This is a genomic window from Psychrobacter sp. APC 3279, assembly GCF_030407795.1.
Taxonomy (GTDB): domain Bacteria; phylum Pseudomonadota; class Gammaproteobacteria; order Pseudomonadales; family Moraxellaceae; genus Psychrobacter.
Genome location: NZ_JASDCR010000005.1, coordinates 57,672 through 115,342, shown reverse-complemented (window position 1 = coordinate 115,342; position 57,671 = coordinate 57,672). Strand labels below are relative to the sequence as shown.

The following is a 57,671-nucleotide window of genomic DNA, read 5'->3' as shown; positions in this document are numbered from 1 at the left end:
TTTGTCGACGAAGTGCCTGAAACGTCGCACCATCAGTACCAGGCGCACGGCCTAGACCTAAGTCTACACGGTCGCCATATAATGCCTGCAAAGTACCAAACTGCTCAGCAATCACGAGAGGGGCATGGTTCGGTAGCATAACGCCGCCAGCACCAATACGGATACGGTCAGTTTGACTACCGATATGCGATAGTAGTACCGAAGTGGCTGCACTGGCGATACCCGGCATATTATGATGCTCTGCCATCCAGTAGCGGTTTAAGCCTGATTTTTCTGCTTGCTGCGCGGTTTCCACCGTTTGGGCGATGCCTTCAGCGATGGTTTTGCCTTGAGGTACAGGTGCGAGGTCTAAGAAGGATAAAGGGATTTTGTTACTCATAAATGTTCCAGTAGTGTGTAAATTATTTTCTACTGATATGCTTATAGACAGTGGTAGTTTCAAGTGCCACTAGTCACTGTTAATGAATCATAACAAAGCCAGCTAACTCTGTTTTTAAGCTTGCTTAACAATTATTAAGGGGTATTTATAAAGGTTGTCGTTGGTCAAAATAAGCGATAAATAAAACATAAGTGAGGTCATAAAAGGGTTTAGCAGCATTACACTGTAGCATTAGAAAAAGATGGCATTAAAAAAAGCAGGCAATCTAAGTTACCTGCTTCTCTAATTATTCGATTATAAGATAATGATAAATTAAATAATCACTATCTGAAGAACCAAATGCAACACTATTTAGCTTGGTCACCAAGCTTATAAGCTAAGACATAATCACCAATGGTTGTTCCAACTGAACCATGGCCACCTGCGACCAATACGACCATTTGCTCACCTTTAGAGTTCAAGTAAGTCATTGGCGTGGCTTGACCACCTGCTGGAATACGGACATTCCATAGCACGTCGCCATTTTTCAAATCATAAGCTCGGAAGTTGTTTTCTGTCGCCGCTGACAAGAACGCGACACCGCCTTTGGTGATGATAGGTCCACCGATACCAGGTACGCCTAGCTCCAGTTTGATAGGGATAGGAGACAGATCCTGTACCGTACCATTTTTGCGTTGATAAGCGATATCACCTGTGGCTAGGTCAGCACCAGCGATCGTGCCCCATGGTGGCTGCTGACAAGGTACGCCTAGCGGTGACAAGAAGGGACCTAATTCTACTGCATAATCTGCACCTTCATTGGCATTGACACCTTGCTCTCCTTTATTGGTCTCTGCATCGCCCAACGTGTCTCTAGGAATGAGTTTTGAGGTAAATGCCAAATATGTCGGCATACCAAACATCACGCCATTCTCAGGATCGACGGCGATACCGCCCCAGTTAAAGGTACCAAAGTTACCAGGATAGACCAAGCTACCATTGGTTGATGGCGGGGTGTAGCGACCATCATAATTGAGCTGATTGAACTCAATACGGCACATCATTTGATCAACGAGACTGGCACCCCACATGTCTTTTTCAGTCAGTGGTTCAGGCTCAAAGCTCAAGCCAGAATAAGGCTGAGTTGGCGCTGCGTGCTCACCTGCGATGAGATAGCCTTGCGGTGCAGGACGCTCTTTAATCGGTACAATAGGCTCACCCGTTGCGCGGTTCAAGACGTATACATCGCCTTGTTTGGTTGGTACAACCAGCGCAGGCTGTACACCATCGGCCGTATCTAGATCAAGTAAGGTTGGCTGAGCAGGCGTGTCCATGTCCCAAAGGTCATGATGCACAAACTGCTGAACCCAGCGTGCTTCACCAGTCTCGATATCTAGAGCGACAACAGACGTTGCATACTTTTCTTCAGCAGCATTTCGGTAGCTACCTAGCTGATCTGGCGTACGGTTACCCATAGGGAAGTATGCCAATCCAAGCTCTTCATCGGCAGTAGCGACTGACCATGAGTTTGGTGAGCTGGTCTTGTAAGTTTGGGTTGGATCATTGACATCGAAAGGCGCTGTATTATCAGGATCGCCTGAGTCCCAGTTCCAAAGAAGCTCACCAGTATTGACATCATACGCACGGATCACACCAGAAGGCGAGTTGACGTCATAGTTATCATTGACAGCACCAGCGACGATGATGGTATCGCCTGCGATAACTGGTGGTGACGTAGAATAATAGTAACCTGCTTGATTGAACGGCATGTTATGCATCAAGTCTAATGCACCATCATCCCCAAAGTCTTGGCAGCGTTGCCCAGTATTTGGATCGAGTGCATATAGTTTCGCATCAGAAGTTGGGATAAATATCTTGGCATCACATTGCTTAGATGCGTTTTCAAAGGTATTACCAGCAATTTTTTGTACTTGTACAGGACTGGTCGCTTGACCCGCATAATAAGATACGCCGCGGCAAGTTTGATGCTGACGTTGTAAGTTTTCCTCTACTTGAGGATCAAACTTCCAAAGCGTCTCACCAGAGTCGGCATCTAGCGCTAGTACCCAGTTATGAGGGGTACATAGGTATAAGCCATTGCCGACTTTTAATGGTGTTGCTTGATAAGTGGTCTCGCCGACATCGTTAGGACCTTTGACATCACCTGTTTGGATTTGCCATGCTAGCTCTAGATCTTTGACGTTATCGGTATTGATTTTATCTAGAGGCGAGTAGCGCTGACCATAATCAGTACGACCATACGCGCTCCACTCACCATCTGGCGTTTGTTGACCGTTTGATAACGGATCACCAAGGTTGGCTGACGTCTCATCTGAGCTGACGTTTTGCTCGTCATCATTTGCAGCAGTCAAATCAAGCTCACCGAGTTTGTCAGTGGCATTGTTGGCTAGACTACCAAAAGAGAGTAGTGCACCTACGACTACGCTTACGAGCAGGCCCCAATAATACAGAGGGCTTTTCTTAGCAGTATTTGTGGTTGATGTATTAGCTGCAGCATTTGCGTTTACTTGAGTTTTAGGCCCAAGCATTTTGTTGGATACCCATGGTAGTAGCATGAGCAAACCAAATATAAGCGGAAAGCCAACTCGAGGTGCTAGCGCCCACCAATAAAAGCCAGATTCCCAAAGTGCCCAAGCCATGGTTGCTACGATAAATAGCGCATATAACCCGTAAGCACTCCAGTGTTTTTTGAACAATAAAAAAGCTGTCGTTAGTATGATAACGCCAGCAATAAGGTAGTAAGGACTACCGCCTAAGGACAATAAATAAGCGCCGCCAATGAGTAGAGGGGCGGCAAAAATTGCCATAATGATCGCTACGAATTTTTCCATGAGCGGTATCACCTGTTTACAAAAGAGCAAGTTAATATGTATTGATATTTAGTCGCTAATTAATTTCATTCGACCAAATATCAATACAAGTGTGAATAATATATAAAAGAAACATTGAATAACGTTCTAGAATCTATTTTATCATCCACAGCTCAGTCTAGTAAGGGTGAGCAAGTCTGAGATACTTTATTTAACAAATGCTCATTAATTTGCAAATTGCTTTTGGCATAGCTCCATGAACGCACGTCCATATTGACGGATTTCTGCATCATCGCGTACCGCCATCCAACTGGTAAAGCGACCAAAATGATCGACGGGGATGGCAGTCAGGTTTTGATAATGGCTTGGCTCAAACGCCATTTCTGCGATGATACCTATACCTAGGCCTAGACCGACATAGGTGCTAATCACATCGGCATCGAGCGCCGCTAGTACGATATCTGGCTCTAATCCTGCTTCGTCGAACGTCTTGTCAATCGCGCCGCGTCCTGTAAAACCACCGTGATAAGTAACAATCGGATAGCTGGCAAGTGTGGGCAGGTCAATAGACTCTTGGCTAGCCAGTTCGTGATCACTCGGTACGATAACGCGATGCGTCCAGTCATAGTAACGGTAGCATCTAAGATAGTTATTATGTAGCAAGGACTCAGTGGCGATACCAATATCGGCTTGACCACGGATGACCATTTGAGCGATGGTCTCAGGATCTGCCTGTTGTAAAATCAAATTTACTTTAGGGAAACGATCTTTGAACTCTTTAACCACTTGCGGCAGTACATAACGCGCTTGTGTGTGAGTAGTGGCAATCGTCAACGTACCGATATTAGGATTATTAAAATCTAAACTGAGGTTTTCAATGGTACGGATTTCAGCAAAGATAGACTCGATATGCGGCATAAGCGCTGTGCCCATAGTGGTCAGTCCTGTCAGACGTTTGCCTTGGCGCACAAACACTTCCGTCTTTAACTGGTTTTCTAGTGCAGCAATATGCTTTGATAAGCTTGATTGACTGGTATGTAGCACGGTCGCCGCTTGGCTTAAGTTATAACCGTTAATCACCGTATGCCATACTGTTTCTAGCTGTTTGAGCTGAATCTGCAAATGCCGTTGGTTGACCACTACGTCGATTGCCATAACTTAATCCTATTGTATAAATATACAAACCTCGTCTGTATATGAAAGTAAAAATGTCTGAACATACAGTAACAAAGTAGTGTAAAACAAAGCTATTATTCTTGTATATAATAAATAGCTATCAATTTATGATAATTATGAATATAGAATTTGTATTTTGCAATGCTAAAAAATTATCCGTTCCGTAAACGCTGTCTAGTCAATGAAGCCATTTGACCTAACAATTCATAAAGAACGGTCATTATTGAGCATAAAAAAACAGCTACCTTCTAAAAGATAGCTGTTTGTCAGTTATAAAGTTATTTATTAATATTTACTGCTGTTAATCAGTTGATACTGACCAACTTCAAACTCAGCTTATTTAGCAATATCAAAGCGGTCTGCATTCATAACCTTGTTCCAAGCGCGGACGAAGTCACGAACGAATTTCTCTAAGTTATCATCTTGCGCGTATAGCTCAGCATAAGCACGTAATATAGAGTTAGAGCCAAATACCAAGTCTACACGGCTTGCTTGCCATTTGACGTTTCCTGTACCACGCTCACGTACTTCGTAACTATTAGCAGTATTGTCGGCTGCTTTTACAGGGTGCCATGTGTAATTTATGTCTGTTAAATTGACAAAGAAGTCGTTGGTAAGCACGCCAGCACGTTCAGTAAAGACGCCATGTTGGCTCTGACCGTGGTTGGTATCAAGGACTCGCATACCACCAAGCAATACGACCATCTCAGGCGCTGTCAATCCCATTAATTGTGTGCGATCAAGTAGCATCTCTTCTGGTGATACCGCGTAGTCGCCCTGAATCCAGTTACGATAGCCATCATGTAGCGGCTCTAAATCAGCGAAAGATTCGGCGTCAGTCATTTCAGCGTCAGCATCGCCGCGACCTGGATTGAACGGTACAGTAATATCTACACCTGCATCGTTTGCTGCTTGTTCAATCGCAGCGTTACCAGCCAATACAATAAGGTCTGCTAAGCTAACGTCTTTATCAAAGCCAGACTGAATGCTGGTCAATGTCTCAAGTACACGTTGTAATTGTTCTGGCTCGTTGCCTGCCCAGTCTTTTTGTGGGGCTAAACGGATGCGTGCACCGTTGGCACCGCCGCGATAGTCCGAAGCGCGGAACGTACGAGCGCTATCCCATGCTGTAATGATCAACTCACGACGACTAAGGTCACTGTCTAAAATCTGTGCTTTTAGCGTTGCAATATCATCAGCAGTCAAGTCCGCGTTGCCTGTAGGAATAGGGTCTTGCCATACAAAGTCTTCGCTTGGTACATCGGCACCTAGGTAACGAGATTTCGGTCCCAAATCGCGGTGAGTCAGTTTGAACCATGCTCTAGCGAATACTTCATCAAAGTACTCTGGGTTGTTGTGGAATTTCTCAGAGATCTCACGATAGATAGGATCTTTAATCAACGCCATATCGGCATCAGTCATGATTGGGTTACGGCGTACACTTGGATCATGCGCATCTAAAGGACGGTCTTCTTCCTTAATGTCGACAGGTTCCCACTGCCACGCACCAGCTGGACTCTTAGTCAACGCCCATTCATGGTTGAACAACAAATCAAAGTACTCATAGTTCCACTCAGTTGGATTCGTAGTCCAGGCGCCCTCGATACCACTTGAAACTGTATCGCCTGCATTACCTGTGCCTTTAGGGTTGCGCCAGCCTAGGCCTTGCTCTTTGATATCAGCGCCTTCTGGTTCATCTTCTAGTATCGTCGCGTCACCATTACCGTGACACTTACCAACCGTGTGACCACCAGCTGTCAAAGCAACGGTCTCTTCGTCATTCATCGACATACGACCAAACGTAGTACGGATGTCTTGTGCGGTTTTGATTGGGTCAGGATTGCCATCAACACCTTCTGGGTTGACATAGATCAAACCCATTTGCACAGCAGCTAAAGGATTTTCTAATGATTCGCGCTCTTCATCACTGTCGTAACGGTTTTTGGTAGCAGCTAGCCATTCGCGCTCAGAACCCCAATAGATGTCTTTTTCTGGATGCCAGATATCAGCTCGGCCACCGGCAAATCCTAGAGTTTTGAAGCCCATAGATTCATAAGCCATGTTACCTGCCAAAATCATCAAATCGGCCCAAGACAATTTATTGCCGTATTTTTTCTTGATTGGCCATAATAGACGGCGGGCTTTATCAAGGTTGACGTTGTCAGGCCAGCTGTTCAATGGTGCAAAGCGTTGATTACCAGTATTAGAACCGCCGCGACCATCAGAACGACGATACGTACCAGCTGAATGCCATGCCATACGAATCATCAAACCACCATAGTGTCCCCAGTCAGCTGGCCACCATTCTTGCGACTCAGTCATTAGATTTTTTAAGTCAGTTTTGACTGCTTCTAAGTCCAGCTGCTTAAAAGCTTCAGCATAATCAAAGTCTTCACCCATTGGGTCAGTCTTTTTGTCTTGCTGATGCAATATGTCTAAGTTTAGAGCATTTGGCCACCAATCTGTCGCAGCAGAAGCAGTAGTAGTATGTGCCTGATGCATAACAGGACAGCCACCCATGCTAGGACGCTGAGGCTCGTGCGAGTTATCAACGTTTTCGCTATGGATCGTTGGGCCTTGATCATCACCCTGATCATAGGTTGTGTTAGTAAGCGCATTATTGTTGCTTTCGTGATCTACAGGACAACGAGCAGAATCTGGTGCAGTGTTTTTGTCAGTGGTGTTATTGGTTGAGTCGGACATGGTATAACTCCTGGGTTGTGATAATCGAAAGAACAAACCGTGAATCTCGGTAGTCGTTGTTTATGTACAAAGCATAACTAAGCTGAGTGGATTTATAAAACTAATATATAAGAATTATAAGTTTTAAATTACCAATCGTAAAAGACTTGATGTTTTGTTTATCTCAATCGTTATTAACGCCTATGCTTATCACTGCCAGTTAAGAGTAAACCAATAGAGTGCACCTAACCAATCAAGCCTGCGTCATTTTTACTACTACCTTTATATTACCTATAAATAATGTCATTGTCAGACATCTTTCAAAACAGAAATTAGCAATAAAAAAGAGAGCTAAGATAACCCTGGTAAAACACTGCGATTTTTTGCGTTACTATTAAGAAATATAAGCAATTGCACCTGGTCTGCAATCGCTAAGTTAATGCAAAAACATCTAGTCAAGATAAAGGTTCTCAAGTACCATAACTGGATTTTGTTGTAATGATAATATTGGTGCAACGTAGAGCAATTTTTATCGATCCTTTTGTCAATAACTGATTCTAAAGATTGATAAAAATTGTGCGCGGTTGTGTTCTTTGTCTGAATTGTTGGTGAGTTATTATGTCTGCTGTCAAATCTGTACCGCCCAATCAACCAATTGCCAAAAAGTCATGGGGCGAGGCTATAAAAGCTTATCTCGATCCTCGTGTCATTATTATGCTGTTTTTGGGGTTCTCAGCGGGTATACCTATTCTGCTGATTTTCTCAAGTCTATCGCTATGGCTGAGAGAAGCAGGCATTGATCGTAGTGTCGTCACTATGTTCAGTTGGGCAGCATTGGGTTATTCGTTCAAATTTATTTGGGCGCCATTGATTGATGCGCTCCCTGTGCCGTTTTTGACCAAGTGGCTAGGGCGTCGTCGTAGTTGGATGGTGGTATCACAGTTGCTTATCGTGCTGGCGATCTTTTTGATGGCAAGGGTAAATCCTGTTAGCGAAGATGTCTTGGTTTATATGGCAGGCGCGGCCGTGCTGCTTGGGTTCTCTTCTGCGACACAAGATATCGTGATTGATGCGTACCGTATTGAGCTTGCGCCGCCGTCTATGCAGTCTATCTTGTCCTCTATCTATGTGTCAGGCTACCGTATCGGTATGATTGTCGCAGGGGCAGGCGCGTTATATTTGGCTGATTATTTCGGCTCAAATGAGACGTTTTATAGTTATGAAGCATGGCGCAATACCTATTACATCATGGCAGGAGTCATGACGTTAGGGGTATTAACGACGTTTGCTAGTTATGAGCCAACCGCTGAGACCCTGCAAAGTAAAAAGCAGAAGGGTAACTTAAAAGTATTCCTAATTTATTCGGCGTTACTGCTTATCCCAGGTCTGCTGTTTGGTGTTATTTACCTGATTAATATTTTGATCAATACAGTATTTGATAGCACAGTGGCCTTGATACCACTAATGGTAATGCCAGCGATTAAATTTTACTTTTTAGCATTGGTCGCGTGCGCGCCATTGTTATTACTGTACTTTATTATTAATCAACCAAAAATCATTAACAAAGCCCCGTTGGTCGCTGAAACTCGTGAAGACTACGTCAGACTGGTAGCGTTGTTTGTATTTTCAGTGATTGCCTTTATCGCTGCTTATATATTGATGGGACAAGTCTTACCAGAGTTCGAAGGCGCGTTTTCTAGCTTCTTTGTAGAAACCTTGCACTTGTTAGTAAGCCTAGGCGCGGCAATGGCAGCAGGTTATGCACTAGTACAAGTAGGACTGGTGAAAAAAGAAGTGGCCATGGCAACATGGATCGAGCCTGTCTTAGATTTTTTCCGACGTTATGGCAAAAAAGCCCTGCTGCTATTAGCCTTGATTGGTCTATACCGTATCTCAGATATCGTCGCAGGCGTGATCTCCAACGTCTTTTATCAAGATATGGGCTTTAGCAAAACAGATATCGCCAATGCCGTAAAACTGGTCGGTGTGATTATGGCAATTGCAGGTGGCTTCTTGGGCGGGATTTTGGCTCAGCGTTTCCGTATCATGCATGCCATGATGATAGGCGCGATTTTAGCGTGTGCGACCAACCTGTTGTTTGTGGTATTGACATATAACCCAGGTAGCCTGCCAATCATGTATATGGCAGTGATATTTGATAACTTGGCTGCGGGCCTTGCAAGCGCTGTATTTATCGCTTTCTTATCAGCACTGACATCGATTCGCTTTACCGCGGTACAGTATGCGATTTTTTCCTCATTGATGACCCTGATACCAAAAGTAATGGGTGGTTATTCTGGTGCTATCGTCGATAATATGGGTTATCCGTTTTTCTTTATCTTTACCTTTGCTATTGGTATTCCAATTTTGGCACTGATTTACTTTGTTGATAGACATATTATCATTGGTGATAACGATGATATTTATGGCGATGACAATAATGATAGTAGCGGCGGCAATGGGGTAGGTGACAAACTGAGCAAAACCAATCCTAACCTGACCGATACCAAAGAGCCACCACGCGCATCAGAGTAGGCTAAACAGTATTTTACCTTTATTCATTCACTGTTATTTAAGAGCTATCTATGACCGTATCAACCATTCGTCAAATCAAGCAGCAGATTCAACAACTGACGAATGGTGAGTCAGATAATCAGCAGCCGTCATTTTGGTTCACTGACTGGTTGGTGCATGTCATTGATAAGCCTGCGATAGCGTTGATGACTGATGAAGATTATCAGCTAAGTGATAGTGAAGTCGCACGGTTCAATGACGGCGTGGTGAAAATGCAGCAAGGTATACCGCTTGCGTATCTAACCGGACAGCAGGAGTTTTGGTCGCTTAGCTTTAAGGTAAACGAGCATACTTTGATTCCTAGGCCTGATACCGAGGTATTGGTTGAGCAGGTATTGAACTGGATAAACGCTCAGCCAGCGCAACTTAGTAATAAACGATTGTTAGATTTGGGGACAGGGTCAGGTTGTATCGCTATCAGTCTTGCCCATGAATTAAAACACGCTAATTTGCAAGTCGTAGCGGTTGATTTATCGTCAGAGGCGCTCAAAGTTGCTCAGCACAATGCCGTGAGCAATAATGTTGCCAATGTTGATTTTGTCCAAAGCAGTTGGTATCAAGCGTTACCTACTAACGATGAGCCGCAGTTTGACGTGATCGTGTCAAACCCTCCGTACATTGACGAGACAGACGAGCATTTGGCCCATCTAACAGCTGAACCGATTAGTGCGCTCAGTGCACCCAATCAGGGTTTGGCTGATATCGAGCATATCGTCCAGCAAGCGACGACATATCTATGTACAGGTGGGTTATTAGCTATTGAACATGGCTATGATCAAGGGGATGCTGTTCGCAAGTTGTTTTTGAATAGTGGTTTTGAGTCAGTACATACCGTAAAAGACTACAGTGGTAATGATCGCGTCACGCTAGGGCAAGTCCAATAGATAGTTTTTTGGTAGTAGATTTCTTTGATTATAGGTTGTAGATGAATATGGTAGAAGAGATGGTACAGCTATCGGATGATGAGCTGCTCCGTTATGCTCGGCAAGTTTTATTAGACGGTTGGGATATGGACGCTCAGCTGCGATTAAAGACAGCACGTGTGGTCATAATAGGGGCAGGTGGCCTTGGTTGTCCTGCGTCTGAGACATTGGTGCGTGCTGGGGTGGGTCACGTTCATCTGATTGATGATGACGAGATTGAGGCGAGTAACTTGCAACGGCAAACGCTGTTTTTGCCAGAAGATGTTGGTCAGTCTAAAGCACTGACCGCAGCGCACATGTTAGAGCGCATCAATCCCTTGATAAAGGCTCGCGGCACAGTCGCACGATTAGATGAAGACAACGCTTATGAATTGCTCGATATGGCAGCAGGCAAGCCTGACTTACTCTTAGATTGTACGGATAATTTTGCCACGCGCGACATCATCAATCGTATTAGTGTACGCTATCAGATTCCCCTGTTATCTGCCTCAGCGATTGCGATGCAAGGGCAGTTAGCACTGTTCGAACCTCAGCTCGACACTGGTTGCTATCATTGCGTGTTTGGCTCCGTAGTGCTCGACGAAGCCGCTGACGAACGTACGTGTGCCAATTCAGGAGTGCTGGCCAGTACTACTGCCGTCATGGGTAATTTGCAAGCCAATGCTGCGTTGCAATACTTGGGATTAACCAAAAATCCACTGACAAACAAACTGCTCATATGGGATGGTAGTCAGATGCAGCAGCGACTAATGGGCTATCGAAAAGACCCGCAGTGTCCTGTCTGTAGCAGTCCTATAGTCAATCCTCTATAAATTGGATACAGTGTCAGGCTTGCTTAGTCTACGACTGGTAGTACTTTCGCTCGCCTTCCTTGTATCCAAATTATCTTTAACCGACTATAACTGAGTAATCTTATTTTAACGCGTTTTTATATTGTATTGCCTATCTTCAAACCTCCTTCTTATTACCATAGTTGTTTTTTATGAAAATTCATCGTCCGCATTTATTAAAGCATACTTTTAATGTCATGAACCGTGTTCGCCAAACAGCGAGTGTGGCAGGTCTGTCTGCGCTAAGAGTGGCAAAAGGTGAGAAACCTGACGCGATGCTACTCAAAGAAACCTTTGAGCAGTTAGGCACAACTTATATCAAAATCGGTCAATTTATCGCCAGTACACCGTCATTGTTTCCACGTGATTATGTCAAGGCTTTCCAGAGCTGCTTGGATCAAACTACGCCATTGTCTTATGCTTATATCGAGCAAGTGCTAAAAGAAGAGCTGGCGACTAATGGCATGACGCTTGATGATACGTTTGCGCACATTGACTCAGAGCCACTAGCCTCAGCTTCTATCGCTCAAGTGCATGCAGCACGGTTGCACAATGGTAATGAAGTGGTGCTGAAGGTACAAAAGCCTGGCGTCGAGACCATCATGCAGACCGACTTGGGTGTATTGCATGGCGTAACTAAGCTACTTGAAATACTGATGCCCTCAATGAAGTTTGCGAGTATTGCGCCGATTATCGATGAGATTCGTCTGCGTATGCTTGCCGAGACGGACTTTATCGCTGAAGCCCAGAACATCCGCGATTTTCAACAGTTCTTAGCGGTATCAGGTAATACTCGTGTCGTTGCACCAACTGTCTATGAAGAGCTGACTACCAAGCGTGTGCTAACGATGAGCCGCCTATATGGCGTTTCTATGGTCGATGAGTCGCTCATGCGCCAATACTGTGCAGATCCTGCCCAAGTTATGGCAGACACTTTGAACACATGGTTTGCCAGTCTTATGTTATGCAATAGTTTCCATGCGGATTTACACGCTGGTAATTTGATGCTATTGACTGATGGTCGTATTGGATTTTTGGATTTTGGTATTGTCGGCAAGCTCAAAGCTGAGAGCTGGCGCGCATGTATGGGCATGATGCAAGCCATGCAAGACAGTGACTATCAAGCCATGGCGCGCCATATGATTGACATGGAAATGACGCATGGTGGCAATAAAGTCAATGTGGCTGCATTAGGGGATGACTTGCAACGGATGATGACAACCATCATGGCAGAAGATAAAACCTTTACCAGCGGTGTGCCGTTTAATAGTAAAGAACAAGCCGATGAGCTTAATAAAATGATGCTTGAGATTGTCGAAGTTGGTAAACGTCATGGCATCCATTTCCCACGCGACTTTGCTCTATTGACCAAACAGATGTTGTATTTTGATCGGTTTATGCGTACGCTAGCTCCAGATATGGATATGTTTAGCGATCAGCGGGTACAAATGCTAGGACAGGATACGGTAGAGACGCCAACGTTAGACGTATTATAGTTTTCGCTAATAAATTTATGCTGGCCTAATATATCTAATAACTTTTCTATTTCTGCGTTTATTTATTACTGCTTTTGACTGTCTAACACAAAGGATTGTGTGCTAATTACCACAAAAATGGCGCTGTCATGATGACTGCTTTTAAAAGCCGTATGGTCCCGACGATTACCAACGAAGCTGCCATTGCCTGTATCGGTATGTACTGCATGGCAGTCGTTATGGGTTATGGACGCTTTCTGTTTACCGCCACCTTACCTGATATTATGGTGCAATTGTCGCTATCAACGACGATTGCAGGCTGGCTGGCATCAATCAATTATATCGGTTACTTTATTGGCGCTCTTATAGCCATGTTTGTACCTCAGCGCTTGACATGGCAGACGATGACGCTGTGGGCGATTATTAGTGTTATTACAACGATGCTGCTTGTTGTGCCTGATATGTCGTTAACTCTATGGTATATCATTCGCTTAATCGCAGGCATTGCAAGTGGCGTAGCGATGATATTGAGCTCATCTTTCGTGATTCAAACCCTTAGCCCTGAGCGCCGTTCTGTATTATCAGCAGTCCACTATGCAGGTATTGGTGTCGGCATCAGCGCCTCTGCCATCGTAACGTGGTGGCTATTAAAATTAGGCTATCACTTCGATGTAATTTGGCTGGTCGCAGGTGTCACCAGTTTACCGCTTGTGTGGCTACTTTATACGATAAAGCCAAGACAAGTACAAGCTGTTGATTCACAGCAGATTGATGCCAAACAGCACGTGTCAGTGCACCAGACCTATTTAAACTTTAAACGCTCCTTATATGAAGCCATCTCTGGGCACCATAAAGCGCTTACTTTACTTTTCGTCAGCTACGTACTGGCAGGGTTTGGTTATATCAGTTCAGCAACTTTTTTGCCCGTCATGGCAGCGCAGCGTCTAACGACACAGACGTATGCTGGACTCATGATTTGGTTGGTCGTTGGTATTTTTGCGATGTTGTCAAACCCCCTATGGGGCGCGCTTGCTAAACGTATCGGTGAGATAAAAACCTTAATGGGGCTAACAGTATTGCAAGCATTTGGCATGTGCTTGCCGATATGGTTTGATGGTGCACTTGGATTGTATGGCAATGCTGCGATTTTAGGATTGACCTTCGTCGGTATGGTATCGATGACACTGACTTTATTTAAAAACATCAATCCTGCCTATTCTAATTTACTGATTGCTTTGGCAACGTTGGCTTATGCATTGGGTCAGTTTTTAGGACCCTTGGTAACAGTGGCACTGGCAGGGCAAGATAGTAATTTCAATGCAGGGTTACTTGTCGCTGCTATTGGATTAATGATTGGATTTGTACTATTGGTATGGTTTCGTCGACAGTCGCCAACGACCGCTTAGATCGTCTAAACCACACTACGACTAAATACTTCTCGTAATTCAAAACTGGTATGAACTTGGGCTACGCCTTCAATACGATTAAGGCGATGTAATAAAAATTCTTCGTAATGTGTCATATCACGTACCCTAACCTTAATCAGATAGTCTTCCGTGCGTCCTGTGACAATACTACAGCTAATGACTTCCTCAAAGCTTTGGACTTTGCGTTCAAACTGCTCGAAACGTTCTGCTGTATGTCGATCCATACTAATAGCGATAAACACGGCTAGCGGATAGCCAAGTTTTTGCGCATCGGTTTTGGTATGGTAGCCGGTGATAATGTTCGCATCTTCTAGGCGTTTGATACGACGTGCGCAAGGGGTGGCAGACAGGTTGACGCGTTCAGCAAGTTCAGTAATACTCATGCGCGCCTGCGTTTGCAATAAGCGCAGCAACTGTCTATCTGTCTCGTCTATATCTGCAGTCCCTATACTATCAATATGATTATCTGGCATTTCTTAAGCCTTAATAGTGAATTTATTCGATTATAATGTCTAAATTGTGTTTTTCCACTAAAATAACAGAAAATAAAGTAAAAGAAAGCAGGTTTCTCTCTGTTAAACTTTGATATTATTATGGTATGAACACTAGTTATCTCGTATGATAAATACTGATCTAATCAACAGCTAATCGCCTAGCTAAATATATAAACAACCATATCATCTAAGGATTGATTATGTCTGACCAAGCCACGCACACTGCAGCCACAGGGACTGCAAAGATTACACCAAAAAGTGCCACTTTTGACTTCCGTAAATACCGTCCATTTGCATTTGCGCCATCGCTGCCAGATCGTACTTGGCCAAGCAAGACGATTGAGAAGTCACCGATATGGGCAAGTGTGGATCTGCGTGATGGTAACCAAGCACTGATTGATCCGATGACCATTGAACAAAAAATGCGTTTCTTTAAGACCTTAGTAGATGTTGGTTTTAAAGAGATTGAGATTGGTTTTCCATCAGCGGCGCAGGTAGAATTTGACTTTGCGCGTAAGCTTATCGAAGAAAACCACGTACCTGAAGATGTAACGCTACAAGTATTGGTACAAGCGCGCGAGCATTTGATTGCCCGTACTTTTGAATCATTAAAAGGCGCAAAACGTGCGGTTGTCCATGTCTATAACTCAACCAGCCGTGTACAACGCGAAAAAGTCTATGGCAAAGATAAAGCCGAAATCAAAGAGATTGCGATTGCAGGCGCCAAGCTATTACAAGAATATGCAGCAAAGTATCCTGAGACAGATTGGGTATTTCAGTACTCACCAGAGAGCTTTAGCCAGACAGAAACTGAATATGCCGTAGAGGTTTGCGATGCAGTATGTGATGTGTGGCAACCACAGCAGGGTCAGGAAGTTATTTTTAACTTGCCAGCGACGGTTGAGGCTTCTATGCCCAATGTCTTTGCTGATCAAGTAGAGTACTTCTGCCGTAATTTAGCCCAGCGTGAGCACGTGATTGTAAGCTTGCATACTCATAATGACCGTGGCTGTGCGGTAGCGGCAGCTGAATTGGGCGTACTTGCAGGTGCGGATCGTATCGAAGGCACATTGCTTGGTAACGGTGAGCGTACAGGGAATATGGATATCATGGTCATGGCCATGAACTTGTTTAGCCAAGGTATCGATCCTGAGCTTGATTTTAGCAACATGAGTGAAATCGTACAGGTGGTGAGCGAATGCAATAACCTACCATTGCACCCACGTCATCCTTATGTAGGCGAGTTGGTCTTCACGGCATTTAGTGGCTCACATCAAGATGCTATCAAAAAATCTCTCGATTATAATGAAAGCAATCAGAGCGAAACAGACAATGTCTGGGACGTGGCTTATCTACCCATTGATCCTGCACATATTGGGCGTAGCTACCAAGATGTAGTACGTATCAATAGCCAGTCGGGCAAAGGTGGCGTCGCATATATCTTGCAGCGTAACTACGGTTTCAACTTACCACGTTGGATGCAGATTGACTTTAGCCGTGTGGTACAAAAGCAAGCTGAAGCAGCTGCAAGAGAATTGCAGAATGATGAAATCTTGCAGACCTTTGAAGATACTTACTTGCAGCAGGGCAAGTTTGAGCTGCTAGACTATAGCGTCAACAATAAAGGCGGTGAGGTTTACTTTAGTGGTCAAGTACAAATGAATAGCGATACTATTGATATTGATGGCACGGGTAACGGCCCATTATCATCATTTATTGATGGACTTGCACAGCATACTGGCAAATCACTACATATTATTAACTATGCAGAACATGCGATTAACCCGCATCATAACAGTGGTAATGGTATCGATGATGATACCAACAGTGATAACAAAACCAATGCCAATGCTGCTGCTTACATTCAGTTAAATGTCGATGGCGAGGTATACTCAGGCATCGGTACTTGTAGCAGTACAGTATCAGCCATGCTAAAAGGGGCGTTATCAGCTTTTGCTCAAGCGCTAAACACAGAAGCTGCTTAGTGTTAAGTAGTCATTGATACCACGCAAAATTCTGTATGCTAATAACGCCATCGCTCCTTGTCTTTAGCAAGTGAAGCGATGGCGTTATTTTTTACCATAAATACATATGAAATTCCAACTACAGGTTTATGAGCAATAGCATAATGTTACTTGTGTTTTTGGTGTCTAAGACTTACGCTAATGTATATATTAAAATATTATAAATAAAAGGTTAATTATGGAACCTATCTCATTTGCTTCATTCACGCTAGCATCTATTTTGGCTTCGTTGCCTGCGAACGGTGAGGCTACCAAGCCGACCATCACCACTCATATTAGCCCAGCCATTGCCGGACAGTGGGAAATAGACTTGGATAGTAGCGCTCATTCTACTCAGGCTATGATGACCAAGGAAGCGGAAGATAACCAGTCGGCAAATATTGCGCCACAGCCTAGCAGTGTAGAGCCCAAGGTGATAACAGGCATGGACGGCGGCGTACTGACTCAAAGTGAAGAGCGGGTTCTAAACATTCAACCAACTACTAGCAAAAACTTACTTGCATCAGTTGGTAAGTCTAACCAGTGCCGCGAGCTATATAACTTTAGTGCGGATAATGAGATGTGGTCTGTCAGTGGCAAAGAGTGGACATACGGCCGATATCTGGTTACCCATCGTGAAGAAGGGCTGCCAGTTATTGCGATCAAGACTGTTTATGATAATAATGAAGTAGACTGCTCAGGCAATCAGATCGACCAGACTGATGAAGCGTTAATTGCATTTATCAATCATGATGGCAACCAGATGCAATGGTGCGCTGATCCTGATGGTAACGAATGCTTTATGAACTTCAATAGAGTGTTGCCATAATTAGATATGCTCGTTGTACTTTATGTATGATTGACAGCTTATTGATGACATAAAAAAACCGCTATATTAATAGCGGTTTTTTATGTGCTGTTTTAATTAAACTTAGCGAACTCTATAAGTATTTTAGCCTACGAGTCTTTTTTAGCTTTATTCGCAGTCAGCAGCTCTCTTTCGAGATAGTGAATATTTTGCGCTTCACGAGTAAAGTTATCATCCGCCAAAATCACATCACGATGTAAAGGAATATTGGTTTTGATACCTTCGATAATCAGCTCATCAAGGGCATGTACTGTCTTAGCAATGGCTTGCTGACGAGTTTGACCGTGACAGATAAGCTTACCAATCAATGAATCGTAATAGGTCGGTATCTCATAGCCAGGGTATAGATGAGAGTCAAAGCGAATGCCAGAACCACTTGGCGTGAACAATTGACTGATAGTGCCTGGGCAAGGTACAAAAGTTGCTGCATCTTCGGCATTAATACGACATTCGATCGCATGACCTTGGATCTCAATCTCGCTTTGGCGATAAGACAGACCGTAACCAGCTGCGATTTTGAGCTGCTCGACCACAACATCAATACCAGTAATCATCTCAGTCACTGGATGCTCAACCTGTACACGAGTATTCATCTCAATAAAGAAAAACTCGTTATTTTCAAACAAGAATTCAAACGTACCAGCACCGCGATATTTAACAAGCTCACACGCTTTTACACAAGCTTTTAGGATTGGTTCACGTACATCATCTGGGATGTCAGGCGCAGGTGCTTCTTCTAGTACTTTTTGATGGCGACGCTGCAATGAGCAATCACGGTCATATAGATGGATAGCATTACCATTACCATCACCCAACACCTGTACTTCTACGTGGCGCGGGTTTTGTAGATAGCGCTCCATATAGACAGTGTCATCACCGAACCAAAGCTCAGCTTCTTGTTTAGCAGCTTGTACTTGACCAATCAATTCGTCAAAGCGTTCAACCACACGCATACCGCGTCCACCGCCGCCAGAAGCCGCTTTAATCAATAGTGGGAAACCGATATTGCGGGCTTGCTCTTCAGCATTATGCAGGGTCACAGCGCCAACTGAACCAGGTACAGTTGGTACGCCAGCTTTTTTCATAGCGTTGATGGCAGAAACTTTGTTGCCCATAAGGCGAATATGATCAGCATTAGGACCAACGAAGGTCAATCCTGCTTCTTCTACTTGTTCAGCAAATTCAGCATTCTCAGACAAAAAGCCATAACCAGGATGGATAGCATCTGCACCAGTGATTTCAGCAGCAGTTAAGATGGTATTGATATCAAGGTAGCTTTGGTTAGCATTAGGCTTGCCAATACAAATTGCCTCATCAACAAAGCGCAAGTGCATCAAGTTGGCATCCGCAGTAGAGTAGACACCTACCGTTTCGATACCTAGCGCTTTACAGGCGCGGACGATGCGCAGGGCAATTTCACCTCTGTTGGCAATGAGCAATTTTTTTATCATGGGTTCATCCTTGTCGAAGCGTCAGTCATTGACTGAGTTTCGATACATAGCATCAGGTTGTTTAGCATTGACGCGGTATATATACCAAAAGTCAGCCATAATGAAATAAAGTATGGCAAATATCGTTACGCTTTGTAGCGTATGACAGGTTGACCGAACTGTACGACTTCAGAGTTATCTACCAAGATTTCGTCAACAATACCACTTTGAGTCGCTTCAAGCGGGTTCATGATTTTCATAGCTTCGATAATACCTAAAGTATCACCTGCCTGAACTTTTTGACCGACTTTTACAAATGGTGGGTCATTAGGGCTTGGTGCTGAATAGAAAACACCAACCATTGGTGAAGACTCAACGCTACCCGCTTTTTCTGCAGGTTTGCCTTCGACAGCGGCAGCAGGAGCAGCGCTCGCAGCTGGGGCAGCCATCATAGTTGGCGCAGGCGCGTCATAGTGACGAGTTAAGCTGATATGCTCGTCGTCAGAACTGATTTCTAAATTAACCAGTTCACTTTCTTCCATAAGGGCGATGAGGGTGCGTATTTTTTCAATATCCATAGTTTTTATCTGGCCTTGTACTAAATTCGAGAAATAGTGTAACTAAATATTGTCTAATTAATTGCTAATGATACCTAGATTCAGGGCAATGAGCAATCAATGTACAGTTGTTAACTGAGAATTTTTACATATTTTGACGTAAGCCATCTCTTTAGCAAGAAAATATCCACGATTTTTCATAGTCTGTATGATCAAATGACGCTAATAATGATTATAAAATTCAATCCATAAGCAATTGGCTTAACCCCATAGCACAGTTAAGCGTTTTTGCTGATAGCGTAGACGCAAAGTAAGTAAAATAGATGATAAGAACAAACCTGTAATCAACGCCATCCAAAACCCTTGTGCACCAACGTCAGTAAAACGCACTAGATAGACGCCAAGTGGTAGGGCAACTAACCAATAGCAAAAGAGCGTTACCCACATCGGTATGGTGGTGTCTTGCATACCGCGCAATATACCAGCGACGTTAACCTGCCAGCCATCAAATAACTGATAGGCGAGTGCAAAGATAAGCAAATGCATAGACTGGGCTCTAACTTCTGGATTATCAGTGAATGCTGCTGCCAGTTCTAGTCTGAATAGCCATATCCCAACCATACAGGTTAAAGCGATCAATACGGTCCATACCAGTCCAGTAGCTTGCACTTGGCGCAATGCTAATAGGTTTTTTTGACCAAATCGATTGGAGACCATGATAGTGAGCGCCATGGCGACAGATATCGGTATCATAAATAGCTGTGAGGTCACTGACAGCGCCACTTGATGCGATGCGGTTGCTAGCTCACCCAATGGACTGATAACGAGTGCGCCTAAGCTAAATAAACTGGCTTCAAAGAAGATAGAGATGCCAATAGGGATGCCAAGTTTCAACAGCTTTTTAATCTGTGTACGATTAGGGCTAGAGAAGCCATAAAAAAATCGCGTGCTCACAAATTCGCGACGTTTTGTGAAGCTAGTATACGCCGCAAGCAATAGGACATTTATCCATAATACCAATGCTGTCGCCACCCCGCAGCCTGCACCGCCCATTTCTGGCATGCCAAATAACCCATGAATAAAAATATAGTTCAAAGGAATATCTGCAAGCAGGCCAATGATACTAATGACAGTTACAGGCTCAGGACGACCCAATGCTTCACAATAACTGCGCAGGACGGCATATACAGCGAGCGCTGGGAAACCAAATGAGACACCATGTAAATACTGTGTCGCTATCGGCTGAATGTTTTCTGGGACACCCATAATGCCAAGAACATTGGGAGCCAAATTAACAATGATAAAACCGATAATGCCAATGACACCTGCGGTCCATAGAGACTGCTGCGTGATATGCGGCACTTGGCCGTGCTGGTCTTGACCAATTGCTTCACCAATTAGAGGTGTGGTTGCGATAAGCACACCTGTGGCCAATAAAAACAGCGGTAGCCAAATACCAGAGCCAACGGCTACCGCAGCCAAATCAAGCGCCGAAACTTGACCTGCCATGATGGCATCGACCACGCCAAGTGCGGCTTGGCAAAACTGAGTAATTAAGATAGGGAGGGCAAGTACGCCTAAACGTAAGCTATAGCTTTTAAAATCTTTGAAAGACAATGGAAAAACCATGGTAAGCAACTTTTTATTCTTTGCGGTAATTGTTATTAAGGTAATTATTATTAATAAACAAACACTGCTATCAATCGACTAAGGTTGACGCAGCGAGGAGAGTAGTGCCGACGATAATACTCCGATAAATAATATGAGCAAACTTATAATGTTGCATGAGTAGATAGGCAGAGTATGAAAATAAAAGTAAAGACACTAAAATAAAAATAACCCATCGATCCAAGTAGTGGATTGACAGGTCATATACATAGTAAGATGGTAAAGAAGCCACACTATGATGTCAACGCTTTAGCACCGCTATGTAAGTATTAATCTTAGGTTTTTTGTACTCTATTTCATAGCCAATAGCCAATAGCCAATAGCCAATAGCCAATAGCTCAGAGACGATTTAATAAGTTTACTCCGGCAACAACTCAAGTGTCTCCACCATGTCCATAATTGCTCGCCAATGTTTGGGCTTTAATGGAATCACTGTTAATTGCTGACATCCTTTCCTTAGTAATAACGAATCTTCCAAAGTTGGCAAAAATTTTAGCTCTGATAGTGGTAACACCTCTGTAAAAGCTTGCTCAAAAGTGAGATCGACCATATACCAACGAGGTTCCTCTTCAGTCGCAATAGGATCATAATGACGATGCTCAGGGTGAAACTGAGTAGGATCAGGATATCCTGCTGTAGTAACTGTCATGATACCAGCGACTCCAGACGGCTTGGCGCTAGAGTGATAAAAGAACACTTTGTCACCAACTTTCATATCATCACGCATAAAGTTACGCGCACGGTAGTTACGAACGCCGTCCCAACCGTCGGTGCCCAAGCGCTGCAAATCTTCAATACCAAAAAATTTAGGGTTGGATTTCATTAACCAATACGCCATATATCTGTCCTTTGATTTTTTATTTATTTTTCAATTCGTTCTTAAAATTATCGAGGTTTTTATTAACTCACTTTCAAACTTGTCTTGAATAGTTTATCTTAAAAAAGCAAAGAGGGCTCCACCTGACATTAGGGTGGAGGTGAATTTCGCATCACTGGTTAGCCTTGCTGGTTCTGAATGTATTGCTTAATAATATCTAATGGCGCACCGCCACAAGAGCTTGCAAAGTAGGAGCGTGACCAAAGCACAGGCTTGGAATAAGCTGCTCTTAAATCAATAAAATCACCCCTCATTCGTCTACTTGTGACTGATTTTAAGTTATTAACCAATTTGCTTAATTGCACCGTGGGCGGGTACTGGATAAGCATGTGGATATGATCTGCTCCACCGTTACATTCTTTTAATTCAGCATCAAAGCTCTTGCATACCTCAGTGACACACTCACTGAAATACTTATGATGCAGCTCACCTAAAACTTTTTTTCGGTACTTAGTAATAAAAACCAAATGAACGTGGAGATTAAAGGCAGCATGGCGGTTTTTATATATCTCACTCATTGTAATAAAAACTCTTAAATGCTAGTATTATAAGCATAATATCAAACACACACTCATTAATAAAGAACGCATTTATGAAAATCAACAAAGCGTATAAATTTAGGCTTGAGCCTAATGTAGAGCAGGAGATTATTTTAAATAATCTTGTCGGCTCTGCACGTTTTGTTTGGAATCAAATGCTAGTGATCTCATTTGAGATGTTTGCTAAAGATGAGTTTATCAATGCCACGAACCTCGTTAATAAAATCATGGATCTAAAGAGCAATCCTGATTTCGAGTTCTTAAAAAGCAGCTCAAACGCTGTCTCTTTACAACAAAAAGTACGTGATCTGGCATCGGCTTGGTCGCGTTTCTTTGATCCTAAAGCACATGCCAGATTGAAAGAAAATAAAAAGAAACCTCGCAAACCCAAGTTTTTTAAACTGGCTGATGGCACAGAAATTCAACGACGACCATTAATGCCACAATTTAAGCGCAAATCCGATGGGCGTGACTCAATTCGGTTAGTTCAGTTTGATAAATACTGCCGTATTGAGGGCAATCGAGTCAAACTACCGAATGGCGTGGGATTGGTGAAGTTTAGAAAATCGCAAGACATCATCGGCACGATTAAAAATGTCACCATTAGCAAGAAATCAGGTCGATGGTATGTGTCGTTTGGCACAGAGCGCGAACTGGCTGAGAACCCACGTCACCCTGCCACAAGCGCCATTGGCTTGGACGTGGGCATCAGTAAACTACTCACCACCTCAAACGGTGAATATATTAAACCCAAAAACAGCTTTAAAACCAATCAACTCAAACTTGCCAAACTGCAACGTGGATTGGCGAAAAAAGTAAAATTCAGTGAAAACTGGAAAAAGCAAAACCGCAAGATTCAAAAACTCCATAGCCACATTGCCAATATCAGACATGACTACTTGCATAAGATCACCACCAGCATCAGCAAAAGCCACGCCATGATTGCTTGTGAAGATTTAAAAGTCGCCAATATGTCGAAATCAGCCAGTGGTACGGTGGAGAATAAAGGTCGTCATGTCAAAGCCAAGTCAGGATTAAATAAATCCATCCTAGATCAAGGCTGGGGCATGATGGTCAATATGCTTGAGTACAAGCAGCAATGGCGCGGTGGGTTACTGATTAAGGTAAACCCACGATACACTAGCCAAACCTGCTCTGAATGCCAGCATATTGCTGTCGATAACAGACAAACTCAGTCAAAATTTGAGTGCATCAAATGTAGGTATGTTGCGAACGCTGATTTTAATGCGGCTCGTAACATATTAGCGGCAGGACATGCCGTTTTATCTGCGGAGGGAGAATGCAGTAAAGGTCGCCCGTTGAAACAGAAAACAAGCGACCTTCGTGAGAAAGTCGCCTAAGAGCATTTGCTTTTAGAATCCCCACTTGTGCTTGCCGAAAGTGGTGGGAGTATGTCAACCTAGCGTTACTTTTGATATCGATCATTATTGCTCACTACAAAATAAGTTTATTTATGCCCAAAGTGAATACAGACAGCATGCCGAACGACCTGAATACGTTAAGTCTTACTGAACCAACGACGGATACTATCGCGGTAGACGTGATCGACATTCCATTGTCTCTTTACATTCACATTCCGTGGTGTGTGAAGAAGTGTCCTTATTGCGATTTTAATTCGCATGAGCTACCGATGGACAGTGAGCTATCCATGTATGAAGAATATGTTGATGCGTTACTGCTAGACGCCGAAATGCAGCAACCTTTAGCTCAGGGCCGAGAGATTGGTTCGATATTTATTGGTGGTGGTACGCCGTCTTTGCTACCCATTGCTCAGTATCAGCGATTGTTTATTGGTTTACGTACGTGTTTTGAATTTGCAGAAGACATTGAAATCACGATGGAGGCCAATCCTGGCACGCTTGAGCATGCACCATTTGCGCAGTATTTAGAGGTTGGTATCAATCGTCTGTCTATCGGTGTACAGAGCTTTGCCGCTGATAAGCTAAAGGTACTGGGGCGTATCCATGATCCTGTGCAAGCGTTATCAGCAATTCGCGCTGCCAAAGCGGCTGGATTTGTACGGGTCAACGTTGACCTGATGCACGGTCTACCGCAGCAAACCATGAATGAAGCGCTAGAAGATATCCAAATGGCGCATAATGCTGGTGCAACGCATATCTCTTGGTATCAACTGACCATTGAGCCAAATACCGTATTTTACCGTAGCCAGCCTATTTTACCTGATGAAGACAATTTGGCAGATATTGAACAAGCAGGGCAAGCGCTATTGCAGCAATTAGGTTATAGCAATTATGAGGTGTCGGCATGGGCAGGTGCGTCAGACAAACCATGTCGTCATAATATCAACTATTGGCAGTTTGGCGACTATTTAGCAATAGGTGCTGGTGCACATGGTAAAGTGACGATTGATTGTCACGCAGACAGAGGTAGCGCACCGTCAAAAGAAAATGATAAATCGGAAAACGATTTATTAGCAGAATCTGGCATCTATCGTTTTAGCAAATCACGTTTGCCAAAAGATTATGTAGGAGATATAGAGACAGAAAAATCCAAGAGCACTCAAAACGTACCAAAAATGGTTGGCTGGCAAGCGATTGATCAAGAAGAGCTAGTGAGTGAATTTATGCTAAACGCACTACGCTTACATGGCGGCGTTGCTTGGTCACTGTTTGAAAAGAGAACTGGGTTAACGCTTGATAGTATTGCTGAACAAGTGAACAATCTGGTCAAACAAGGGTTGTTGGTAGATAGCGATACGCAGTTGCAACCGACTATATTAGGCCAGCGTTATCTCAATCAGATATTACGTGCGTTTTTATAAGATTATTTTTGAATAATTGCGTAATAGAAGTGAAGTAAGAACACAAAAAAGGCTTATCAAATAAATGATAAGCCCTTTTGAAAATCTAAAAAAAGCAGACCTTAGATTTTGTTTTGTACTTCTTGTGCGCCGCCAGTTACAGCATCACCAGCGCTTGATACGTCTTGGCCAAAGCCTTTGAACGTGTTGCAACCAGTTAGAACGAACATAGCAGTTAAAGATGCAATGATTACTTTTTTCATAATAGTATCCTCAAAGATAAATGAATGGTTATAAATAACAACAGTGATGTTAAGCGTCACTGAAGGGGTATAGGATGAGACAGTCATACATAAATGCTATCGCGTTATCCATTACAGACATCATAGTGAAAGTTAAAAACGCTGCACAGTATCAAAATGTAATTATTGGCAGTAAACTGTAACTTTCGATTACCTACCGCTCATAAATTTAAATAATAGAGCGTTGAATATTTGTGGAGTAAGAATGACCATCCATATCGTGTTAGTAGCACCAAAAATGCCAAGTAACACTGGCAATATTATTCGACTGTGTGCCAATAGCGGGGCACAGATGCATTTAGTCAGACCGTTAGGATTTGAGCTTGATGATAAAAAGCTACGCCGTGCAGGTCTTGATTATCACGAATATGCTCATTCGCAAGTGCATGATGATTGGACGGCTACGAGACAAGCTCTAAAAGCCGCTGACTGCCATGTCGTTACCGCATTGACAACCAAACTGAGCAAACCGTTCTACGATTATGACTTTGGCAAAAACTCGGACTCTGAAGCATCTAATAAGGCTGCTATGCCCAATATCGCGCTAGTCTTTGGTTCTGAGACGGCAGGTCTGGCAGATGATATACGTGAAGATATCGGTTCTGATAATTGGCTAAGACTGCCCATGCTAGCTGACTCGCGCAGTTTGAACTTATCAAATAGCGTAGCCATTTGTTTGTACGAAATATGGCGACAGCAAGGGTTTACAGGCGATGAAGGTCGTAGTATTGGGTATGAGACATTGACAGTCTACGACCCAAAATAGCGATTCTACAAAGCAATAACTATAGACTTAAAAGTATTTGCGTACTCAATGAGCAGTTATACACTGCTTAAAGCATATGATAAGTTTCTAGTGCGACATCGATTGTATCTTATCGCTTATAAAGCACTTATAAACAGTTTGGTGGTTTTGGTAGTCCTGCCAAGCGATTGACATGACGCGCGACTAAACCTGTATTAAACAATTGCTGTAGCTTTTGATTGCTAATATCAAGTTCTGGCAAAGTCTTTTGTAGCCATTTGATTAGTGGACGGGTTGCTGGCGCGTGATTAAATTTGTCAAAAAACGCGCGCACTTGTTGTAAAATTTCTAAATGCTCATCGCTCAGATTGACCTCGAGTGTGTCTGCCAATTGCTGTGCGATAGCAGGTGTCCAAATTGTATGATCACACAGATGGCCGTCTTGATCTAATTCGATATCAGCCGCTGATAACGCAGCGTTGTGAGTGGTCATGTCATTACTCATAAGGCAATCGTCACTACTTTATCAAACTGAATGCTCTGAGTCAGATTCACCCATTCTGCGTCGTTTAAAATAGCAGTCAACTTAGTCTCTAAATTAAGCTTGCCAGTTGTATTTGCCGTGAGCTGTTCGATGTCATCTGCCAATGCGTAAATACCAGCAATACCATCTATATCGCTATCATTTAAATAAGCATTGAGCCAGTCGATAAAAGCAGGGGTGCTGCCAAGCAACATAATACTATCGCCCGTGCGCCAAGTGCGAGACATTTCTTCGGTGCTGCGTCTAAGGGTAGCCATCGTGCTATGCAATTGATATAAAGTTGCCATAAAAGTGTCCGATTACGTGCTTTATTATTTTATAAATCTAAGTTATACAGCGTCTTAAAAGGTAAGTAGCTGCTCAAAGTCTTGCGAATTGATGACCTCCGGCACGAGTGTGAGCTGTGATGCCAGATCTATCGGCAACATACCAGTGACCCAGCCACTAAAGACGTCATCAGGTAGCCAAGCTGCTGGCATATCGTAAAGCTCAAGTGACTGAATCATGCCATGCAGTCGCGAGTCAGATTGCATCAATAAGCCAAAGACCGGCGCATCTAAGAACAATTGCACCTCATGACCAAATGTCGCTAAAGTTAGCGCAAGCGCACAACCTTCGTAGCTTGCTGCTTCAGTGGGCGTGTGCAGCTGAATTAATAATCTCATTATGTATTCCTAAAAATAGTTACCGCTACCAGTGATATCAATAGACAAACCATCAAACGACACGCTATCAAAACTGTATCAAACGACAGTCGTCCTGCATCATCATCGCAAGCTCACTGAGTCCCACTAAGGTAAACCCTGTCGCAAGATTGGCACCGTCAAGCTGATGGCGTGAGCTGTTGTCTACATCACTCACGCCGCGGCTAAGGGCTGTACTGACACAGACAGGCAGGGGTAATTGATACTGCTCAGCCAATGACTGCCATTCTTTGGTCAAGTCTAGTTGATCGGCTGACTGCCAACGCAAGCGATTGGCTATGTGAGCCGAGTCGCCATAAAAGAAGACATTGAGCAGAGGTTGTTCAGAGGTAGTATTATCGCTGCTGCCTGTACTATTAGTGTCAGTATCATCAACATCATGACTATTCGCTGCGCCCTTCAGATAAGCGCGTGCATAGCGTAACGCCAAGTGTGCCAGTGGGTGACTAGGGTCAGCAGTAATCAGTAGTAACGGGGGAGTGGTCGTCATAGGGCGCGGTATCACATATTATAAATAAGAGTTTAAAAATTATGGCCGAGTTGCTATAAATGCTTTGTATAAAGTCATTTGGTCGTTATTATTATAGTGCTTGTGTGCAAATTTGCGTGACAGAAAACAGAATTTATACTGATAATGCGACATATAGCGGATCATACTGTCACATCAAATAGCGTTATGTCATAAAGGAGAGGCGCGTTGTCTCTATCAAAGATGTTTATGCTAACATAAAGCGCCGCAAACCAAATAGAGTCACTGTTATTTAACGTGGTTTTATCTCAAGTATAGGCACACTGAGTATTATTATTTGATGCTGTGACTGCCTCGTAAGAAAAAACAATAAACTTATGAGCTAGGTTCACGTAGTCTTACCATTCTATGTAAGGAGTTTTTGTCACTATGTTACCTGCTATGCCCTCACGTGTGAACAATGGTACAGATTATCAGCCTACCGTAGAACAACTGCAAGTCCTGCAGACAGCGAGCGAGTTCGCTTATCAGATTTGGGAAAGTCGGACCGTTTCGTGTCAGACGTTTTTGCGTAGCTATCCATTGAATAGTACGCTGACCCGCCAGCAAATCGATGATCTGATACAAGATTATACGCTAGATGAGAACTATCAACTCGCTGATGAAACCAAAGTCATGAGTGGTTTGCGTCACTTGCGCACGCTACTAATGATGCGCTGGATTTGGCAAGATGCCTTGCAGACGATCAGTCTGGAGCAGCTGACCGATGAGTTGTCTGAATTTGCGGATGGCTGTATCTCTTTTGCTAAAGATTATACCTATCAGCACTTGGTGGCTAAATATGGCGAGCCGACCTTTATCAATGAACAAGGCAATGTACAGATTGATGATATGGCGATTATGGCCATGGGTAAGCTTGGTGCGCAAGAGCTGAATTTATCAAGTGATATTGACCTAATCTTTGTACATCAAGCGCGCGGCGAGACCAATGGTAATAAAGCAAAAGGCACACGTAGCATAGATAACAAACGCTTTATGACTCGATTGGGTCAAGGCATTATTAAACTGCTCGATAACAAGACCGCTGATGGTTTTGTCTTTCGAGTAGATATGCGCTTACGTCCATGGGGCGATGGAAGTGATTTGGCCATTCATCTGTCTGCATTGCAAAAATACTTTACGATGCATGGGCGTGCATGGGAGCGTTTTGCTTGGTTAAAAGCACGCGTAGTCGGACAAATAGACCAGCCATTTTATGAAGAGATACAAGCGCTGATTAAACCGTTTGTTTTTCGTTATTATGTGGACTATAGTGCGTTTTCTGCACTGAGAGAGATGAAATCTCTTATTCAAAACCAAGTTGCACAGCGTGAAGACTTGGATAATATCAAGCTTGGCGCGGGCGGCATTAGAGATATTGAGTTTATCGTACAGGCCTTTCAGCTTATATATGGTGGCCGGCATCCACAGCTGCAAATCAAACCTTGTTTGCAAGCAATGCAAATGTTGCGTGAGCTTGGTTATCTAGAGCAGTCAACCTACGATAACTTACAAGCTGCGTATCGGTTCTTACGTCGGCTTGAGCATGCTATTCAAGCGATTAATGACCAACAGACCCAGCGCTTACCTCACGATGAGCAGTGGCAGCATAATCTAGCAGTGACGCTGAATTTTGCAAACTGGCGTGCATTGCTAGATCAGCTTAACCATCATCGAGAGCATGTCAATGACCCGTTTGAGCGTATGGTCACTGAGCGCCAAGTACCTGATAACGAAGACACCGATCTAGATCCAGAGCACTTAGATGAGCAAATTGCCCGTTTAAATGAAGTACTGACAGAAGAAAATCGCGAGTTACTACAGAACTTTTGGCAATCAAAAATGGTGGCTAACTTAAGTGATGAGGCCAGAGAGCGTTTAGACGACGCATATCCTGTCATTGTCCACGCATTGTTAGCCCATCAAGAACAGCAGCAACTTGCCAATACTGCTTTACCAAGATTGATCTCACTGCTTGAAGCGATTTGCCGCCGTTCTATCTACTTGGTTATGATTGCTGAAAACCCCAATGCAACGATTGAGCTGATTCCAATGCTATCTGCCAGCCCGTGGATCGCAAAAGAGTTGGCACAGTATCCTGTATTATTAGACACATTTTTGCAGCAGCGTTATCGCCATCTACCAGATAAGCGTGAGCTGCGTGATATCTTGCGCCAACAGTTGCTACGCGTCGAGCCAAACGATGAAGAAGAGCTGTTGAGCGTCCTGCGACTGTTCAAAAAGAATCAAGTGTTGGCGGTCGCTGCTAGTGATGTATTGGCTGAGCGTCCGATTATGAAAGTATCGGATTCATTGACTTATATCGCTGAAGTCGTACTAGAAGCAGCGTTAGAGCGCGCTTTTGCAGAGATTGTTAACCGTTATGGGTATCCTATTGGCCAAGATGGCGATCCGGTCACTGAAGCGGACTGCGGTTTTGCGATTATCGGTTATGGCAAGCTTGGTGGCTTAGAGTTATCGTATTCTTCAGATTTGGACTTGGTATTCTTACACAAGATAAAAGAGCAAGGCATGACCACTGGTGAAAAATCAGTCAGTGGTATGAAGTTTGCCGCGCGTCTTGTACAAAAACTGATGAATTATCTCAATACTCAAACCCGTGATGGCCGTGCCTATGAGATTGATATGCGCCTGCGGCCTTCAGGAAATGCTGGCATGATGGTCGTGTCTTGTCATGCCTTTGAAACCTATCAAATGGATAAAGCATGGTCATGGGAACACCAAGCGCTGGTACGTGCTCGCGCAATCTGTGGAGACAAACGAGTCACTGCACGCTTTTGTGATATTCGCCGCGACGTATTGTCATTGCCACGAACACTGGATCAAGTACGTAGCGAAGTCACCAGCATGCGTATCAAAATGCAAAAGCATCTAGGCACGAGTCAATGGCAGCAGGAAGCGGGCAAGTTTCATCTTAAACAAGATGCAGGCGGCATTGTAGACATTGAGTTCTTAGCACAATTTGCCGTATTGGCTTACTCACATGAATATCCGAGTTTGACCAAATGGAGCGATAATGTGCGAATTTTTGCAGAAGTTGCTTTGCTTGGTATTTGGGATGACCAAGTCTGTCAGGATTTGACTGATGCCTATCTAAGAATACGTGCTGCTACTCATCAATTGGCACTATCAGAGCAGTCTTTGCTCGTTGATGAGTCATTGTGGCAGGAGACGCGAGCGTTAGTACAGTCACAATGGCAGCATCTCATGGGCGTGGAGACAGATGACGAGTAATATCGAAACTTGTATGATTAAGGCCTTGCCGATAGTCCAAGAGACGCTTAAACTGTAATGCGTTACTATGAATAAAAGCTATCAATAAAAGCTATGAACAAAAACTATGGATAGAATTGGTAGCTAGGAACGATATAATTAAAAACCATATAGTGCCAAACCAAAAGAATTCATTTGCCAAGACGGCCAATGATATAATCGGTCACACATCATCATAGCACTGTCAGTCGTTCGTCATAATGAAGCTGTTGTTTAGGCAATAAAAATTGACGCTGCGGTGTTATCATACGATGTTGATCAATACTGTTAAATAAAACCTACCTAAAAAAAGTTAGACGTCAGTGCTAGCATAAGGACAATAAAATGAATATGGCAACACAAGATGGTAAGCTTTGGATGAATGGCACGATGATCGAACAGCCAGATGCTAAAGTTCATGTGCTTACACATAGCTTGCATTATGGTATGGCTGTGTTTGAAGGCGTACGCGCTTACCAAACAGCTGATAATCGTACCGCTATTTTCCGCTTAAAAGAACATACCGAGCGTCTACTTGGCTCAGCCAAAATCTTCCAAATGGACGTACCTTTTGATGCTGCCACTTTAGAGCAAGCACATAAGGATGTGGTCAAGCAAAACAACTTGGCAGAAGCTTATATTCGTCCGCTTATTTGGGTAGGTGCAGAAAAACTTGGCCTGTCTTCACGTGACAACAGCATCAATGCAATGGTTGCTGCTTGGCATTGGGGTGCTTACCTTGGTGAAGAAGGTATCAAAAACGGTATCCGTGTAAAAACGTCATCATATACGCACCACATGCCAAACGTGACTATGTGTAAGGCTAAAGCCTCTAGTAACTATCCTGTGTCTATTATGGCAAACCAAGAAGTGACGCGTAATGGCTATGACGAAGCTATTTTGATGGATCCACAAGGATTTGTATGTCAGGGCGCAGGCGAGAACTTATTCTTGGTAAAAAATGGTGAGCTACATACGCCAGACCTATCAGGTGGAGCATTAGACGGTATTACCCGTCGTACTATCTTACAGTTCGCGGCTGACCTAGGTATCAATGTTATCGAACGCCGTATCACTCGTGATGAGTTTTACTTGGCTGACGAGATATTTATGACAGGTACTGCTGCTGAAGTTACGCCTATTCGTGAATATGATGATCGCATCATCGGTAATGGTGGCCGCGGTGAGTTGACTGAAAAACTACAAACCCTATACTTTGATGTAGTTCATGGTCGTAATGAGAAATATATGGACTGGTTGAGCTTTATTGATTAATAATGACGTTACTTTAAAGATCAAAAAGGCTGAACATAATTGTTCAGTCTTTTTTTTATGCTAATATAGCCATCATATTTATTCATACGATTAAAGTGAGCAGTCAATGCCAATAGATTCTAGTACAGCCGATAATAATAATATCAAACAAATTATTTGTATTAAATGGGGTACAAAGTACGGTGCTGATTACGCCAATAAACTATATGGTATGGTATCTCGTAATATCACCCCGCCGTTTCGTTTTGTGTGTTTTACGGATGATACGACTGATGTACGTCCAGAAATCGAATGTCAAGAACTGCCACCATTAGATGTCACTATGCCAACGAATACGTTAGGAAAGTGGCCTAAATCTCGTTTGTGGGGCGAAAAACTTGGCGATTTAACAGGGACAGTATTATTTGTAGACTTGGATGTGATTATCGTCGATAGCCTCGATCCTTTCTTTGAGTATGGCGAGCCAGATGATGTTATCTTGTCTTACAACCCGAGTAATCCATTAGAGCGCTTAGGACAGACTTCTTGTTTTAGATTTCAGATAGGGTCACTTGTTTCACTCCAAGAGAAGTTCAAAGCTGATCCACAAGGTATCGCTGATGAATATCGTTTTGAGCAGCGCTTTGTCACCCGCAATGCACCAGGTGGTGTAAAACTATTTCCAAAAGCTTGGGTGGCACACTTTAGACGTAAATGTCGCCAACCATTTCCGCTTAACTACATCAAAGAACCGAAGATTCCTAAAGGCGCTCGTATTGTCATTTTCCCAGGTGATTTGTATCCTACGCATGCTATTGAAGGCAGATACAATAAAAACGCCGCCAATAATGCTAAAGACCATCTAAAAAGACTTACTGAGCCTAAAAACTTGAAACGCCCATTGCGCCATTTGCGTCATTTTATCTTACCAGTAGGGTGGATTGAAAAGTACTGGAAAGAATAGATTTAACTTTATAGTTATTACCATATTAGCAAACGTTAGTATTGATGCTTTCTATCTTTATATTCGTGAAGATAGAAGCATGACCCAGTGAATGGATAGAATTATGAAAACAAATGATACCATCAGAGTCTTTGTTGGCTGTGACCCAAATAACTGTGATTTAGAGCAGATGATGGTTCTAGATTATAGTATTCATAAACATACTAGTATGCCAGTGGAAATAGTATGGATGCAGTTATCGCGCGATCCGGATAGCTACTGGTATTCAAATCCTGAGACTGGTAAGGGCTGGGATACTACTAAGTGGTCAACGCCTTTTTCTGGTTTTAGATGGGCGATTCCAGAGTATTGCAATTACTCTGGACGTGCGATCTATATGGACGCTGATGTTGTTATTTTAGACGATCTAGCAAAGCTATGGCAGCATCCTATCAAAGGACAGTCTATAGTAGCCGCTAAAGCAAATGCCGATATGACTCGTCTATGTACCTGTGTTTGGGATTGCGATGCTGCAAAAAATGTGGTTTTGCCTATTGAGAAACTTAAAAAAGATCCCAAAAGTCACAAAGAAATGATGGCTTTGTTTAAGAAAAATACGCAACTGATTGAGCCTTATCAAAATAGTTATAACTGTATCGATGGTGAAGACTTAGCAATAGAACAAATCAAAATTTTGCATTATTCGGATATGGGCACACAATTCAGCCATAAGTACTCCTTACCTAGAGTGAGTGAGGAAGGGATTGAGCATTGGTTTGATGGTGAAGTATTACCACATCCAAGACAGGATTTGGTCGATCTTTTCGATACCTACTATAATGAAGCGCTTACTGCTGGATATGATTTAGAAAGTTATCGAATTGAGCCATTTGGTAGTTTTCCAAAAAAATCACAACAAGGATATATAGGCAATAAAGTGACTCGACCAAAGGCTTCTAAATCACTATTTGCAAAATTATTTAAACGTTGATTCATTTAATATAATAATATTTCACACATTAAATGAATAGAAATTCATCCATAGGTTGTCGTTTATGAAGCAGGATAAAAAAGTAGCGTTGCTCGCTATTAATTGTTTACAAGGTGGAGGGGCAGAGCGAGTCGTTCTTACTTTGGGGCAGGGGTTTTACGAATTAGGATACGAAGTACATATTTTAAGATTCAAACCACGGGTTGAATATGATCTTAATCCAAACCTTATTTATCATGTGCTCAAATTCAAACCCTACAAGATGATACCAGGAACACAGCGTCGCGATAAATTTTTCGCTCATGCGGTAGATCGTTATGTCAAAAAAAATATCGGACAGCCTGATATCATTTTGTCTAATCTTGATCGTTCAGACAGTATTTTTAGCTACAGTAGCCTGCCGAACATCATTTACGTGATTCATAATACTTTGTCATTACTGTATAAGTTTGCAAAAACAGATGTTGGTCATCAGAGAAAAGAAAACTTTACGAGAATTTATTCCAAAAATCCTTGTGCCTGTGTCAGTAACGGAGTAGAAAAGGATTTTGTAGAAAACTTTGGTCATGTTACCTCAACTACAGCAATACATAATCCTATTGATAGAGATGGTATTCAAAAGTTAGCTGATGCTTTCATTCCAGAATATCAAAATTATATTATTCACGTTGGCAGTTTTAAAGAAGCAAAGCGTCATGATGTGCTATTGAGAGCTTACGCGAAGACAGATCAGTCTTTGCCGTTGCTTCTTTTGGGTAAAGGGAAGCTTCAAAGCAATACAGAGGCGCTGGTAGCAGAGCTCAATCTAGAAGATAAAGTTGTCTTTTTAGGTTTCCATGAAAACCCTTTTCCGTATATAAAGCATGCGAAATTTAAAGTATTGACTTCTGATTGGGAAGGTTTTGCTTTAGTGATTGCAGAGTCTTTAGTTTTAGGAACACCAGTTATCAGTACTGACTGCCAATCTGGGCCAAGTGAGTTGTTACCTCAAAAAAACCTAATGCCTATGAGAGACATAGATGCTATTGCAGCTAAGTTAAGCCTAGCCATGAAAGATCCAGAGCAATTTCACTCTGAATTTAGCGAAGCACTCCTTCCTGTCACAATAGCCAAGAAGTATATCGAATTTGCATCGAATGTTAATAATACAGATAAAAGGTCTTAATCTAACCACCATTTGGACCAATCATCTCTATGCAATTGCCGTAGAGTAGCGAAAGCACTTTGGTTATTCTGTAGTTTTTCAAATACAGCGAGGAGTATAGCTGTAGCTAACTTATCGACTTTCTGAAATTTATTATAGCGTTTACGCATATTTCTTAAGCTATCGTCGGTACCAATACGGAAATAAGTAAGTCCATCGTATAGAGGCAAATCGCCGGCATACAGTATGTCGGTTTTTTCGTCTAATAACGGCTTAGGTTCAGCATTAGCGCTTAGTTGTAAAAAGTTTTTGGTCTCATGAACTCTTAAGGTATTCATTAGAGTGATGACGTTCATTAAAATAGCAGCTCTAAGACTGTTGTTTGAGTGATCAATGAAAGTATCGCAGGCTGAGACAATCCAGCGCAGCGAAAGATGCTCTAATAAATAATCGCTTTCTGACTCCCAAAGCTTTTCAAATTCAGCAAAAGTTTTATCTATTTTGTATTTGCGGCGCATCAATATAATAAGCGTATTGTGATAAAAGCAGAGCTCAGACTCTCCTAAAGATTGATACTTTAAGTTATTTAAGTGGATTTCTAAGTCTGTACTTTTACGCTCATCTGTCAGTGCTTCAATATCACACGATGACTCAGTGATTATTGTCGTTTTCATCTCATTAAAGCTTTTACCATCATAGTTTTTGACAATCTTACCCGCATTCAATCTTTTTTCACTTAGAAATATCAATAGCAGTTTTCTTTGCCAGTTTGAAGGTGTAGTCATGTCACTAAAATCCTTTGAACAAGTATGATGCAATTAGAGCTTAAAGGTCTGTCGAAAAAATTGATACCAAAGTGGTTTATAAAATACTTTTGTTTAAACTGAATAGTATTGCTTGTACCATTCGACAAATTTTGTGATGCCATCTTCGATACTGGTATCAGGTTTGAAATCAATATCATCTACTAGCTCGTCTATATCCGCATAAGTAATAGGCACATCACCTGCTTGCATCGGCAATAAATTCTCTTGCGCTTTTTTGCCACAAGCGTTTTCGATGGCAGTGATAAAACGGCGTAAAGTTACTGGTTGATTATTGCCAATGTTATATATTTTATAAGGGACGGTCGCTGTAGTGATAGTAGAGTATTGAGGAGAGGGGGCTTTATCCATTATCCGAATGATACCTTTTACAATATCATCAATGTAGGTAAAGTCACGCTGCATATCACCATTATTGAAGACATTGATTGGCTCACCAGCTAGAATTTTTTTGGTGAAAGAAAAATATGCCATATCAGGTCGACCATAAGGACCGTAAACGGTAAAAAACCTTAATCCTGTCGTAGGGATATTATATAAATGGCTGTAGCTATGAGCCATGAGCTCGTTTGATTTTTTCGTGGCTGCATATAAGCTGATAGGAAAATCAACACAATCAGCAGTGGTAAATGGCTGCTTTATGTTCATACCGTAGACCGAGCTGGAGCTGGCATAGATTAAATGCTTAATATCATGATGGCGACAGCCTTCAAGTATATTAACAAAGCCAACCACATTTGAATCAATATAAGCATTCGGGTTTTCGATAGAGTAGCGGACACCTGCTTGTGCACCTAAATTAATGACAATATCGAATTGATAGGTAGAAAAAAGATCAGACATGGCTTCGCGATCAGCAAGGTCTAGCTTAATGAAAGTAAAGTATTCTGGTTCCGATATTTCGTTTAGTAGTTTTAAGCGATCTTCTTTTAAGCTCACGTCATAGTAGTCGTTGATGTTATCAATACCAACGATGCAATTATTGCTATTAGGCAGCTCTATTTCTAGTAGAGCTTTGATTAAATGAAAACCAATAAAACCTGCCGCACCAGTGACTAATATATTCATCAGTCGCTCCCGAATAAATCTCTGGTAAAGACCTTGTCCGCCACATCTTCGATTTCAGCAGATAAACGGTTTGCCACAATGACATCACTCATTGATTTAAACGCTTCTAGGTCTTGAATAACTTGTGAGTTGAAAAAGGTACTTTCTTTTAATACTGGTTCGTAAACAATGACTTCAATACCTTTTGCCTTAATACGTTTCATGATGCCTTGTATGGCAGAAGCTCTGAAGTTGTCTGATCCGCTTTTCATAACCAATCGGTGTATACCTACAATTTTTGGTTTTCTTTCAATAATTTTATCAGCGATAAAATCTTTACGAGTTCTGTTGGAGTCGACAATGGCTTTTATTAGGTTGCTTGGCACTTCATCATAATTTGCCAATAGCTGTTTGGTATCTTTAGGCAAGCAGTAGCCACCATAACCAAATGATGGGTTGTTGTAATGATCACCAATACGCGGGTCTAACCCAATACCTTCTATGATTTGTTTGGTTTCAAGTCCAAAGGTTTGAGCGTAAGTATCAAGCTCATTAAAGTAGGCCACGCGCATTGCTAAATAAGTATTAGAAAATAACTTGATTGCCTCAGCTTCAGTGGGCTTTACAAATAGTAGCGGCACGTCCTTTTTGATCGCGCCTTCAAGTAATAAATTCGCGAATAATTGAGCCCGTTCTGACTGTTCACCTACAATGATTCGAGAAGGGTAAAGGTTGTCATGCAGCGCTTTACCTTCTCGCAGAAATTCGGGTGAAAAGATAATACGGTCAGTTGCATAACGATCTCTAATACTCGCCGTATATCCTACTGGTACGGTAGACTTTATAATAATGGTTGCTTGTTGATTGACCAAAAGTACTTGCTCAATCACTGCTTCTACCGTTGATGTATTAAAGTAATTGGTCTTGGCGTCATAATCAGTTGGTGTCGCCACAATAATAAAATCAGCGCCCTCATAGGCTGCCGCTGCATCAAGTGTCGCAGAAAAGTTGAGATTTTTATTTGATAAAAAGTCTTCAATATCTTCATCTTCAATAGGGGACTGCTGAGTATTCAATAAGTCGATTTTTTCAGGAACAATGTCGACAGCGACGACTTCATTATGCTGTGCCAATAGCATTGCATTTGATAGGCCTACGTAGCCTGTACCTACTACTGTTATTTTCATAATATATCCAATTGATGTTTATGCTTTGATGGATCTAATCCAAAATTAGTTTGTGCTAAATAAGATTCAAAATCACGATACTGTGTCAGATCACCTTAGCTCAGAGACCTGATGTTCCCGTCACAGAAGCGGGGAGATACGCTAAAAATTTATGCTTCATAGCTTGGCTGATTTTGTTGTGTAAATCTGGTTCCAGAAGGTCTAGGCTCTGGATACAACCGTACTTGATAGATTTATCTTCTAAAGCAGCAATAAAACCCTCGACACTACTTTCATTTTTTAGATAGTTGACAGAGGTATCGGGTTTTAGATTCGCTTCATCTTTTTGAATTTTAAGATGATTCATCAGGGTTATTGGGTTCACCTGCGCCACATCTCTAAATTTATATCTAATCTGCTCTGTCAGCAGCTGAGGCTGGTTTAGTAAATAATCTTTCAATATGTTCCTATCGACGATATGAGGATAGTGATGAATTTCAAAAAATTGATCCATACCGATTACTTTGGCACTTAGCATTTGGGCGATAGTATGCCTTGGCTGAATCGGTGTGCCAAACAATTTAAAACGAGATTTTCGGAAATTAAGCTTAGCATTTAATGCCGCACTTTTACGCCAGTGGCCGTGAATGTTCAGCTTTTTACCATTCAAAAAGTCATCTATTTGTACTGGTTGGTTAAAAAAGAAATCATCGTTCATATAGATGAAGTAATCAGATAGCCCCTCAATATTCCATATCATCGACTCAATCGATCGGGTATTAAACGTAGGTAAAAACTGCTCGTAACCCGAAAATATGTCTTTATGATCAACAATGCGTATTTTATCTGCTGAGCAAATACCTTGCTTGGCAAACTCATCGATGAACGCTGGCTTTTGTTGATCTGTGACAATATATATATGACGACAAAAAGGCACATATTTGATGATAGAAGCAATATTATAATATATCTCATCGTCGCTAGCGAAACGCGTGTCAGTTATTGCGTCAGATGCCACTTCTTTAGTTGGCTTATACTGTTCTCGCTTTTGTTTGAGTATAGGGTCTGCACCATCTACCCAAGCAATGACGATGTCTAATGTATTTTCATTAGGCTGCTTCATAACTGATCCTGTTCTTTGCGGATACACATCTATTTTAGTAGCGATATTAGATCAGCCATGATATTTGCTGATGCGATTATTAACAAGGTTTAATCGATTTAGATAGTTAGACTAATCATAATTTTTTATAGAGATACCGTTAAATCCTGCTCGTACTTTACTAAGTAAATGCCGAGCACCAGCGGTAGGTGAGACTAGCATATAAAGTCAGAACGCTGCAATAATTATGACCATAGTTGCATTCATTTGGCTAACCTATCATGCCTATACCGTTAAAAAATCAAGCTGAGACACTGATGCCACCTACTATTCTATTTATTTTAAAAGCGCTTGAAGGTCGTGGTGCTGAGCGTATGGTTACGACGTTGGCAAGCGCTTACGCAGATATGGGCTATCGTACTCATATCCTATGCTTGGAAGCGACGCAAGATATGCTACTAGACGCTCGTGTGCAATATCATATCGTGCCATATGATGAGATGTTTTCTGAGCAGAATCTCGACCCAGAATCTACGCAAGCACAAGCCTACGAATCAGTTGCTAAACGTATTGATACTTACGTGCTTAGCCAAATAGGAGTGCCAGATTTGATACTGGCCAATATCTATAAAATAAACTGGATTATGGCATATAGCCAGTTGCCAAATATCGTAAATGTACTGCATACAGCGCTATCAAAGCAGTTCCAAAACCAATTATTAGAGTCGTCAGTACAGACTATAAATCATTTGAAAACGGTCTATGGCGCTCATCCTTGTAGCTGTGTAAGTAAGGGTGCACGCCAAGATTTGATTGATCTTATAGGAAATATCACCAAAACCACAACAATCTACAATCCTTGTGATGCTACTGATATAAATACCAAAGCAGCAGCGTCTAGCCATCTTGAAGATTTCGGCTTAGTAGATAAAGAGTACATTATACATGTTGCCTCTTTTGATAGCATGAAAGGTCATCGAGACTTGCTACAGGCATATGCCAAAACAGAACGAAAGCTGCCGTTAGTACTAGTGGGTAAAGGTAGGCTTGAAGCAGAGATTAAACAGTTGGCTGTCCAACTAAATATTAGCGATAGTATTAAATTTTTAGGCTTTCAGACCAACCCTTATCCATTAATTAGGTCAGCTGCACTAATGGTGCTTACTTCTAAGTTTGAAGGTTTTGGTTATGTCATCGTAGAGGCGCAGGCACTGGGTGTGCCAGTAATCAGTACGGATTGTCCTTTTGGTCCACGAGAGCTATTACCTGAGCAGAACTTGATTGCGGTAGGTGATATTGATGGGTTGGCCATGCTTATCGACCAAGCCATAGACAACCTTACAGATTATATCGTGCCACTAAACAAGCAGTTGCTGCCTGAACATATTGCAAGACAGTACTTAGCCTTTGGTTCTGTTTTAGATTCAGATAAAAAATGAAGGTTTATAACGTGTAGTAGTTCTTAATTAAACGCCATCAAGTAGAGATTATTAATTGCGAGTCATTAATTAAAAAGTGTCAAATAGCGATTTAGAGATAGGAGAGTGGTTGACGACGGGTACACCATGCGATTGATAGATTCTGCCAAGCAAGTTAAACGAAGGGACAATCCGCTCGTTCATGACTTTGCTGAGCATACTTGGCGCACTATTGTTTTTATTTTCATAAAACCGTGGTTGCTTACTGTTAAGCAGGTCAATACCGTACAGATGAATACTCGCTGCTTGACGCGAAAACGCTAACTGCGCCGCGACATAAGCAACGGTTCCTGCTTCCACAAATCCATGAGTAATGTTAAGAGAGACGCCGATGTCAGCCGCTTTATGATCGCTATCAATGATAAAGTTTGGATTATTGATAAAGTACGATAGCGGCATTTTTTTATTGAGTAATTTTTTCTTAAAGATAAGCTTACTAAAAGATAGCTTGTTTGACTTCACTCCCCATGGCCTATCTACGGGATACAACACTCGCATGGCATGATGATACGTTCGCATAATATCAGGGTGCGTGGTTGCCATTGCTTCAAAGACAGCTAACGTTGCATATAGAGGTTGACCCGTATAGTACTGCTGTAAAATCTCAGGCTGATGATTGATAAAGCGCGCATCACTGATGACGTAACCAACAATATCGGTAAACTGATGCTGCCCAATCAGGCTGATACTGCCATTGACAAAAATAGTAGGCGTATCTAGTAGCTCTGCTAACGGCAGCTGCTGTATAGATGGCCCTGAGGCGATAATATTGACGTCTTTTCCATGCAGGCTTTGTGCTGGTTCATTGGCATTAAAAGCATTGATAATGATGAGCTCATTATCAATATTGAACCCAGCGGTAGCAGGTAATCTCAAATATAGCGCCATACTATTTTCCAGTCGTTTATTTCACCTATCTTATATCTTAATACACGGCCTTTATGCTAATTATAAATTGTCTAAATATGGTTAATTGCTAAGCATTTATTGCCAATGGTGTTTTAACCATGGGCTTGGCTTCACATGCCGATACCATTTACCGCCACTACCAGCAATTGCATCTGGCGGGTTAATCTCACCGTGGAAGATAACGATTTTTGCATCATCCGGCAGAGTAGGTGTGCGCACAAAATTAAAAGGAATCGGCGCAATACATTGATACTTAAAGCTGACACACCATGTTTTGTCCCAATACTCTAGGTGATGATGCTCACGCAAATAGTTAGAGAGATAGGCCTGCTCGTGACGTACTTGGGCGCGAATGGTTTCAAAGTTTCGCTCAAAATTGGACAGCAAATCAGGATAGGTATTCATACCAATATTAAAGCGATAGACGGAGCTATTGCCAATCATGCGCCAAGGTTTTTTCCAGTCGCGGATGATGACGACGCTGTCTTCATGTTCTGCTTGGTAAGTGAAAAACGCATCGATATTATCGACAATGACGATATCAATATCTAAAAATAGGGCCACACCTTTTAAATCATACAGCTCAGGCTTAAAGGTAGTCAGTTTTTTCCAACCACGTTCAGGACCTGCTGGTAAATCCATGTCAGGTATCGGATAACAGGCAATCGCAGGGTCAATACCTGTGCTGTCATCGGTCAAGCAAACCATTTGAAAATCTAGGGTGAGATGTCGACTAACCATGTTGTAGAGACGATTGACGTATTCAGGACCATATTTGTCGCCCCATTTCATACAGATGATATAACGCTGTTCAGGAGCATTTGTACTGGTTTGCTTAGGATCTGTAGATGAGGTCTTAGTTACGTCAGATGTCATAATGCACTCGTATTGAGATAATAGTCAGATAAATGAAGGACTAATAAAAGTAAAAGGATATAGAGTTCAGCCAATATTATCATAGCTGTGACTGATGGTACGTCTAAACTGATGGTACGTCTAGATAGTGCAACGCTAGGTTGGTGATGACTAATGATTGTCGAGCTTAGTGTTATCGCTTTTAACAGTACTATCGTTTTTAGCATTGTCGCTTTTAACGTTGTCATTTTTAACGCTATCGTTGATATCACTAGCAGAACGACTAGAAACGCTAGAATGGTGAGATTGGATAAAGGCTGCTAAAGTCTCTTTATCTTTTCGGTAAGGATTGCCTAAGTTTGGTATACGCTTAAAACGTCGATAGCCCCACATATAATGACTGTAGTTGTCTGTAATCATACGCTCCATGGCCTGATTGAGAGCATGAGTCGCCACTTCAGCATTACGGTCATACAAGGCTGGATCGTCGAGTTTGTAGCAGTAAATGTCAAAACCGCGTCCATCGGTACGGCGAATACAAGATAAGCCAACTAGCGCACATTTGGTTTTGCTGGCCAGTTTGGAAGCAAGTGTACTGGTCAATGTTTCGATACCAAAGAACGGAACGACAACGCCGCCTGATGGCTCTGGAACGTGGTCGGGCAGTACAATACTAAAACCACCTTGCTTGAGCGTTTTAAACACGGCTTTGACGCCGCTACCATCAGTAGGTACCAAAGTGGCATTAAGTCGCGCTCGTCCTTGAAGGATAAACTCATTAGCGAATTTGCCGTCAACTGGCTTATACATAATGGTTGGCGCACCAAACTGATTGAGCCAAGCATTCATCATCTCCCAAGTGCCGAGATGCGGGACGATAGCAAGCATACCATTTGGATTGGCAAGACCCTCTAAAAAAATGTCTTTATTATGGACATCACGAATCTGAGCGATACTCCACTCAGGTGGCATCGCCCAGCTTTTTATAGATTCAATACTGGTCAGACATTGATGATAAATAATGTCTTTGGTCAACGCTCGCTTTTGCTGCTCAGACAGTGTATGAGTAATCAGCGCCATATTGATCTGAATGGTACGCATGATACTTAGACTGGGTATCTTGATAATAACCCAAGCGGCAAAACGTGCCAGCATCTGCAATACAGACAATGGCACGACTTTGAAAATATGATACGGATTCATGACCACTCACATGGTAATGAATCACGTAACAAGCACTGTAGACAGCAACCGCGCATCATTAAGCGATTTATTCAGCAGGCTTGCTGGTATCAGCTTGTGCTTTTTCACGCACACGGATACCAAGCTCACGTAATTGTTTGCTATCAACGCCAGCAGGTGCTTGGGTCAATGGGCAATCAGCTGTTTTGGTTTTTGGGAAGGCGATAACGTCACGGATAGAGCTTGCGCCTACCATCAACATAATCAAACGATCCAAACCAAATGCTAGGCCGCCATGCGGTGGCGCACCAAATTTTAGAGCATCAAGTAAGAAACCAAACTTGTCTTCAGCTTCTTGCTCACCAATACCCAAGGCTTCAAGTACAGCTTGCTGCATATCATAAGTGTTGATACGTAAGCTACCGCCACCAATCTCAGTACCGTTCAATACCATGTCATAAGCGATAGAAAGGGCAGACTCTGGGTTGTTTTTCAGTTCTTCAACTGAGCCTTTAGGCTTAGTGAACGGATGATGCATCGACGTCCAACGACCATCGTCAGTCTCTTCAAACATTGGGAAGTCGGTCACCCAAAGTGGTGCCCATTCACAAGTCGTCATTTCAAGATCTAGACCGATTTTTTGACGTAATGCACCAATTGCATCATTCACGACACTGGCTTTATCTGCACCAAAGAAGATAATGTCACCATCTTCTGCAGCAGTACGCTCGATCAAGCTCACAAGCACGTCATCAGTCATATTTTTGATAATTGGAGACTGTAGGCCAGACTCTTTATCCACACCATTGTTGATACTGCTAGCGTCATTGACCTTAATATAAGCCAAACCGCGTGCGCCATAAATACCAACAAACTTGGTATAAGCATCGATTTGCTTACGGCTTAATGATGCGCCACCAGGAATGCGTAGGGCAGCGACACGACCTTTAGGATCGTTCGCAGGGCCAGCAAATACCTTGAAGTCAACGTCTTTCATCAAATCTGCAACGTCAACCAGTTTCAATGGAATACGTAAGTCAGGCTTGTCTGATGCATAATCACGCATTGCCTCGAAGTAAGTCATGCGAGGGAATTGCTCGAACTCAACATCCATCATGGTCTTGAACAAATGCTTGATAAGACCTTCGTTGATGTTCATGATCTCTTCTTCGTTCAAGAAAGACGTCTCGATATCGACCTGTGTAAATTCAGGCTGACGATCGGCACGTAAATCTTCATCACGGAAGCATTTAGCGATTTGATAATAACGGTCAAAACCTGACACCATCAATAATTGCTTGAACAGCTGTGGCGACTGCGGTAGGGCAAAGAAGTTACCAGGACGCGTACGTGATGGCACAAGATAATCACGCGCACCTTCAGGTGTTGCACGAGTCAAGATAGGCGTCTCAACATCCAAAAAGCCATGATCGTCTAAATAACGACGAATCGCTGAAGTCGCCTTGGCACGGAACACCATGCGCTCTTGCATTTGCGGACGGCGCATATCGAGGTAGCGATACTTTAGACGTAGGTCTTCTGATACGGTCGTTTTTTCGTCATTCAACGGGAATGGCGGGGTTTCAGATTTGGCCAGTACTTCAATCTCTTTACCCAATAGCTCAATTTGGCCACTGGTCATATTGTTATTTTCAGTACCTTCATAACGGCGACGTACGCGGCCAGTGATCTTTAGTACGTATTCAGGACGTACCGCATCAGCGGTTGCAAAAGCTTCTGGTGTATCAGGATCGACTACTACCTGCAAGATACCAGCGCGGTCACGCATGTCTAAGAAAATCACGCCACCGTGATCACGACGACGATGTACCCAGCCTACGATACTAATGGTTTGCTCAAGCAAGCTCTCAGTTACAGCTCCGCAATATTCGTCTCGGTATTCGCTTTGCGTCATAGTGCTTTGCGTCATAATATTGTTATCCAGTTATCAGCCCAATTCGAAGTACAATAATGCAGCCATTGCTGTGCGTTTCAAGCGATTTGCCAAAAAAACACACAAACAACGCGATCAAGACATATGGTCATCACGTTGGCTGCAGAAAATTTGATATAAACGCATATTATGCCTAATCTACCTTTGTTATACAACCGGCTGAGTTCAATCAAAGCGTAGCCATGCATTGGTATCGGCTGTATTTATTGAGCGATATCTATATTAGGTTAAATATTGTCATTTTGCTTGAAAATACCAGCGAGCGTGCGCATATCAACCGTACCTGAATAAAAACATCTATGTTGATATACCTACTGACTTGAGGATTTGTAATCATGCTATTTCATCCACAAAAAAACCCTGTTGAGCTAAAAGTAAGACATTTAAATGAAGCGCAAAAGCAGCGTCGCGAAGATTTGATGGAAGCCACCCAAGGCAAAGCTGCGCTTAAAGCATTCAAAAAAACAATGGCAAAAAAAGCCAAGCAGGCATTGAAAGCAAAAACTAAAAATAAGAAAAAACATCCTGATGACAAGGCGCAAGTTTTTGTGCTCGATTTTGACGGTGATATCAAAGCAACTGCGGTCAAACATTTGCGTGAAGAAATTAGTACTTTAATTAGTACCGCAAATAAAGGCGATGAAGTGATCGTACGCCTCGAGTCAGGCGGCGGTTTGGTACATGGTTATGGTTTGGCAGCCGCGCAATTGGTTCGTCTAAAGGACGCTGGCCTAAAGCTAACGGTCTGCGTCGACAAAGTGGCGGCGAGCGGCGGTTATATGATGGCGTGCGTGGCAGACAATGTCGTGGCAGCGCCATTTGCTATCATTGGCTCAATCGGCGTGGTGTCACAATTGCCAAACTTTCATAAATGGCTCAAAAATCATGACGTCGATTATGAGATGTTTACCGCGGGCGACTATAAGCGTACGGTGACTGTATTTGGTGAAAATGATGCCGAAGATCGTGCCAAATACCAAGAAGAGTTAGAGCAGACGCACGAGTTATTCAAGCACTTTGTCAATACTTATCGTCCAACGTTGGATGTTGCCAAAGTAGCCACAGGTGAGCACTGGTATGGCGAAGATGCCTTAAAGCTTAACCTGATTGACAGCTTGCAAACCTCTGACAGCTACATTCTAGAACGTATGGAAAACAGCGAAGTGTACGCATTACATTCACGTCAGAAGCCGACGCTGGCAGAGAAGCTAGGCCTTGCGCAAGCAGCAGAAGCAACGCTCAGTATGGCAGTGGACAAACTGCCAGACGCGCTTGCACGTTTTGAGCTAAACAGCCGTTTGAATATTCTAAAATAGTGTTAGATATCATTATGATGTCTGATAGCTAGTATTTTAGCGGTCATATATTCAGCAATACACTGTTTGTATTTTGTAAAAGGCGTGTCCTAACGGGTCGCGCCTTTTTGCTGTTTAATCATAAACGCTGTGTTATAAATGTAGGATACAGAAAACAGTATACGTCCGTACACTAAGGCTCGCATTAAAGATCTAGCAGAGCTTTTTGTCAAAACCCGATTTAGACAATCAATAAAGAAAAGGAAGTCATTTATGTCTAACGACAATTTAATGTTTACCGCAACAGAACATGGTCAAGCCATGCATGCCAAAGTCAAAGCGTTCATTGAAACGAATATTGAGCCCATCGAAGCCCAATTCTGGGAAGAATGTCATAAGAAAAATCCTGATGGTAATTGGGAAAACTGGGAGTGGCCAGACGCTTATGATAACCTACGCAAACAAGCACGCGAGGAGGGTTTATGGAATTTATTCTTACCTGACGATACGTTAGGTGCAGGGCTTTCAGTCACTGACTATGCACCGATTGCAGAGCTGACGGGTCGCAGTTTGCTCGCGCCGCATGTGTTTAACTGCAATGCGCCTGACAGCGGCAATATGGAGCTATTATGGCGCTATGGTACGCAAGAACAGCAAGACAAATGGCTCACGCCGCTATTAGAAGGTGAGACCCGCTCAGTGTTTTGTATGACTGAGCCTGATGTGGCGTCAAGCGATGCCACTAATATGCAAGCAACTGCTGTGGTCGATGGTGATGAGATTGTCATCAATGGTAGCAAGTGGTGGTCATCAGGTCTGGGTGATCCTGCGGTTGATATTTTAATTGTGATGGCCTATACCGCGGATGAAAGCGCAGACCGTCATCATCAGCACTCGATGGTACTGGTACCAGTTAATACAGCGGGTGTGAATATTAAACGCATGCTCAAAGTGTTTGGCGATTATGATGCACCGCACGGTCATGGTGAGATTAGCTTCGAGAATGTGCGTGTGCCAGTCAGCCACTTTATTGGTGGACCTGGTAAGGGTTTTGAGATTGCACAGGGTCGTCTAGGACCAGGCCGCATTCATCATTGCATGCGCTGCATCGGTGCTGCCGAAAAATCTCTTGAATTAGCGGTCAAGCGTGGTATGTCACGTACTGCCTTTGGTAAGCCATTACTACAATTGGGTGGTAACTTTGAGCGTATCAGCGAAGCCCGTATCAAAATCGACCAAGCACGCTTGCTCACATTGTACGCCGCCCAAAAAATGGATGCTCAGGGCACCAAAGCCGCATTGACTGAAATCTCTGCTATCAAAGTAGTGGCGCCAACTGTGCTACAAGAAGTCGTCGATATGGCGATTCAGATTCATGGTGGTATGGGCGTCTGCCAAGATACCTTGCTACCGAATTTCTACGCGCAAGCACGTGTACTACGTTTAGCAGATGGTCCAGATGAAGTACATAAAACCATGATTGCTAAGCTAGAACTGAAACGTCAGGGCTTTAGTCGTTCTGCTAAATCTGACAAAGTTTAGCCTTAAGTTTCATCTTAACAAACGGTTGTGTGAGTTAGTTTTGATTTGCTCACGCAACTATCAAGAATAAACCAATCAACAAACTAATTAAGAATTCACTATTAACGACTTAGTAGTGAATTTTTCATCACTAAAGCGAGTCCTTATTTCAAAAATAGTGAGAAGAGTGAGATAAACTGAATTGAGAACTAGCTCGCATATCTGTTATAAAAATAAATGACCACATGATAAGGAATGTCTCATGGCAACTGATAATAAAGTACTAGACAAAGGCGGTGCCGTACGCGAGGGTGAAGAGCTTGATGCCAAAGCAGTCAGTGAATGGCTTCGCGGTCAAGGTGTCGACGTGGTAGGCGAGCCTACAGTCACTCAGTTCTCAGGCGGCGCATCAAACTGGACATATCGACTACAGTATGAGGGTGAAGATAAAAACCAAGACCTCATATTACGTCGTCCACCAAAAGGTACCAAGGCAAAATCTGCCCATGACATGGTGCGTGAGTACACCGTTCAAAAAGCTTTAAAAGATGCTTATCCTTATGTACCTGAGATGATTGCGCTATGTACGGATGAAGCTGTTATCGGCGCTGATTTTTATGTAATGGAGCGGATGGAAGGTATTATCCCTCGTGCAGAATTACCAGAAGGTATCGATCTAAATCCTGAGCAAACGCGTCTGCTTTGCACCAATGTATTAGACGCTTTGGTAGAGTTACATCAGATAGACTATACCGAGCATCCTGATTTGGTCAATTTGGGCCGCGGTGAAGGTTACTGTGAACGCCAGATCAGTGGTTGGGATAAACGTTATGTCAAAGCAAAGACGCCAAACGTACCAAGCTTTGCACTGGTTAGACAATGGCTTGCTAAGCATACGCCTGCTGATAGCAAAACTTGTATCATTCATAATGATTGGCGCTTTGACAATGTCATACTTGATGCGGATGAGCCGACCAAAGTTATTGGCGTGCTCGACTGGGAGATGGCAACCCTTGGCGATCCATTGATGGACTTGGGTAGTGCATTGGCTTACTGGATTGAAGAAGATGATAATATTATCATGCAGCAGTTCCGTCGTCAGCCAACACATGTAGAAGGCATGATGACGCGCGATGAAGTGGTTGAATATTATCTAAAACAGTCTGGTTTAGAGATAGATAATTGGACCTTTTATGAAGTGTTTGGATTGTTCCGCCTCTCAGGCATTATTCAGCAAATCTACTATCGTTATTATCATAAGCAAACTACCAATCCAGCTTTCAAAAACGCTTGGCTCGTTATACATGTCATGCATGCTAAATGTTTGAAACTAATTGCGCAATATGAAGGCGAAGCCTTATTCAATGCGCATGTACAACCGCATTTAGAAGACATAGGCGTAGATGCTGCTGCTATCGAGCAGTTACCAAGCCCTGTTCAAAAAGTGGTCAAAAGTATTTTACCAAAAGGTTATTTTGCAAAAGCACCTGACTCTCCTGAAGCGTAAGCATTCAGCAAACCGTACTTTAGCAAATATGATAAAAGGTAAGAATTTATGACAACCATACTTTTAGCACGTCATGGCCAAGCGTCTTTTGGACAAGAAAACTATGATCAACTCTCAGAACTAGGCACTGTCCAAGCCCAAATGTTAGGTCAGCACTATGCAGCCACACAGCGCCGTATTGATGCCATATTTACCGGTAGGTTGGTTCGGCAGCAAGACTCAGCACGTCATTTTTGGGAGCGTTACCAATCGTCTGTACATGTTAATAATAGCAATGGCATAGCTACTGCGCCTGTAATCAACTTTGATCAGCCTGATAGTTATATTCTGCCGCAGTTTGATGAGTTTAATCATAAAGACGTGTTTGTTAAGTCAGCAGAGGCATCTGGTAATCGATCTGACATCTCAGCTGAAATCGCCAAAGCAGAATCCCCAGCCACCCGACTGGCAGAGCTATTTGATCAAGCGATGCGACGTTGGCATGCTGGTGACAATGATCAAGATTATCTTGAAAGTTGGCCACAGTTTAATGATCGTGCACAGCAAGCCCTTGAACAAGTACGTACAAAAGTAGCAAGTATGAGCTTAGATCAGGACAGCACCGTGCTTGTATTCACTTCAGGCGGTGTCATTGCTGCAATCACTGCTCAGTTATTGCGACAAGGCAGTCAGACTGCTTATCAGTTGAATAAAAGCTTGGTTAATACGGGTGTGACCTCTATTACTTTAAAGAATCAAAGTTCTCGCTTATTGTCTTTGAATGAATACAGTCATTTATTCTCTGATGGTAAACCATTCGTGACATGGCGATAAATTTACATATGATTTGCGAATAATGTAGTGTCATATCTGTTTAAAGTATAAGCCTTATCGACGTTTATACTAAAAAGTTACCAATTTGATTCTGTACAATATCGATATACAAAGGATGGTACATGCAAAATAAATTAATAAAATTGGTTGCTAAAAGTGCGCGCCATAGCAAAAACCAGATAGTAGGCGCGGTTCGACCTGCAAGCTATCTAAAAGACCTGAGTAAGCAGCAAGTAGGCACAGGTAAAACGGTGCTTATCACAGGTGCTAGTTCAGGTCTGGGCGAGGGTATGACCAGACTGTTTGCTAGCCTTGGCTACAACTTGGCCATATGTGCGCGTCGCACTGATCGTTTAGAGCATCTAAAATCGGAAATGATGGACAAGTATCCTAATATTCGAGTCGAATACCAAGCACTAGATGTAAGTGATTATGATACGGTTTTTCAAGTGTTTGATGCTTTTGCAGATGATTTCGGTAGCATTGAGCGAGTAGTGGTTAATGCAGGTATTGGTGATAGTCGCCGCATTGGTAAAGGGCATTTTGAAACCAACCGTCGCACTGCTGATGTCAATTTTGTAGCAGCACTGGCACAGTGTGAAGCCGCTATGAATATCTTCCGTGCTCAGAATAGTGGGCATTTGGTCGTGATATCGAGCATGTCAGCCATGCGTGGATTGCCTAGGCATCTGACAACCTATGGTGCAAGTAAAGCTGGCTTGGCCCATTTAGCAGAAGGCATTCGTGCTGATATGCTTTTGACCAATCTTCCTATCAAAGTTTCTACAATTTACCCAGGTTATATTCGCACTGAAATCAACGAAGGCTCTAAGCCATTGCCATTTGAAGTCGATACAGATACTGGTACTAAAGCAATTGTCGCGGCTATCGAAGCGGGTGTGGATGAAGCCTGTGTGCCGAGCCTGCCTTGGTCTATGGTCAGTCATGCGATGAAGCACTTGCCATTACAGGTAATGAATAAACTAAGCTAATCAAATCGGTTTTCTTAATGCTGAAAAGAAGAAGCCCACTACAATAATAGTGGGCTTCTTCTTTTATTTACTCTAAATAGCAGGGCAAGTATTACAACGTTTGAGGATTATTTGACATATGCTGTTCACGAAGTTTTTGACGTAGTATTTTACCAACATTACTCTTTGGTAGTTCACTAACAAACTCAATATGACGTGGACACTTATAACCAGTCAAATTGTCCAGCGCAAATTCTTTAATGAATTCTTTAGTGACGTTATTATCGGCAGGTACGATGTAAATTTTAACCGCTTCACCTTGATTTTCATCAGGAATACCGATCACAGCACAATCGACGATGCCATCACAATCGAGCATAACTGACTCGATCTCATTCGGGAATACATTGAAGCCTGAAACTAAGATCATGTCTTTCTTACGATCTAGTAGAGTAAAGTAGCCTTTCTCATCCATGCTAACGATATCGCCAGTGCGGAAGTAGCCATCGCGAGTAAAGTCATTGCTATTGTCTTTATTAAAGTATCCTGACATGACGTTTGGACCTTTGATACACATCTCGCCTGCTTGATGCATGCCAACACGCTCACCGTTTTCGTCAACCACGATAATATCGACACTCGGTACAGGTATACCAATAGTACCGTTGAACTTGCGGTCAGTGATAACGTTGGCAGTACCACCAGCCACGCCTTCAGTCATACCCCAACCTTCAACCATGGGGCAGCCAGTTACTTCTAACCAACGTGCTGCGGTTTGCTCGGTTGCCGCCATACCACCTGCTTGCGTAATACGTAGCGAGCTAAAGTCCAAGTCTTTAAAGTTTGGCTGGTCAAGTAAACCTTTAAATAGAGTGTTCACAGCAGGGAAGATGTGGAACGGTTGTTTTGATAACGTTTTAATAAACCCTGGCATATCGCGCGGATTAGGTACTAGGATAAAGGTATAACCTGAACGCATACCGAGCAAACTCAGCATAAAGGCAAAAATATGATACAGCGGTAAGGCCATAACCATATTGATGTATACTTCGTTTATACCTGAGGTCACAGGGCGATACCATGCCTCTGATTGCATAGCAGCAGCAACGACATTACGTTGTGTTAGGACAGCACCTTTAGATAATCCAGTCGTACCACCTGTATATTGCAAGATCGCTTTTTGTTGTAGGGTAGTTTTTGGTGCTTGAATAGGTAGGTTTTTTCCCTTTTTCAATACTTCAGGGAATTTAGTGACATTGTATTTAGGATCGTTCAGGTTGTATTTTGGAACCAAGCGTTTGACCTGACGGATGACTGTATTGACCAAAATACCTTTCAGACCCATCATATCGCCCATTTTCGATAGCACGATACGTTTGATATTGGTCTCTTCAATAACTTGCTCAAGTGCTTGAGCAAAGTTGTCAACGACAAAGATAACCTGAGCACCTGAGTCATTCAATTGATGACGCAGCTCACGGCCTGTATATAATGGATTGATAGGTGTACAAACGTAACCTGCACGCAGAATACCAATCATAGTCGGTAGGTATTGTGGAACGTTTGGCATCATGAGAGCCACCACGCTACCTTTAGGTAAACCTTGAGCCTGTAACCATGCTGCTATTGCCAGTGAAGCGTTATCAACATCACCATAAGTATGCGTAACACCCATACAGATAGTCATCGGATGCATACGAAAGCGGTTAAAACACTCTTCATATAACTCTATGAGGCTTTCATACTGATCAGGATTAATCGTCTTGGGTACGTTTTCCGGGTATTGAGCAAGCCAAGGTTTATCTACAGTCATGATTAGCGTCCTTAAATATTAAAATAAATTAAGGCTCTATAAAAAAGTAGTCACATCCATGTCAACAATTTAAATCGCTGTTCCATTAGCAAGAAATTGTCGAGTGCTATCCTATATGTTCACATACTGCTAAAATACGGGGCCCTTATAAAGTTTGATTTAATCACAGAGCATAAATATCTCATCAGATTAAAAAACCAATTAATGTTTTGGTAATGAAAATAGCTACTAGTAATGCTGCTAATCAATCGATATTAGTCATAACTATATAAGATCAAAATAACAGAAAGTATAGTGACACATTTTGGCAATACATTAACATAACTACAACCGTGTCTGTTATTCTTATACAAGAACTTGATAGTTTACAGTTAAATTTGATAAATGAAATAATATATGTTGAATAATCAGAAAATACCTAGACAAATAATTTACTTTCTTATCAAGTAATTAACATGAAATTTATTCAAAAAATGTCATATAATTGGATATAAAAGTAGATTTGTAGTAATTATAATAGAGAAATTTTATAGTTGAATGACAGAAAATAAATATACAAAAGGGCATCTTACAATTACTGTAAGATGCCCTTAGTAAAAATAAATTCATGTTTTTAGAATTTTTTAAAAATTGTCTCTATTTATACTTGCGGGTAGTCTGCATTGTGTTTTTCACGCAATTTTTGACGCAGTACTTTACCGACATTACTTTTTGGTAGGTCGCTCACAAACTCAATGTGGCGTGGACACTTATAACCCGTTAGATTGTCTAGCGCAAAATCTGTAATCACTTCTTTGGTAACATTATTGTCTTCAGGTACTACGTATATTTTAACCGCTTCACCTTGATGACTATCAGGAATGCCAATTACCGCACAGTCAAGAATACCATCACAGTCAAGCATCACAGATTCAATTTCGTTCGGGAATACATTAAATCCTGAAACCAAGATCATGTCTTTCTTACGATCTAGCAGTTTAATATAACCCTTGTCGTCCATGCTGACGATATCACCAGTACGGAAATAACCATCACTAGTAAAATCAGCACTACTGTCTCTATTGAGATATCCAGAGGTTACGTTAGGGCCTTTAATACATAGCTCGCCCCCTTCGTTTAAACCTACATGCTTGCCATCTTCATCGATAATAATGACATCGACACCAGGGGCTGGTACACCGATAGTACCATTAAACTCACGATTGGTAATAACGTTGGCGGTACCGACGGCAACGCCTTCTGTCATACCCCAACCTTCGATCATCGCGCAGCCAGTCACTTCTAACCAGCGCTTCGCAGTTTGCTCAGTAGCCGCCATACCACCAGCTTGTGAGATACGCAAAGCGCTAAAGTCCAAATCTTTAAAGTTTGGATTATCGAGCAATCCCTTAAAGAGGGTATTGACCGCAGGGAAAATATGGAACGGCTGTTTTGACAAGGTTTTAACAAATCCAGGAATATCACGTGGATTAGGTACTAGTATAAAGGTATAGCCTGAACGCATACCAAGTAGGCTAAGCATAAATGCAAAAATATGATACAACGGCAGTGCCATCACCATATTGATATACACTTCGTTGATTTCTGACGTGATAGGGCGAGTCCATGCTTCTGATTGCATCGCTGCTGCTACGATATTACGCTGTGACAAAATAGCGCCTTTCGAAAGTCCTGTGGTACCACCTGTGTATTGCAAAAATGCTTTTTGGTCCAAAGACATTTTTGGTTGCTGAAAAGGTAGGTTTTTACCTTTTTTCAATACTTCAGGAAGCTTAGTGACATGGTATTTAGGGTCATTGAGATTGTACTTGGGTACTAAGCGTTTGACCTGACGAATAATTGTATTGACCAAAATACCTTTCAAACCCATCATATCGCCCATTTTCGATAGGATGACACGTTTGATAGCCGTTTCTTCAATGACTTGCTCAAGCGCTTGGGCAAAGTTATCAACCACAAAAATTGCTTGAGCACCAGAATCGTTAAGCTGATGGCGTAACTCTCGGCCAGTATATAGAGGATTAACAGGGGTGCAAACGTAGCCTGCACGCAAAATGCCAATCATGGTTGGCAGATACTGTGGAACGTTTGGCATCATCAAAGCGACGACACTGCCTTTTGGCAAGCCTTGGTTCTGTAGCCAAGCAGCGACTGCCATCGAAGCATTATCGATATCACCATAGGTATGAGTCACTCCCATACAGATGCTCATTGGGTGCCCACGGAAGCGATCGAAGCATTCTTCGTACAGCTCCATGATGCTGCTATATCTATCGGGATTAATGGTTTTTGGCACACCGGCTGGATATTGAGAAAGCCAAGGTTTGTTCGATATCATAGTTAGCATCCTTGCGATTTGATATAGGCTAAAGTGTTTTGAAAAGGTAGTTGTCAATCTATCAATGGTACAAACCACTACTGATTTAAGTGGTATCTACCGTATTCAATAGCATCCCTGTCTATTGATTAATAGCTAGTTTTTTTGCTGCTGTCACAGCATTTTATTTAATAAACATTTAGATAAAGCATTAAATAAAACAAATAAATAAAAAGTTCAATAATAAAAATAATGCTCGTTCTAAAACTATTTATCTGCTGCTTACAAATAAAGCATCAAAAAAACGATACATTTGAGCAATACATTAGCATGAATTTAGTCTAAAACAATAACAGGAAGCGATACTGAGCAGTACATATATTAACTTATAAGAATATATTGAATTTGTTATCTCATAAATGAAGGATTAGATAATTAATGTTGGTGAGTTGATAAAACACAAAGGAATGTAGATGCCAAAATTATTGCGGTAAAATGAATTGATCTTTTTTATTAAAGAATCTTCGATAAATAAGTAAGGCGCTGATGGTGCAGCCAAGCGTGCTGCTGACACATATCAGGAACATAGTGACTATTTGATAGCGTACGGCTTGAGTGGGATCGGCGCCCGCTAGGATTTGACCCGTCATCATGCCTGGTAAGCTAACAATACCGACGACTAGCATAGAGTTTAAAGTTGGAGTCATGCCATTAGTAATAGCTGCTTTTATCTGCTCATGGACGGCTTCGAATGGCTTAGCAGATAGACTGAGCATCATTTCGATACGTCCAGATTGCTCATGAAAGGATTCAATCAATTGATTGCTCGTCAACGAAATGGCAGTCAAAGAGTTCCCTAATATCAGACCCAATATAGGAATAATGAATTGCGGTGTATACCAAGGCTGCACATTCAAAATCGCTATAATCGCAATCGTCGTTACTAGTATTGCTGAGATACCGACTGCCAATAACGTATCTGTCAATAATCCCTTATAGCTGCGTTTAACGCGAT

General features: G+C 42.4%; 47 protein-coding genes (2 of these 47 cut by a window edge). 21 read left to right on the top strand and 26 right to left on the bottom strand.

The genetic code is table 11. The annotated features are described in order from the left end of the window. The 4 genes from QL898_RS03865 to katG form a co-directional block, all read right to left on the bottom strand. Nucleotides 1–379 carry the 5' end (the start) of an LLM class flavin-dependent oxidoreductase gene (locus QL898_RS03865; protein ID WP_290175857.1) on the bottom strand. The gene continues 623 nt to the left of window position 1, outside the view, so only the first 379 of its 1,002 coding nucleotides appear in the window; it begins with the start codon at nucleotides 377–379; its stop codon lies off the left edge, out of view. Nucleotides 380–726: 347 nt separating this feature from the next. Continuing rightward, nucleotides 727–3,210 (bottom strand): glucose/quinate/shikimate family membrane-bound PQQ-dependent dehydrogenase, encoded by a 2,484-nt coding sequence (locus tag QL898_RS03860; RefSeq protein ID WP_290175856.1) that lies wholly within the window; start codon nucleotides 3,208–3,210, stop codon nucleotides 727–729. Nucleotides 3,211–3,414: 204 nt separating this feature from the next. After that, nucleotides 3,415–4,344 carry a LysR substrate-binding domain-containing protein gene (locus QL898_RS03855; protein WP_057759664.1) on the bottom strand — a complete coding sequence of 310 codons (930 nt, stop codon included), beginning with the start codon at nucleotides 4,342–4,344 and terminating at the stop codon, nucleotides 3,415–3,417. A gap of 357 nt (nucleotides 4,345–4,701) precedes the next feature. Next, nucleotides 4,702–6,885 carry a catalase/peroxidase HPI gene (gene katG, locus QL898_RS03850; protein WP_290175892.1) on the bottom strand — a complete coding sequence of 728 codons (2,184 nt, stop codon included), beginning with the start codon at nucleotides 6,883–6,885 and terminating at the stop codon, nucleotides 4,702–4,704. A 780-nt stretch (nucleotides 6,886–7,665) separates the two neighbouring features. Between katG and QL898_RS03845 the strand changes: the two genes are divergently transcribed. The 5 genes from QL898_RS03845 to QL898_RS03825 all read left to right on the top strand — a co-directional run bounded on the left by QL898_RS03845 (nucleotide 7,666) and on the right by QL898_RS03825 (nucleotide 14,255). Continuing rightward, nucleotides 7,666–9,582 (top strand): MFS transporter, encoded by a 1,917-nt coding sequence (locus tag QL898_RS03845; protein ID WP_290175855.1) that lies wholly within the window; start codon nucleotides 7,666–7,668, stop codon nucleotides 9,580–9,582. A 50-nt stretch (nucleotides 9,583–9,632) separates the two neighbouring features. Further along, complete coding sequence (gene prmC / locus QL898_RS03840; protein WP_290175854.1) at nucleotides 9,633–10,505, top strand: peptide chain release factor N(5)-glutamine methyltransferase; 873 nt, start codon at nucleotides 9,633–9,635, stop codon at nucleotides 10,503–10,505. A 41-nt stretch (nucleotides 10,506–10,546) separates the two neighbouring features. Beyond that, nucleotides 10,547–11,356: a HesA/MoeB/ThiF family protein gene (locus tag QL898_RS03835; protein WP_290175853.1), complete on the top strand. Its 810-nt coding sequence runs from the start codon at nucleotides 10,547–10,549 to the stop codon at nucleotides 11,354–11,356. A 170-nt stretch (nucleotides 11,357–11,526) separates the two neighbouring features. Next, entirely contained in the window at nucleotides 11,527–12,870 is a 1,344-nt protein-coding gene (locus QL898_RS03830) for an AarF/ABC1/UbiB kinase family protein (protein WP_290175852.1), read from the top strand. A gap of 128 nt (nucleotides 12,871–12,998) precedes the next feature. Further along, nucleotides 12,999–14,255 (top strand): YbfB/YjiJ family MFS transporter, encoded by a 1,257-nt coding sequence (locus QL898_RS03825; RefSeq protein WP_201547309.1) that lies wholly within the window; start codon nucleotides 12,999–13,001, stop codon nucleotides 14,253–14,255. Between the two features lie 5 nt (nucleotides 14,256–14,260). On the opposite strand, the gene QL898_RS03820 is transcribed toward QL898_RS03825, so the two are convergent. Continuing rightward, nucleotides 14,261–14,749: an Lrp/AsnC family transcriptional regulator gene (locus QL898_RS03820; protein WP_201547308.1), complete on the bottom strand. Its 489-nt coding sequence runs from the start codon at nucleotides 14,747–14,749 to the stop codon at nucleotides 14,261–14,263. 221 nt (nucleotides 14,750–14,970) lie between these two features. On the opposite strand from QL898_RS03820, the gene leuA reads away from it, so the two are divergent. After that, nucleotides 14,971–16,755, top strand: a complete 1,785-nt coding sequence (gene leuA, locus QL898_RS03815) for a 2-isopropylmalate synthase (RefSeq protein WP_290175850.1) — start codon at nucleotides 14,971–14,973, stop codon at nucleotides 16,753–16,755. Between the two features lie 217 nt (nucleotides 16,756–16,972). After that, nucleotides 16,973–17,602, top strand: coding sequence for a hypothetical protein (locus tag QL898_RS03810; RefSeq protein WP_290175849.1), 630 nt, complete (start codon nucleotides 16,973–16,975; stop codon nucleotides 17,600–17,602). Between the two features lie 128 nt (nucleotides 17,603–17,730). On the opposite strand, the gene accC is transcribed toward QL898_RS03810, so the two are convergent. The 5 genes from accC to tnpA all read right to left on the bottom strand — a co-directional run bounded on the left by accC (nucleotide 17,731) and on the right by tnpA (nucleotide 22,691). Beyond that, nucleotides 17,731–19,092, bottom strand: a complete 1,362-nt coding sequence (gene accC / locus QL898_RS03805) for an acetyl-CoA carboxylase biotin carboxylase subunit (RefSeq protein ID WP_057759692.1) — start codon at nucleotides 19,090–19,092, stop codon at nucleotides 17,731–17,733. Nucleotides 19,093–19,217: 125 nt separating this feature from the next. Next, complete coding sequence (gene accB / locus QL898_RS03800; protein ID WP_102092842.1) at nucleotides 19,218–19,649, bottom strand: acetyl-CoA carboxylase biotin carboxyl carrier protein; 432 nt, start codon at nucleotides 19,647–19,649, stop codon at nucleotides 19,218–19,220. A 240-nt stretch (nucleotides 19,650–19,889) separates the two neighbouring features. Further along, on the bottom strand, nucleotides 19,890–21,257 hold the full coding sequence (locus QL898_RS03795; protein ID WP_290175848.1) for an MATE family efflux transporter: 1,368 nt from the start codon (nucleotides 21,255–21,257) through the stop codon (nucleotides 19,890–19,892). Nucleotides 21,258–21,654: 397 nt separating this feature from the next. After that, nucleotides 21,655–22,134 carry an EVE domain-containing protein gene (locus QL898_RS03790; RefSeq protein WP_290175847.1) on the bottom strand — a complete coding sequence of 160 codons (480 nt, stop codon included), beginning with the start codon at nucleotides 22,132–22,134 and terminating at the stop codon, nucleotides 21,655–21,657. A gap of 158 nt (nucleotides 22,135–22,292) precedes the next feature. After that, complete coding sequence (gene tnpA, locus QL898_RS03785) at nucleotides 22,293–22,691, bottom strand: IS200/IS605 family transposase (protein ID WP_290175846.1); 399 nt, start codon at nucleotides 22,689–22,691, stop codon at nucleotides 22,293–22,295. A gap of 74 nt (nucleotides 22,692–22,765) precedes the next feature. On the opposite strand from tnpA, the gene QL898_RS03780 reads away from it, so the two are divergent. Both QL898_RS03780 and hemW read left to right on the top strand, forming a co-directional pair. Then, entirely contained in the window at nucleotides 22,766–24,073 is a 1,308-nt protein-coding gene (locus tag QL898_RS03780; RefSeq protein WP_290175845.1) for a transposase, read from the top strand. Between the two features lie 137 nt (nucleotides 24,074–24,210). Continuing rightward, nucleotides 24,211–25,515 carry a radical SAM family heme chaperone HemW gene (gene hemW / locus QL898_RS03775; RefSeq protein WP_290175891.1) on the top strand — a complete coding sequence of 435 codons (1,305 nt, stop codon included), beginning with the start codon at nucleotides 24,211–24,213 and terminating at the stop codon, nucleotides 25,513–25,515. A gap of 101 nt (nucleotides 25,516–25,616) precedes the next feature. Here hemW and QL898_RS03770 read toward each other — a convergent pair whose 3' ends face one another. Further along, nucleotides 25,617–25,757 carry an entericidin A/B family lipoprotein gene (locus tag QL898_RS03770; protein WP_057759705.1) on the bottom strand — a complete coding sequence of 47 codons (141 nt, stop codon included), beginning with the start codon at nucleotides 25,755–25,757 and terminating at the stop codon, nucleotides 25,617–25,619. Between the two features lie 244 nt (nucleotides 25,758–26,001). On the opposite strand from QL898_RS03770, the gene QL898_RS03765 reads away from it, so the two are divergent. Continuing rightward, complete coding sequence (locus tag QL898_RS03765; protein ID WP_290175844.1) at nucleotides 26,002–26,562, top strand: tRNA (cytidine(34)-2'-O)-methyltransferase; 561 nt, start codon at nucleotides 26,002–26,004, stop codon at nucleotides 26,560–26,562. Nucleotides 26,563–26,689: 127 nt separating this feature from the next. On the opposite strand, the gene QL898_RS03760 is transcribed toward QL898_RS03765, so the two are convergent. From QL898_RS03760 to tusD, 4 genes are all read right to left on the bottom strand, one after another. Then, complete coding sequence (locus QL898_RS03760; protein WP_180958151.1) at nucleotides 26,690–27,034, bottom strand: TusE/DsrC/DsvC family sulfur relay protein; 345 nt, start codon at nucleotides 27,032–27,034, stop codon at nucleotides 26,690–26,692. Between the two features lie 8 nt (nucleotides 27,035–27,042). Further along, nucleotides 27,043–27,372 carry a hypothetical protein gene (locus QL898_RS03755; RefSeq protein ID WP_290175843.1) on the bottom strand — a complete coding sequence of 110 codons (330 nt, stop codon included), beginning with the start codon at nucleotides 27,370–27,372 and terminating at the stop codon, nucleotides 27,043–27,045. A gap of 54 nt (nucleotides 27,373–27,426) precedes the next feature. After that, a complete protein-coding gene (locus QL898_RS03750) occupies nucleotides 27,427–27,750 on the bottom strand; it encodes a hypothetical protein (protein WP_290175842.1) in 324 nt (107 codons plus the stop codon). Nucleotides 27,751–27,817: 67 nt separating this feature from the next. After that, a complete protein-coding gene (gene tusD / locus QL898_RS03745) occupies nucleotides 27,818–28,279 on the bottom strand; it encodes a sulfurtransferase complex subunit TusD (RefSeq protein WP_290175841.1) in 462 nt (153 codons plus the stop codon). A gap of 408 nt (nucleotides 28,280–28,687) precedes the next feature. Between tusD and glnE the strand changes: the two genes are divergently transcribed. The 5 genes from glnE (at nucleotide 28,688) to QL898_RS03720 (ending at nucleotide 35,923) form a co-directional block, all read left to right on the top strand. Next, nucleotides 28,688–31,552, top strand: a complete 2,865-nt coding sequence (gene glnE, locus QL898_RS03740; RefSeq protein WP_290175840.1) for a bifunctional [glutamate--ammonia ligase]-adenylyl-L-tyrosine phosphorylase/[glutamate--ammonia-ligase] adenylyltransferase — start codon at nucleotides 28,688–28,690, stop codon at nucleotides 31,550–31,552. A gap of 363 nt (nucleotides 31,553–31,915) precedes the next feature. After that, entirely contained in the window at nucleotides 31,916–32,845 is a 930-nt protein-coding gene (locus QL898_RS03735; RefSeq protein WP_101204426.1) for a branched-chain amino acid transaminase, read from the top strand. Between the two features lie 106 nt (nucleotides 32,846–32,951). Then, entirely contained in the window at nucleotides 32,952–33,788 is an 837-nt protein-coding gene (locus QL898_RS03730; RefSeq protein ID WP_189584980.1) for a glycosyl transferase, read from the top strand. 103 nt (nucleotides 33,789–33,891) lie between these two features. Further along, entirely contained in the window at nucleotides 33,892–34,758 is an 867-nt protein-coding gene (locus tag QL898_RS03725; protein ID WP_102092193.1) for a glycosyltransferase, read from the top strand. A 64-nt stretch (nucleotides 34,759–34,822) separates the two neighbouring features. Further along, complete coding sequence (locus tag QL898_RS03720) at nucleotides 34,823–35,923, top strand: glycosyltransferase (protein WP_189584982.1); 1,101 nt, start codon at nucleotides 34,823–34,825, stop codon at nucleotides 35,921–35,923. On the opposite strand, the gene QL898_RS03715 is transcribed toward QL898_RS03720, so the two are convergent. From QL898_RS03715 to QL898_RS03700, 4 genes are all read right to left on the bottom strand, one after another. After that, nucleotides 35,920–36,687, bottom strand: coding sequence for a hypothetical protein (locus tag QL898_RS03715; protein ID WP_189584985.1), 768 nt, complete (start codon nucleotides 36,685–36,687; stop codon nucleotides 35,920–35,922). The genes QL898_RS03720 and QL898_RS03715 overlap by 4 nt on opposite strands. Nucleotides 36,688–36,780: 93 nt before the next feature. Next, nucleotides 36,781–37,794, bottom strand: coding sequence for an NAD-dependent epimerase (locus QL898_RS03710; RefSeq protein ID WP_290175839.1), 1,014 nt, complete (start codon nucleotides 37,792–37,794; stop codon nucleotides 36,781–36,783). Further along, a complete protein-coding gene (locus tag QL898_RS03705; protein WP_290175838.1) occupies nucleotides 37,794–38,960 on the bottom strand; it encodes a nucleotide sugar dehydrogenase in 1,167 nt (388 codons plus the stop codon). Before QL898_RS03705 ends, QL898_RS03710 begins: the two co-directional genes overlap by 1 nt. Nucleotides 38,961–39,060: 100 nt before the next feature. After that, complete coding sequence (locus tag QL898_RS03700; RefSeq protein WP_290175837.1) at nucleotides 39,061–40,062, bottom strand: Stealth CR1 domain-containing protein; 1,002 nt, start codon at nucleotides 40,060–40,062, stop codon at nucleotides 39,061–39,063. 260 nt (nucleotides 40,063–40,322) lie between these two features. On the opposite strand from QL898_RS03700, the gene QL898_RS03695 reads away from it, so the two are divergent. Continuing rightward, complete coding sequence (locus QL898_RS03695; RefSeq protein ID WP_227679196.1) at nucleotides 40,323–41,480, top strand: glycosyltransferase; 1,158 nt, start codon at nucleotides 40,323–40,325, stop codon at nucleotides 41,478–41,480. A 69-nt stretch (nucleotides 41,481–41,549) separates the two neighbouring features. On the opposite strand, the gene QL898_RS03690 is transcribed toward QL898_RS03695, so the two are convergent. The 4 genes from QL898_RS03690 to aspS form a co-directional block, all read right to left on the bottom strand. Beyond that, nucleotides 41,550–42,407 (bottom strand): hypothetical protein, encoded by an 858-nt coding sequence (locus tag QL898_RS03690; RefSeq protein ID WP_290175836.1) that lies wholly within the window; start codon nucleotides 42,405–42,407, stop codon nucleotides 41,550–41,552. A 96-nt stretch (nucleotides 42,408–42,503) separates the two neighbouring features. Then, on the bottom strand, nucleotides 42,504–43,220 hold the full coding sequence (locus QL898_RS03685; RefSeq protein ID WP_290175890.1) for a glycosyltransferase: 717 nt from the start codon (nucleotides 43,218–43,220) through the stop codon (nucleotides 42,504–42,506). Nucleotides 43,221–43,454: 234 nt separating this feature from the next. Continuing rightward, on the bottom strand, nucleotides 43,455–44,486 hold the full coding sequence (locus tag QL898_RS03680) for a lysophospholipid acyltransferase family protein (protein WP_290175835.1): 1,032 nt from the start codon (nucleotides 44,484–44,486) through the stop codon (nucleotides 43,455–43,457). Between the two features lie 67 nt (nucleotides 44,487–44,553). Continuing rightward, nucleotides 44,554–46,380, bottom strand: coding sequence for an aspartate--tRNA ligase (gene aspS, locus QL898_RS03675; protein ID WP_290175889.1), 1,827 nt, complete (start codon nucleotides 46,378–46,380; stop codon nucleotides 44,554–44,556). A gap of 374 nt (nucleotides 46,381–46,754) precedes the next feature. Between aspS and sohB the strand changes: the two genes are divergently transcribed. From sohB to QL898_RS03650, 5 genes are all read left to right on the top strand, one after another. Further along, nucleotides 46,755–47,735, top strand: coding sequence for a protease SohB (gene sohB, locus QL898_RS03670; RefSeq protein ID WP_290175834.1), 981 nt, complete (start codon nucleotides 46,755–46,757; stop codon nucleotides 47,733–47,735). A 270-nt stretch (nucleotides 47,736–48,005) separates the two neighbouring features. After that, a complete protein-coding gene (locus tag QL898_RS03665) occupies nucleotides 48,006–49,256 on the top strand; it encodes an acyl-CoA dehydrogenase family protein (RefSeq protein WP_290175887.1) in 1,251 nt (416 codons plus the stop codon). A gap of 241 nt (nucleotides 49,257–49,497) precedes the next feature. Then, on the top strand, nucleotides 49,498–50,742 hold the full coding sequence (locus tag QL898_RS03660) for a phosphotransferase family protein (RefSeq protein ID WP_290175833.1): 1,245 nt from the start codon (nucleotides 49,498–49,500) through the stop codon (nucleotides 50,740–50,742). Between the two features lie 48 nt (nucleotides 50,743–50,790). Then, a complete protein-coding gene (locus QL898_RS03655; protein ID WP_290175832.1) occupies nucleotides 50,791–51,555 on the top strand; it encodes a histidine phosphatase family protein in 765 nt (254 codons plus the stop codon). Nucleotides 51,556–51,677: 122 nt separating this feature from the next. Further along, nucleotides 51,678–52,547, top strand: a complete 870-nt coding sequence (locus tag QL898_RS03650; RefSeq protein WP_290175831.1) for an SDR family oxidoreductase — start codon at nucleotides 51,678–51,680, stop codon at nucleotides 52,545–52,547. Nucleotides 52,548–52,638: 91 nt separating this feature from the next. Here the strand turns inward: QL898_RS03650 and QL898_RS03645 are convergent, their stop codons facing one another. The 3 genes from QL898_RS03645 to fetB form a co-directional block, all read right to left on the bottom strand. Next, nucleotides 52,639–54,339, bottom strand: coding sequence for an AMP-binding protein (locus tag QL898_RS03645; RefSeq protein ID WP_290175830.1), 1,701 nt, complete (start codon nucleotides 54,337–54,339; stop codon nucleotides 52,639–52,641). 640 nt (nucleotides 54,340–54,979) lie between these two features. Next, the gene (locus QL898_RS03640) at nucleotides 54,980–56,677 is read right to left on the bottom strand and encodes an AMP-binding protein (protein ID WP_290175829.1); all 1,698 of its coding nucleotides are present in this window, start codon (nucleotides 56,675–56,677) and stop codon (nucleotides 54,980–54,982) included. A gap of 461 nt (nucleotides 56,678–57,138) precedes the next feature. Beyond that, nucleotides 57,139–57,671, bottom strand: partial view of an iron export ABC transporter permease subunit FetB gene (gene fetB / locus QL898_RS03635; RefSeq protein ID WP_290175828.1) — the 3' portion only. Its footprint extends 244 nt past the window's final position; the window shows 533 of its 777 coding nt (coding positions 245–777); its start codon lies beyond the right edge, outside the window; its stop codon occupies nucleotides 57,139–57,141.

Excerpts from the sequence above, each read along its gene's own strand:
- QL898_RS03860 (WP_290175856.1), bottom strand. The coding sequence starts at position 3,210 with ATGGAAAAATTCGTAGCGATCATTATGGCAATTTTTGCCGCCCCTCTA.
- QL898_RS03855 (WP_057759664.1), bottom strand. The coding sequence starts at position 4,344 with ATGGCAATCGACGTAGTGGTCAACCAACGGCATTTGCAGATTCAGCTC.
- katG (WP_290175892.1), bottom strand. The coding sequence starts at position 6,885 with ATGGGTGGCTGTCCTGTTATGCATCAGGCACATACTACTACTGCTTCT.
- QL898_RS03845 (WP_290175855.1), top strand. The coding sequence starts at position 7,666 with ATGTCTGCTGTCAAATCTGTACCGCCCAATCAACCAATTGCCAAAAAG.
- prmC (WP_290175854.1), top strand. The coding sequence starts at position 9,633 with ATGACCGTATCAACCATTCGTCAAATCAAGCAGCAGATTCAACAACTG.
- QL898_RS03835 (WP_290175853.1), top strand. The coding sequence starts at position 10,547 with ATGAATATGGTAGAAGAGATGGTACAGCTATCGGATGATGAGCTGCTC.
- QL898_RS03830 (WP_290175852.1), top strand. The coding sequence starts at position 11,527 with ATGAAAATTCATCGTCCGCATTTATTAAAGCATACTTTTAATGTCATG.
- QL898_RS03825 (WP_201547309.1), top strand. The coding sequence starts at position 12,999 with ATGATGACTGCTTTTAAAAGCCGTATGGTCCCGACGATTACCAACGAA.
- QL898_RS03820 (WP_201547308.1), bottom strand. The coding sequence starts at position 14,749 with ATGCCAGATAATCATATTGATAGTATAGGGACTGCAGATATAGACGAG.
- leuA (WP_290175850.1), top strand. The coding sequence starts at position 14,971 with ATGTCTGACCAAGCCACGCACACTGCAGCCACAGGGACTGCAAAGATT.
- QL898_RS03810 (WP_290175849.1), top strand. The coding sequence starts at position 16,973 with ATGGAACCTATCTCATTTGCTTCATTCACGCTAGCATCTATTTTGGCT.
- accC (WP_057759692.1), bottom strand. The coding sequence starts at position 19,092 with ATGATAAAAAAATTGCTCATTGCCAACAGAGGTGAAATTGCCCTGCGC.
- accB (WP_102092842.1), bottom strand. The coding sequence starts at position 19,649 with ATGGATATTGAAAAAATACGCACCCTCATCGCCCTTATGGAAGAAAGT.
- QL898_RS03795 (WP_290175848.1), bottom strand. The coding sequence starts at position 21,257 with ATGGTTTTTCCATTGTCTTTCAAAGATTTTAAAAGCTATAGCTTACGT.
- QL898_RS03790 (WP_290175847.1), bottom strand. The coding sequence starts at position 22,134 with ATGGCGTATTGGTTAATGAAATCCAACCCTAAATTTTTTGGTATTGAA.
- tnpA (WP_290175846.1), bottom strand. The coding sequence starts at position 22,691 with ATGAGTGAGATATATAAAAACCGCCATGCTGCCTTTAATCTCCACGTT.
- QL898_RS03780 (WP_290175845.1), top strand. The coding sequence starts at position 22,766 with ATGAAAATCAACAAAGCGTATAAATTTAGGCTTGAGCCTAATGTAGAG.
- hemW (WP_290175891.1), top strand. The coding sequence starts at position 24,211 with ATGCCGAACGACCTGAATACGTTAAGTCTTACTGAACCAACGACGGAT.
- QL898_RS03770 (WP_057759705.1), bottom strand. The coding sequence starts at position 25,757 with ATGAAAAAAGTAATCATTGCATCTTTAACTGCTATGTTCGTTCTAACT.
- QL898_RS03765 (WP_290175844.1), top strand. The coding sequence starts at position 26,002 with ATGACCATCCATATCGTGTTAGTAGCACCAAAAATGCCAAGTAACACT.
- QL898_RS03760 (WP_180958151.1), bottom strand. The coding sequence starts at position 27,034 with ATGACCACTCACAACGCTGCGTTATCAGCGGCTGATATCGAATTAGAT.
- QL898_RS03755 (WP_290175843.1), bottom strand. The coding sequence starts at position 27,372 with ATGGCAACTTTATATCAATTGCATAGCACGATGGCTACCCTTAGACGC.
- QL898_RS03750 (WP_290175842.1), bottom strand. The coding sequence starts at position 27,750 with ATGAGATTATTAATTCAGCTGCACACGCCCACTGAAGCAGCAAGCTAC.
- tusD (WP_290175841.1), bottom strand. The coding sequence starts at position 28,279 with ATGACGACCACTCCCCCGTTACTACTGATTACTGCTGACCCTAGTCAC.
- glnE (WP_290175840.1), top strand. The coding sequence starts at position 28,688 with ATGTTACCTGCTATGCCCTCACGTGTGAACAATGGTACAGATTATCAG.
- QL898_RS03735 (WP_101204426.1), top strand. The coding sequence starts at position 31,916 with ATGAATATGGCAACACAAGATGGTAAGCTTTGGATGAATGGCACGATG.
- QL898_RS03730 (WP_189584980.1), top strand. The coding sequence starts at position 32,952 with ATGCCAATAGATTCTAGTACAGCCGATAATAATAATATCAAACAAATT.
- QL898_RS03725 (WP_102092193.1), top strand. The coding sequence starts at position 33,892 with ATGAAAACAAATGATACCATCAGAGTCTTTGTTGGCTGTGACCCAAAT.
- QL898_RS03720 (WP_189584982.1), top strand. The coding sequence starts at position 34,823 with ATGAAGCAGGATAAAAAAGTAGCGTTGCTCGCTATTAATTGTTTACAA.
- QL898_RS03715 (WP_189584985.1), bottom strand. The coding sequence starts at position 36,687 with ATGACTACACCTTCAAACTGGCAAAGAAAACTGCTATTGATATTTCTA.
- QL898_RS03710 (WP_290175839.1), bottom strand. The coding sequence starts at position 37,794 with ATGAATATATTAGTCACTGGTGCGGCAGGTTTTATTGGTTTTCATTTA.
- QL898_RS03705 (WP_290175838.1), bottom strand. The coding sequence starts at position 38,960 with ATGAAAATAACAGTAGTAGGTACAGGCTACGTAGGCCTATCAAATGCA.
- QL898_RS03700 (WP_290175837.1), bottom strand. The coding sequence starts at position 40,062 with ATGAAGCAGCCTAATGAAAATACATTAGACATCGTCATTGCTTGGGTA.
- QL898_RS03695 (WP_227679196.1), top strand. The coding sequence starts at position 40,323 with ATGCCTATACCGTTAAAAAATCAAGCTGAGACACTGATGCCACCTACT.
- QL898_RS03690 (WP_290175836.1), bottom strand. The coding sequence starts at position 42,407 with ATGGCGCTATATTTGAGATTACCTGCTACCGCTGGGTTCAATATTGAT.
- QL898_RS03685 (WP_290175890.1), bottom strand. The coding sequence starts at position 43,220 with ATGAAATGGGGCGACAAATATGGTCCTGAATACGTCAATCGTCTCTAC.
- QL898_RS03680 (WP_290175835.1), bottom strand. The coding sequence starts at position 44,486 with ATGAATCCGTATCATATTTTCAAAGTCGTGCCATTGTCTGTATTGCAG.
- aspS (WP_290175889.1), bottom strand. The coding sequence starts at position 46,380 with ATGACGCAAAGCGAATACCGAGACGAATATTGCGGAGCTGTAACTGAG.
- sohB (WP_290175834.1), top strand. The coding sequence starts at position 46,755 with ATGCTATTTCATCCACAAAAAAACCCTGTTGAGCTAAAAGTAAGACAT.
- QL898_RS03665 (WP_290175887.1), top strand. The coding sequence starts at position 48,006 with ATGTTTACCGCAACAGAACATGGTCAAGCCATGCATGCCAAAGTCAAA.
- QL898_RS03660 (WP_290175833.1), top strand. The coding sequence starts at position 49,498 with ATGGCAACTGATAATAAAGTACTAGACAAAGGCGGTGCCGTACGCGAG.
- QL898_RS03655 (WP_290175832.1), top strand. The coding sequence starts at position 50,791 with ATGACAACCATACTTTTAGCACGTCATGGCCAAGCGTCTTTTGGACAA.
- QL898_RS03650 (WP_290175831.1), top strand. The coding sequence starts at position 51,678 with ATGCAAAATAAATTAATAAAATTGGTTGCTAAAAGTGCGCGCCATAGC.
- QL898_RS03645 (WP_290175830.1), bottom strand. The coding sequence starts at position 54,339 with ATGACTGTAGATAAACCTTGGCTTGCTCAATACCCGGAAAACGTACCC.
- QL898_RS03640 (WP_290175829.1), bottom strand. The coding sequence starts at position 56,677 with ATGATATCGAACAAACCTTGGCTTTCTCAATATCCAGCCGGTGTGCCA.